This is a genomic window from Tardiphaga sp. P9-11 (assembly GCF_008329525.1).
Lineage (GTDB): Bacteria > Pseudomonadota > Alphaproteobacteria > Rhizobiales > Xanthobacteraceae > Tardiphaga.
This window is the reverse complement of the sequence record NZ_NPKQ01000001.1, coordinates 57,255-113,801: the sequence shown is the minus strand read 5'-3', so window position 1 is coordinate 113,801 and position 56,547 is coordinate 57,255. Positions and strand designations below refer to the sequence as shown.

Sequence of the window (56,547 nt, the reverse complement as noted above, 5' to 3'; positions counted from 1 at the left end):
TTGCGGGTCTTCCTCGCCGCTCGACACCAGCAGCTTGCGCCCGAAGCGCCATGCCAATTGTCCGACATCGTCCATCATCATGAACATCGCCGGCACGAACAGAAGCGACAGCGCCGTCGAGAAGATCAGCCCGCCAATGATAGCAAGCGCCATCGGCGAGCGGAACTCGCCGCCGGCGCCGAAGGCCAGCGCAGACGGCATCATGCCAGCGACCATGGCAACGGTGGTCATCACGATCGGCCGCGCGCGCTTCATGCCGGCATCGATGATCGCGACCTCTCGCGGCTTGCCTTCGCGAATGGCTTCCACTGCAAACTCCACCAGCATGATGGCGTTCTTGGTGACGATGCCCATCAGCATCAGGATGCCGATCCAGACAGGCGTCGTCAGTTGCTTGCCCGTCAACAGCAGCGCGAGGATCGCGCCGCCGATGGATAGTGGCAGCGAGAACAGGATGGTGATCGGTTGCAGGAACGTGCCGAACAGCAGCACCAGCACCGCATAGACCATCATCAAGCCCGCCGAGATCGCGGTGGCGAAACCATCCGCGAGTTCGTTCAGACTTTCGGCGTCGCCGGACTGCTTGACGCTGACATTCTTCGGCAGGCTCTTCATGACCGGCAGTTCGTAGATCTTCTTCAGGGCATCGCCGAGTGCGGCGGTGCCCACGAGATCCGCGGCGACGGTGGCCTGACGTTCTCTGTCGTAGCGGTTGATGCTGGTCGGTCCCTGATCGAGCTTGATGTCGGCGACCACGGATAGCGGTACGCCGCCGCGTCCGCCGCCAAGCGGCACCCGTAACTGTTCGAGAATCTGGAAGTCGGCGCGTGCCGTGTCTTCGAGCTGCACGCGGATCGGCACTAGGCGATCGCCGGCATCGAATTTCGCCAGGGCCGGCCCGACGTCACCGATGGTGGCGACGCGGATGGTCTCCGACAGGCTCTCGGTGGAGACGCCGAGCCGTGCCGCCAGATCGGCGCGCGGCTGCACGCGCAACTCAGGACGATCCAGCGAAGTTTCCGAGATTACGTTGGAGATCAGTGGAATACGCTTCATCTGCGTCGCCAGTTCGCTGGCGACATTAGCGACGATATTGCTGTCGGTACCGGTCACCACCAGCGAGATGGCGCGCAGCCCGTTTTCGTCGAGGAACCAGTAGCGAATATCCGGAACGCTTTCGAGTTCCTTGCTGATCTCGAGTTCGAGTAGGCGCTGTGTATGTGCGCTGTCGCGTTCGCTCTTTGGGGTGTAGTTGATGATCAGAGCTGCGCGCCGCACTTCATAGGTGCCGGGCGGAACGTGACCGCCATCGACGAACACGCTCTTCACCTCAGGTCGCTTGCGGAGCCGTGCGACGATGTCTTCTGTGACTTTCTCGGTGTAAGCGAGCTGCGATCCCGGTGGCAATTCCATCGCCATGAGTGAACGCGCCGTGTCCTGGGCCGGCAGGAAGCCCTGCGGCAGCAGCTGGATGCTCCAGATCGACAGTGCGAAGACGGCGAGACCGAACAGAACCGTCACGTAGTAGCGTTTCACTGACAGGGTCACGAGTTTGTTGTAAGCCCGCAAGATGCGCCCGGGCGGCGGGTCGTCGTGCTTGTGATCTTTCAGGAAGTATGCGGCCAGCACAGGCGTGACAAAGCGTGCCGCCAATAGTGAGAAGAATACCTGCACCGAGACGGTGATGCCGAACTGCTTGAAAAACTGCCCGGCAATGCCCGACATGAAGCTGGCCGGTGCAAAGATCGCAATGATGGTGAGACTGATGGCGATCACGGCGAGGCCGATTTCGTCGGCCGCTTCCAGCGCGGCGCGGTAGGGCGACTTGCCCATCCGCATATGCCGCACGATGTTCTCGATCTCGACGATGGCGTCGTCGACGAGAATGCCGGTCGACAGCGTGATGGCGAGGAAGCTCACCAGATTGAGCGAAAATCCAAGCAGGTCCATCGCCCAGAATGCCGGGAAGATCGACAGCGGCAGCGAGATCGCGGCGATCACGGTGGCGCGCAGATCGCGCAGGAAGAAGAACACTACGATGACGGCAAGCGCCGCGCCCTCGAACAATGTCGAGATCGCGGCATCATAATTGCCCTTGGTGAAATCCACCGATGTGTCGATCAGCTTGAGGTCGACGTCGGGATATGAGGCCTTCAGAGCGTCGATACGTTTCTGCACGGCCGCCGCGACGACCACGTCGCTGGCGCCCTTGGAACGCTTGATGCCCAGCGCCACCACAGGCTCGCCATTGAAGCGCGCAAACGTCCTTCGATCGGCAATGGTGTCCGTCACGGTACCGAGATCTTCGAGCCGCACTTCGCCGCCGGACGGCAGGCTGATCATGGTGCCAGCGAGTTCATTCAGCGTCTTGGCGCCGGCTAGCGTGCGGATCGCCTGATCGTTCTTGCCGATTTCGGCGCGTCCGCCGGCGAGATCCACATTGGTGCCGCGCAAGCGGCGGGAGACATCGACGGCGGTAAGGCCTGCGGCCTGCAAACGGTCGGGATCGAGCGAGACCAGAATCTCACGCTCGACGCCGCCGATACGCTCGACTTGAGCGACGTTGCGGACGCCCTGCAGCGCGCGCTTCACCACGTCATCGACGAACCACGACAGTTGCTCCGGCGTCTTGCCCGGCGAGATCGCCGCATAGGTGACGATCGGCAGGCCGATGACGTCGACGCGCTGGATTAGTGGCTCATTGACATTCTGGGGGAGGTTGGCGCGGACACGCGTCACGGCGTCCTTGACGTCGTTCAGCGCGCGGTCTGTGTTGGTTTCCAGTGCGAACTGCACCGTCGTCACCGACAGACCATCGGTGATGGATGATGAGATATGCCGGACGCCTTCGACGCCGGAGACGCCGTCTTCGATGGTCTTGGTGACTTGCGCCTCGAGCTCCGCAGGCGCGGCGCCAAATTGCGACACCGCGACCGAGATCACCGGAATGTCCGCGCTGGGCAATCGTGTGATCGCCAGCTTGGTGAAGCTGATCCAGCCGAGCACCAGCAGAATGATCGAGAACACGATGGACGGAAGCGGATGGCGGATCGACCATGCCGAGATATTCATTGCCATTTAGCGCACCCGCGATCGGTCGAGATCATCGGCGAACATGGTCTGGACCTTGTCGCCGTCATGAAGTGACGTGCCGGCATCGGCGACGACGATGTCGCCCACCTCGACGCCTTCGAGAATTTCCGTCGACGTATCGGACACCAGTCCGACTTTCACCCGGCGGGTTTCGATGGTGTTGCCTTTCACCAGTTGTACGGTGAAGTGCTCGATCGCCGAGCGCGGGATAGCGACGCCGCAACTGCGCTTGGCATCGATACTGGCGCGGGCGAAGACGCCGACCTTGAGTGAGGGATTGCTGGCCAGCGACAGCCGGACATGGCCGAGTTGGGTGACGCGGTCGATCTGCGGCGACACCAGCCGCACCTTGCCGAAAATATCGGGCTGATCGTCGCGGCTGATCCGCGCCGTGACGCCGGGGTTGAGCTTGAGGATATGGACACTCGGCACTTCGGCATCGAGTTCGAGTTCGTTATTGATGGCGATCCTGAACATCGGCCCGGCCTGCGGCGAGGCTGGCGCGCCGGCGATGGTATTTACCGATGTGATCAGGCCTGCGGCGGGCGCACGCAGCGTCACCGGATTCGGGCGTGCATTGTTCGGAGTCGGCGGCGGTGTCAATCGTGCCAGTTCCTGGTTCTCGGTGACGGTGTCGCCTTCGCGGACCAGCACTTCGGAGACCTTTGAACCTTCGGTCTCGACGCCGACCACGGCCTCGCGTCGCGGAACCACGAAGCCGGTCACCCGCACAAGATCGGAGAAGCAGGCATTGGTGGCCTTGGCGACGATCACCATGGCGCCGTTTGGCGGCGCAGTGCCGGCGGGTGAGGGGTCAGCGGCAAAACCGATGGAGGTTGTTGCGACCATGGTGGCCGCCAGTGACAGAATTGCGAGAGGCGAAGCGGAGCAGGCGAGAGCCTTCATTGCGAGATCGATCCACGTGGTATTACGGAGCACCAGGGGCGTTCGATCGGTGCGGCGGCAGGTCGGGGCAATCTATACAGGATATCCGCGATCACCACAGCAAACAGCGTCCCGCGTGGCGCGGAACGCAATAGTGCGGCAATCCGCAGCAAGCTCGGAGGTACCACTGAGCTCTATTGGGACGCGGTGGTCTTGTTCGCCATGTTCACCACCTGAACGCGTCGGTTGGACGGGTCAGTTGGTGCAACGCCGGCCTTCGGCTTGCCCTTGCCATATCCAACGGTGACGAGGTCGGCGCCGGCGATGCCGTATTTGTCGGTCAGATAGCGCTTGATGGCATCGGCGCGGCGCTCGGACAGATCCTGGTTGTATTCTTCACCGCCGACCGCGTCGGTATGGCCGGCGACCACGAAGGTCGCGCCCTTGAGGTCGTCACTGCTGAGTGCCTTGCCAAGGGCCTGCACTGAGGACAGCGACTTCTTGCTGATATTCGCTGAATTGTAGTCGAAGGTAATTTCCAGATCGATCGCCGGCTTGGTCTGGGCAACGGAGGCGATCTGCTCGCGCTCGCCGATCGACAGCGACCGCGTGCTGCGATTGCGAAGGGAGTCGACGAACTTGCCTTCCGCCGCATTGACCGCCGGCTCGGCCGGCGGGGTCATCGACAGGCCGCGGGTCAGCGGCTTCTTCGGCGCCAATGCGCGCAGGATCTGATCGGAGGTCACTTCCTCAGCCGCTGCGGCGATGCCTGCGGTCAGCGACAGGGCGACGCTGATCATGGCGATCGTGCGAAGCGCCTTGAAGCCGGGGCGTGCGGATGTGTTCGGCATGGGGTGCATCCTTCATTTCGTGGCGTGAAACGCGCTTGAATCAAATCTAACAAAATCTGGTGCCGGATCGCTTCAGGATGGCTTCCGGCTTGCTATCAATAGTGTCCGCTCGCGCGCCGCAGGTTCAAACCGGGCTTGCGACTTTCTTGCGATGTTCCTGCGGAATTCTTGTGACCTCTGGGGATCACCGGACGCCGTCCTATCGGACGCCGTAACCGGAGAATTCCTTGATGATATCCGGGTCCATGGCCTTGGCATTGGTGATGTCGAGATCGCCTTCAGCCGTCTGGCCAAGGCGATGTTTGGCGAGGCCGCGGCCATAGAGCGACGAGGTCAGCTGCGGATTGATCTTCAGCGCAGCGTCGAAATCCGCAATCGCATTCTTGCTCTGGCCGTTCTTGAGATTGACCAGACCGCGGCTGTCCAGCGCATCGACGAAATTTGGCCGCAGCCGCAGCGCCTCATTGCAATCCTTGAGTGCCGCGGCGAGGTCGCCGGTCACGGTGCGCGCCCAGCACCTGTTATTATAGGCTTCGACGTCTTTCGGGTTCAGCTTGATGGTCGCGTCGAAGTCCTTGATCGCAGCGGAATAGGCGCCCTTGCTGGCATAGACCTGCCCGCGGCGATACAGCGCGCCGGCGTCTTCGGGGTTGTCGGTCAGCTTGACGTTCAGCGATTTGACGGTCGGATCCTCCGCCAGCGCCAGCAGGATCTTGTTCTCGTCGCGCGGCGCTTCGGCAGTGACGGCGGGGGCGGGAACAGGCGCAACAACGGGCGCCGGTGTCGGAGCAGGTGCAGCGACAGGCGGCGCAGCAACGGCTTGCGGCACAGCGACGGGATCAGGACGCGGTGTGGCTGCCGGCGCAGGATCCGCCGGCTTCGCCGCTACCACAGCAGGCGTTCCCGAGCTCGCGCCCGGATTGAAAGCAAAATCCTCGGCCAGCGACGACGAGATCCACGGCACCTGTTCGCTACGCGACGCGCGGGTGACGCTGACGCGGGTCCGGTTCAGGGTCTGCTCGGCGGTGAGATCGGGAACCCGGATTTCCTTCAGCAGTTCGCTGACGAACAATCCACGATCGCCACCGCTTTCACTGACGACCGAGCTTAGCGCCGCCGAATACATCACCAGCGTGCCGCTCGGTGCGATCACCGGGGCAAGGCCAGCCGAGAAGCTGCGGAACCGGCGTTCGAACGGATTGCGGCGGGATGCGTCCAAAAGCGCAATCTTGACGCCGGCGCCGCGGCCGTTGATCTCGTTCAGCACGGTCTCGAGGCTGAAGCCATCGCGGCGCACGTCGGGCTCGGTCCAGATCTGCGCATCGACCGGGATCATGTAGCTCTGTCGTGCCGACTGGATGCCGAAGCCGCTGAAGAACACCAAGGCTACCGAGCCGGGCTTCACCTTGCCGTAGAATTTGTCGAGCGCCCGGCGCATGCCGTCGCCGCCGAGATTCTCGCCGGTATCGACCTCGAAACCATCGCGCTTCAATTCGGCGGCGATATCGCGGACGTCGTTGATGGGCTCTTTGAGTGGTGCCTCGGCGTCCGGATATTTCGCATTGCCGATCACCAGTGCGATCCGGTGGGTCCGATCTTCCGCGGCGGAGGCCTGCCAGATGGGCGTCGCGGCAAACGTCAGGAGAGCGATCAGAGCAATGCGCATTTTCATAATGAAACCGGTCCAGACTTGAAGGCACTGTCCATGCTGCGACTTGCGCCGCGGCGACACTAATCTACGCCATTCGCATTATCAAACCGGCGTGATCGCGGCTGTCAACGTGCTGTCCGGGCTGCAGACATCGCGCCAATTCACCACGTGTCTGGCGGTGTCGCTACAGTCCCGGTTCCCGGTCATTCCGGTGGTTGGAACGGTTTGACCTTTCCCGGCGACAATGGCTTGTTGCGCATAACAACGACCGGGAATGGGACGAAACGAATGAGCGTGACTTACGAAATCTATGCGATCCGCTATGCCACGATGACGCCGCGGACGCCGCAGATGAACTATCTCGCCCCCGATCCCCATGAGACCGCGGCCGCCGATCTCGATTATTTCGTCTGGCTGATCCGCGGCGGCGGCCGTGACATTTTGGTCGATACAGGCTTCAACGAGGCCGCCTCGAAGGAGCGCAGCCGCAAGCTCACCATCAATCCGATCGATGCGCTGGTCGATTTCGGTGTTCGGGCTGAAGACGTCCGCGACGTCATCGTCACACATCTGCATTACGACCATGCCGGCAATCTCGATCGCCTGCCCAATGCCCGGTTCCATCTGCAGGATCGCGAGATGAGCTACGCGACGGGCCGCTGCATGTGCAACGGGCTGCTGCGGCATCCGTTCTCGGCGGAGGACGTCACGCTGATGGTACGTCACGTGTTCAGTGAGCGGGTGACGTTCCACAATGGCGATGGCGAGGTCGCGCCCGGCATCACGCTGCATCGCGTCGGCGGCCATTCCGATGGCTTGCAGATCGTGCGCGTGCAGACCGCGCGCGGCCCTGTGGTGCTGGCGTCGGATGCCTCGCATTATTACGGCAACATGCAGCGCCGCAGCCCGTTTCCGATCGTCTACAATATCGGTGACATGTGTGACGGCTGGACGACTTGCGAGCGCCTTGCGGGTCACCCTGATCGCATCATTCCGGGTCACGATCCGCTGGTGCGTGAGCTCTATCCGCGCGTCGAGGGCAGCAAGGCAGATGCTTATGCGCTCCATATGCCGCCATCGCGCTCCTTTGTGAAAGACTAATCGTTCAATAGGCGCCGGCCTTTTGCCCATGCCGCGTCTGCACGAGGTCGAGGCTGCGTTCGATCTTGCCGAGCGCGGCGGCGAAATCCTTGCGTTCCTGCGCTGTCAGGCATGACAGGATATCGCGTTCCTTGTGCAGCAGGCGCGGGATCAGCTCCTCATAAAGAGTGTGCCCCTTAGCAGAGAGCCGCAGTTCGAAGGCGCGGCGATCATCCTCGTTCTCGACCCGTTCGATCAGTTCGCGCTCTAGCAGGGCCGTCACCGCGCGGCTGATGGTGGATTTATGTGTGCGCGTGCATTGCGAAATGAACTGCGCACTGCAGGCGTCGTCGCGAAAGCCCAGAGTGGCGATGACGCGCCATTCCGGAATATCGAGCCCATAACGCACCTGATATTCGTCGGACAGTGCGGCGCTGACCTCCGCGGCCAGCCGGTTGAGCCGGAACGGAACGAACTGAAACAGGTCGAATTTCGCCACGGAGCCACCAATTCTGCTGTTGACGCCGCCACAGGTCCGGCGTTTAGATGGTTGCAAATGAGACTATCTTAAAGGGAGTGTGATCCGTTGGCCAGACCAGCGTCGATCCGAAAATACATCCGGTTACAGGGCGGGGTCTGAGCCATGGCGCAGCATGTCCGCCAGTTCGCTTATCGTCGCCATGCCGATCAGGCACGCTCGATTACCGACCCGGCGCATCATCCCGTCGTAGTCGTTGGCGCCGGTCCGGTCGGCCTGTCACTGGCCATCGATCTGGCGCAGCGGGGCCAGCGCGTGGTGCTGCTCGACGACGCCGATCGCATCGGCGACGGCTCGCGCGCCATCTGTTTCTCCAAACGCTCGCTCGAATATTGGGACCGTCTCGGTGCCGCCGATCGCATGATCGACAAGGGCGTGGTGTGGAAGGTCGGCAAGATCTTTCTCGGACCGGACATGCTCTACCAGTTCGATCTGCTGCCCGAGACCGGCCACAAGATGCCGGCCTTCATCAACCTGCAGCAATATTACGCTGAATCCTTTCTGGTCGATCGCGTGCATCAATTGCCGGAGATCGATCTGCGCTGGCGCAACAAGGTCATCGCGCTGGCGCAGCACAACGATCACGCCGAACTCACCATCGAGACGCCCGATGGGCCATACACGCTGCGCGCCGACTATGTCGTTGCCTGCGATGGTGCCCGCTCCGGTTTGCGTGGCATGGTCGGCGCGGATTTTTCCGGCGAGGTGTTCGAGGATCAGTTCCTGATCGCCGACGTCAAGATGACGGCGGAATTCCCGACCGAGCGCTGGTTCTGGTTCGATCCGCCATTCCATTCCGGCCAGTCCGCACTGCTGCATCGTCAGCCCGACGATGTCTGGCGTATCGATCTGCAGCTCGGGCCGGATGCAGACCCCGCCGAGGAGCGGCGGCCGGAGAAGGTGCGTCCGCGCCTCGCGCGCATGCTCGGCCACGATGATTTCGATTTCGAGTGGATCTCGGTCTACAAATTTCAGTGCCGCCGCATGCAACGCTTCCTGCATGAGCGCGTGATCTTTGCCGGCGATGCCGCGCATCAGGTGTCGCCGTTCGGTGCACGGGGCGCCAATTCCGGCCTCGAAGATGCCGAGAATATCGCCTGGAAGCTCGCACTGGTGCTGGCGGGCAATGCGCCGGCGTCGCTGCTGGCGAGCTATGACGCCGAGCGGGGCCCGGCCGCAGACGAGAACATCCGTGCCTCGACCCATGCGACGGATTTCATCGCGCCGCATTCGAAGCAGGAGCAGCGCATGCGGCAAGCCGTGCTGTCGCTCGCCAGGGAAGCCGATTTCGCCAAGCGGATGATCAATGGCGGGCGACTGTCCGTGCCGTCGGTCTATCAGACGCCGCTCTCGACGGCCGATAGCGACGACTGGTCCGGTGGACCGCGACCGGGGGCGCATATGCCGGACGCTCCGCTCGCAACGGACGACGGCGCGCGTGTCTTTCTCTCGGAATGTTTCGCGGGGGCGGGTCGCGGTTTCACCGTATTGCAGTCGGATGGTCAGGCGATCGAACTGCCCGAGGGCGTGGCCCGTCTGGTCGTCGGCGACGATGCGGCGCTGCGTGACGAGACCGGGTTGTTCAAGGCGCGTTATGGCGCCGACCCGGGTGTTGCCTATCTGCTGCGCCCCGATGGTTATGTCGCCGCGCGCTTCCAGCATCCGACGCCGCAGGCGATCAAGGCCGCAGTCGCGCGTGCCTGCGGGAGGCCGTCATGACGGCGCTGTCGACGACGTCCAATTTCGCCAGTCCCGACGACGCCTATCGTGCAATTGTCGAGGCGCATCGCGGATTGACCGACGATCAAAGCGCGGCGCTCGATACTGCGCTGGTGCTGATCCTCGCCAATCATATCGGCGATGCCGCTGTGCTCGGTGACGCGATTGCGCTGGCGAAGCGGCGGCTGCCTGTCGCCACACGAACTGACTGACGCAAAGATCAAAGGAATAGTTTGATGACCAAGGGTTTCGCATCCACGACCGATATGACCGAGAAGAAGGTCACCTTCTCGGAGATCGGTACCGATCTCTATGCCTTTACGGCCGAGGGTGATCCGAACTCGGCTGTCATTGTCGGCGATGACGGTTGCATCGTGTTCGACGCGCAGGCGACGCCGGCGATGGCCAACAAGGTGATCGAGCGCGTGCGGACGGTCACCGACAAGCCGATCAAATATGTCGTGCTGTCGCATTATCACGCGGTGCGCGTGCTCGGCGCGTCCGCCTACAAGGCGCAGGGCGTCGTCGCGTCGCAGGAAACCTATCGGCTGGTGGAAGAACGCGGCCAGCAGGACTGGGATTCCGAGTTCGGGCGTTTCCCGCGTCTGTTCCAGGATGCCGAGAGCATTCCCGGCCTGACCTGGCCAACGCTGACCTTCGAGGGCGAGATGTCGATCTTCCTCGGCAAGCGCGAGGTGCGCCTGATGCAGCTCGGTGCCGGTCATACGTCGGGCGATATCGTCGCCTGGGTGCCTGATGCCGAAGTCATGTTCTCAGGTGATCTCATTGAATATCACTCGGCCTGCTATTGCGGCGATGCGCTGCTGCGCGAATGGCCGTCCACCCTGAACGAGATTCGCGCGTTCAACCCGAAAGCGATTGCGCCCGGCCGCGGCGACGCGCTGAAGGGTCTGGAAACGACCCGCGAAGCGATCGCGATGACACGTGACTTCGTGATGTCGCTCTATGGCGCGGCCGAGATGTCGGTCGCCAAGGGGCGCAGCCTGAAGGAGACCATGGCGGCAACCCGCGACGTCATGGACAAGAAATTCTCGAGCTTCGCGATTTACGAGCACTGCCTGCCGTTCAACGTGTCTCGCGCCTTCGATGAAGCCTCGGGGATCGACGATCCCGTGATCTGGACCGACAAGCGCGACCGCGAAATGTGGGCCGCACTTCAAGGACAATAGAATGACCGTCATTGCGAGGTCAGGGCAAGCTTGCTTTCCTTTTAACGAAGCGACGCGGCAATCCAAGGCTAAACGCGCCAAAAGAACTGGATTGCTTCGTCGCAATGACGATTGCAACGGAGGATGAGATGAACATCACCACCAGCCCCGATCTGATCAGCCGCAACACCGTCAATATCACGCCGGGCTATATGTCCGGCTTCGGCAACAGCTTTGAAACCGAGGCGCTGCCCGGCGCGCTGCCCATCGGCCGCAACTCGCCGCAGCGCTGCGCCTATGGGCTCTATGCCGAGCAACTCTCAGGTTCGCCCTTCACGGCACCGCGCGGCACCAATGAGCGCTCCTGGCTCTATCGCATCCGCCCGTCGGTGAAACATTCGGGCCGCTTCGAGAAAGCGGACGCGAAACTGTGGCGCACCGCGCCGTGCCACGAGAACGATCTGCCGATCGCGCAATTGCGCTGGGACCCGGCGCCGATCCCGAAGGAAGACATGACCTTCCTGCAGGGCGTGCAGACCATGACCACGGCCGGCGATGCCGGCACCCAGGCCGGCATGGCGGCGCATGTCTATCTGATCACCAAATCCATGGTGGATCAGCATTTCTACAATGCCGACGGCGAGATGATGTTCGTGCTGCAGCAGGGCAATCTCCTGTTCGTCACCGAATTCGGCCGCATCGATGCCGAGCCCGGCGAGATCGTGGTGATCCCGCGCGGCGTCAAGTTCCGCGTCGAACTCACCGGCGGCGCCGCGCGCGGCTATCTCTGCGAGAACTATGGCGGCGCCTTCACGCTGCCCGAGCGCGGACCGATCGGCGCCAATTGTCTCGCCAATGCGCGCGACTTCCTCACGCCCGTGGCCGCCTATGAGGACAAGGACACGCCGACCGAGCTCTATGTGAAATGGGGCGGCGCGCTGTTCAAAGCGACGCTGCCGCATTCACCCATCGATGTCGTCGCCTGGCACGGCAACTATGCGCCCTATAAATACGATCTGCGCACCTTCTCGCCGGTCGGCGCCATCGGCTTCGATCATCCGGATCCGTCGATCTTTACGGTGCTGACCTCGCCGTCGGAAACTGCCGGCACCGCGAATATCGATTTCGTGATCTTCCCGGAGCGCTGGGCGGTGGCGGAAAACACCTTCCGTCCGCCGTGGTATCACATGAACATCATGTCGGAATTCATGGGGCTTATCTACGGCGTCTATGATGCCAAGCCGCAGGGCTTCACGCCAGGCGGCATCAGCCTGCACAACATGATGCTGCCGCACGGCCCGGATCGCGAGGCCTTCGATCACGCCAGCAATGGCGAGCTGAAGCCCGTCAAGCTCACCGGCACTATGGCCTTCATGTTCGAGACCCGCTACCCGCAGCGCGTCACCGAACATGCGGCGACGACTGCGACGCTGCAGAGTGACTACGCCGATTGCTGGAAGGGCTTGGAGAAGCGCTTCGATCCGAACAAGCACTAGCGATCCTCAGGCGGAATATCCTTGATACGCGCCGACTGCGCCGCGATGTCTTCGAGGCTGCGGGAGAGGTGCACGCGCTTGTCCGACGGCGGGCGCTTGGCGACGGAAAGCCCCGGCCGCCATTCGGTGGCCGGCCGAATCGGACGTGGCGCGAAACCTCCGCCGCAGTTGGGGCACACATTGAAGAGCTTGGTCTCCACACAATCCGCACAGAATGTGCATTCAAAGGTGCAGATGCGCGCATCGCATGCCGCGGGCGGCAGGTCCTTGTCGCAATATTCGCAGTTCGGCCGCAGCGCCAGTGCCATCGATGTTGTCCCCCAATTGACTTCGCGATCTTCGCAGATCGCGAAGCTGGTGAGAATGTCGAATTGTGTCGGAGCTATCAGCTTCTCAGCGGCAAACGCGATGTTTCCTTCAACCGATCGAGCACGATCGACGAGCGGACATGCGCCACGCTCTGATGCGGCATCAGCACATTGTTGACGAGGTCGGATAGTCCCTTGAGGTCGCGCAGTACAGCTTTCAGCACATAATCGGCATCGCCGGTCAGTGAGTAGGCCTCCTGCACCTCGTCGACCCGCTGCACCAGCGTGCGGAACTTCTTGGCGTTATCCGGCGAGTGGGTGGCAAGTTGCACCTGGATGAAGGCAATCACGTTGAAGCCTAGCGCTTCCGATGAGAGGTCGGCGTGATAGCCGGAAATGACCTTCTCTTCCTCGAGCCGCATCCGGCGCCGCGAGCATTGCGAGGCAGACAGGCCGACGATATCGGCGAGCTGCTGGTTGGTCAGCCGGCCATCGTTCTGCAGCGCGGTCAGCATCTTGAGATCGAAAGCGTCCACCGGGATCATGCGTCAAAAGCCTCTTTCGTGCGCGAACCGTGCACGAATGTCGCATATTCCATCTGAATTTGCATGCACCTTGCGTTGGAAACGACCGACACTCCAAACAAGCGAGAACGCAAATCAGCTTCGGGAGATCACCATGGGTCCATTTCCGCACGATGCACCGGCCGCCATCATTTCGGCTGATAATCCGATGGGCACCGACGGCTTCGAATTCGTCGAATACGCGCATCCGAGGCCCGAAGAACTCCACGCCCTGTTCAGGCTGATGGGCTACGTGCCGGTCGCGAAGCACAAGACCAGGAAGATCACGGTCTATCGTCAGGGCGACATCAACTATCTCGTCAACGAAGAGCCCGGAACTCACGGCTTCAATTTCGTCGCCGCGCACGGCCCCTGCGCGCCGTCGATGGCGTTCCGAGTCGTCGATGCGCAGGCGGCCTATGACCGCGCGATCTTGCTCGGTGCCGAGCCGGCGGATGCGATCGCAGCGCAAAAGACGCTCGACGTGCCCGCTATCAAGGGCATCGGTGGCAGTCTGTTGTACTTCGTCGATCGCTATGGCGCCAAGGGCTCGGCCTATGACCATGAATTCGAATGGCTGGGCGCGAAGAATCCGCGTCCTGAGGGCGCCGGCCTGTTCTATCTCGATCACCTCACCCATAACGTCCATCGCGGCCGCATGGACGTCTGGACCGGCTTCTACGAGAGACTGTTCAATTTTCGCCAGATACGCTTCTTCGACATCGAGGGACGCGCCTCGGGCCTGTTCTCGCGCGCGCTGACCAGTCCGGATGGCAAGATCCGAATTCCGATCAATGAGGATGCCGGCGATGCCGGCCAGATCGAGGAATATCTCAACACCTATCACGGCGAGGGCATCCAGCACATCGCCTGCGGTGTGACGGATATCTACACGACCATCGAGAAGCTGCGCGCCGATGGCCTGCCCTTCATGCCGGCGCCGCCGCAGACCTATTTCGAGAAGATCGATGCACGGCTGCCCAAGCATGGCGAGGACGTGGCACGGCTGCAGAAGAACGGCATCCTGATCGACGGTGAAGGCGTGGTCGCAGGCGGCGAGACCAAGGTGCTGCTGCAGATCTTCTCGGCCAATGCGATCGGACCGATTTTCTTCGAATTCATCCAGCGCAAGGGCGATGATGGATTCGGCGAGGGCAATTTCAAGGCGCTGTTCGAGTCGATCGAGGAAGATCAGATCAGGCGCGGTGTGCTGCACGTCGGCGATAAGACGGCGGCGTAGTCTTCTCCCTCCCCACGCAAGCGCGGGGGAGGGAGAAGAAGAGGCGCTACGCGCCTTGCCATTCCTTCACAGCATCACCCAGCTCCACCTTCACTGCCGGTCGCGCAGCCGACGGCGTGCGCGAGAATCGCGGCGCTGGCGCCGGTTGTGTCGCGCCCTCGTGCTGGATGAAGACTTCGCGCGCCACCATATGCGGGTGCTTTGTGGCTTCCGACATGGTCAGCACCGGCGCGAAGCACACATCGGTGCCCTCCATGATTCTGGACCATTCATCGCGGCTTTTGGTCTTGAACACCGCGGTGAGCTTGTCCTTCACAGCGGCCCAGTTTGTCGGGTCCATGTGATTGTCGTAGCAGGCCTCCGACAGTCCGGCGAGTTCGCGCAGCTCGGCATAGAACTGCGGCTCGATCGATCCGATCGAGATGAAGTTGCCGCAGCTGCATTCGTAGACGCCGTAGAAATGCGCGCCGCCATCGAGCATGTTGCTCTCGCGACTTTCCTTCCAGCGACCGGCCGCGGTCATGTCGAAGAACATGGTGATCAAGGATGCCGCGCCGTCGCACATGGCTGCGTCCACCACCTGCCCCTGGCCAGAGCGGCTGGCTTCCAGCAGCGCGGCGAGCATGCCCATCACCAGATACATTGAGCCGCCTCCGAAATCGCCAACGAGATTGAGCGGCGGGACCGGCTTGTCGGCACCGCCGATGGCGGCAAGCGCGCCAGTGATGGAGATGTAGTTGATATCGTGGCCGGCGGCCTGCGCCAGCGGGCCGTGCTGGCCCCAACCGGTCATGCGGCCATAGACCAGCTTCTTATTGCGGCCGTGGACCACGTCCGGGCCGAGGCCAAGCCGTTCCATCACGCCCGGACGATAGCCTTCCACGAGCGCATCGGCGCTATCCAGCAGCGATAGCACCTGTGCGATGGTGGCCTTGTCCTTGAGATCGACCTCGATGACCTTGCGGCCGCGTGACGCAGCACCCTTTGGCATCTGTTTCGGCCGCACCAGCGTAATCACCTCGGCGCCCATGTCAGCCAGCAGCATGCAGGCGAACGGACCCGGACCGATGCCGGCGAATTCGACGATGCGTGTGCCCTTGAGCGGGCCGGTGGCTTTGGTCTGTGATCGCGACGACGCGATGGTGGTGTCCTGCACTTGCGTTTCCCATGCCTGATATTGGTCGTCGATGGCGACGGACCGATTTGCCGGAAACTGTCTATGCTGGAGATGACGAGGGCAAGAAGCTTTTGGCCGCAATCCTGCATGCGGCTATGCTGCGGCACTGCACAAAAATGCGCGCGATTCCTCGCGCGCATTGTGCCGTTCAATGGAATGTCAGCTCGCCGCTTCCACCGCGCGCTGCGCCATCACCTTGATGAGATTGGCGCGATATTCCGCCGAGCCGTGGATGTCACCCATCAACCCGTCGGCAGAGATATTCACGCCATCCAGCGCACCCGCCGACCAGTTCGCTTTCAGCGCAGCCTCGATCGCCGGCACGCGCATCACGCCGCTCTGCGATGCGCCTGTGGCAGCGACGCGGACCTCGCCGGACTTGCTCTGTGCGACGAACACCGCGGTGAGCGCGAAGCGCGACGCCGGGTGGCGCATCTTGGCGTAGCCGGCCTTGGCCGGGATCGGGAACGACACCGAGGTGATGATCTCGTTGTCCTCCAGCGCCGTCGAGAACAGGCCCTGGAAGAAATCGTCACCCTTGATCTCGCGTTTGTTGGTCTTGATGGTGGCATTCAGCGCCAGTACGGCGGCGGGATAATCGGCGGCAGGATCGTTATTGGCAATCGACCCGCCGATGGTGCCGCGATAGCGCACGGCAGGGTCGCCGAGCACGGACGTCAGATGCACGATCGCGGGGATCGCCTTCTTCGCCGCGGCGCTCTGCGTAATGTCGTAATAGGTTGTAGCTGCCTTGATGATCAGTGCGTCGGCTGTCGCCTCGATGCCGATCATGTCCTTGATCCGGGCGAGATCAATGACATCCGATGGTGCTGCGAGCCGCTGCTTCATCACGGGGATCAGCGTATGGCCGCCGGCGAGATACTTCGCATCCGGATGCTTGGCGAACAGCGCTGCGGCTTCGTCGATGCTGGCGGGGCGGTGATAAGTGGTCTCATACATGATCGCTCTCCCTTATTCCGCTGCCTGCCGCAACTGCAGCGCTTCCCAGACACGGCCGGGCGTTGCCGGCATTTCGATCTTGTTATGACCAAGCGCGTCCGTAATGGCGTTGATCACTGCGGGTGACGAGCCGATCGCGCCGGCCTCGCCGCAGCCCTTCACGCCAAGCGGATTGCCCGGGCAGAGCGTGGTGGTGTGCGACACCCGGAACGATGGCACGTCGTCGGCGCGCGGCATGGCATAGTCCATGAACGATGCCGTCACCGGCTGGCCGTTGTCGTCATAGACCGCGCTTTCCAGCATCGCCTGCCCGATGCCTTGGGCGAGGCCGCCATGGACTTGACCTTCGACGATCATCGGATTGATCAGCCGGCCGAAATCATCGACCGCAACGAAGTCGACAATGTCGGTCTTGCCGGTGCCGGGATCGATCTCGACTTCGCAGATATAGGCGCCGGCCGGGAAGGTGAAGTTGGTGGGATCGTAGAACGCGCCTTCCTTCAGGCCGGGCTCCATGCCATCTGGCAGGTTGTGTGCGGTATAGGCGGCGAGCGCGACCATCGGCAGCGCGATCGCCTTGTCGGTGCCGGCGACCTTGAACTCGCCATTCTCGATGACGATGTCGCCTTCGGAGGCTTCCAGCAGGTGCGCGGCGATCTTCTTCGCCTTGGCTTCTACCTTCTCCATTGCCTTGAAGATCGCGGACATGCCGACCGCCGCCGAGCGTGAGCCATAGGTGCCCATGCCAAACTGCACCTTGTCGGTGTCGCCGTGCACGATCTGCACCTGATCGACGGAAATGCCGAGCCGTCCCGCAACGAGCTGCGCGAAGGTCGTCTCGTGGCCCTGGCCATGGCTGTGCGATCCCGTCAGCACCTCGATGGTGCCGACTGGATTGACGCGTACTTCCGCGGACTCCCACAGGCCGACGCCGGCGCCCAGCGAGCCGACCGCCTTGGAGGGCGCGATGCCGCAGGCTTCGATGTAGCAGGAGAAACCGAGGCCGCGCAGCTTGCCGGCGGCTTTCGCCTTGGCCTTGCGCGCCGGGAAGCCCGAATAGTCGATTGCCTTCAGTGCAGCGTCCAGCGAGGCGCCGAAGTCGCCGATGTCATAGGCCATGATCACCGGCGTTTGGTGTGGAAATTGCGTGACGAAGTTGATCCGGCGCAGTTCGGCCGGATCGACCTTCAACTGCCGCGCCGATGTCTCCATCAGCCGTTCCACCAGATAGCTTGCTTCCGGGCGTCCGGCGCCGCGATAGGCATCCACCGGCGTGGTGTTGGTGTAGACGCCCATCACCTCCGCATAGATGGTCGGGATATTGTACTGGCCCGACAGCAGCGTGGCGTAGAGATAAGTCGGCACCGAGGACGAGAACAGCGACATATAGGCGCCGAAATTTGCGTGGGTCTTCACCCGCAGGCCCAGGATTCTGTTGTTGGCGTCGAACGCCATCTCCGCATGGGACATATGATCGCGGCCATGCGCGTCGGTGAGGAAGGCTTCGGTGCGGTCACCGGTCCATTTCACCGGGCGACGCACTTTCTTCGACGCCCACAGCGCGACCATTTCCTCGGGATAGATGAAGATCTTCGAGCCGAAGCCGCCGCCGACATCGGGGGCGATGACGCGCAGCTTGTGTTCCTGTGCCACATTATAGAACGCCGACAGCACGAGCCGCGCCACATGCGGATTCTGCGATGTCGTATGGAGCGTGAAGTGCTCTTCCGCCTCGTCATATTCCGCGACGGCTGCGCGGGGCTCCATCGCGTTCGGCACCAGTCGGTTATTGGTCAGGTCCAGCGACACGACATTGGCCGCCTTGCTGAAGGCGTCATTAGTCTGCTTCTCGTCGCCGATCGCCCAGTCATAGACCACATTGCCCGGCGCTTCCGGATGCAGTTGAGGAGCGCTTTTGGCGAGCGCTGTGGTCATGCTGCTCACGGCGGGTAACTCTTCGTACTCGACGACAACCGCTTCGGCGGCATCCTTCGCCTGGTTCTTGGTCTCGGCGATCACGACGGCGACGGCCTGTCCGACGAAGCGCACGGTGTCCGGCGCCATCGCCGGCCATGCGCCCATCTTCATCGGCGTACCGTCTTTGGATGACACTGCCCAGCCGCAGATCAGGTTGCCGATCTTGTCGTCCACAAGTTGCTGTGCGGTCAGCACATCGACCACGCCCGGCATATCCTTGGCGGCGGAGGCGTCGATGCCCTTCACCTTGGCATGTGCGTGGGGACTGCGGATGAAATGCGCGTGGGTGAGGCCGATGACCTTAACGTCATCGACATAGCGGCCGCGGCCCGTGATGAATCGCTTGTCTTCCTTGCGCGCAACGCGTGCGCCAATGCCTTCAACGCCCATCTCATGGGTCTCCCTGCCGGAGTTTTTGATTGTCCGCGCTTTCCATCGAAACACGCGGCTGGCTCAGCTCAGATCAAATACGCCGCGGCTCATTCAGCCGCTTGCGCAACCTTCATGCGTCCGGCGGCGTCGAGCACCGATTTGACGATGTTGTGGTAGCCGGTGCAGCGGCAGATATTGCCTTCGAGCTCGTGGCGCACCGTCTCTTCATCGAGATCGCTGGCATGCCGGTTCACGATGTCGATCGCCGACATGATCATGCCCGGCGTGCAGTAGCCGCATTGCAGGCCGTGATTGTCGCGGAACGCCGCCTGCATGGGATGCAGCTGGTCACCCTTGGCGATACCCTCGATGGTGGTGACATTGGCACCGTCGATCTGGCCCACCAGCGTGGTGCAGGATTTTACGGCCTTGCCGTCGATATGCACGATGCAGGCGCCACACTGACTGGTGTCGCAGCCGACATGGGTACCCGTCAGATTGAGATTTTCGCGGAGCAAATGGACGAGAAGCGTTCTGTCTTCGACCGTGGCAGAGACAGACTTGCCATTGACCGTCAGTTTCACTGTGGACACGCGCAGACCTCCCGGTATTTTTTAATTATTCCAATTAGAAGCGCGGTCCGAAAAGTTTGCAACTGGGAATTTGGTAGGGGGCAACTGGCGCGACTATGCCTCTGCCCAATGAGGCAGCGGGAGGACGCGTATCCCTCCTGCAAATTTATGCCTTCAACTTCCTTGCCCGCAATGCTCTAGTCGCGGCGCAATAAATGCCGCAAGCGATTGCGGACAATAACAATTCCGCGACGAGGAGTTTTCGGGAGTGATCGATAAGAGCGTAGCCAGCCCGGCCGAGGCCGTGGCTGGGGTGAAGGACGGGGCAGTCGTCCTGGTGGCCGGGTTCGGTACCGTCGGCATTGCCGATGATCTGCTGGAGGCACTGCACGAGCAGGGGTCGACCAATCTCACCATTGTTCATAACAATGCAGGCAATGGCGATACCGGCCTCGCCCGGCTGATCAATTCCGGCCGCGTCAGCAAGGTGATCTGCTCCTATCCGCGCTCCGGCGACTACAGTGCGTTCCTGAATGCCTATCGCGCCAAGACGCTGGAACTCGAACTCGTCCCGCAGGGCATTATTAGCGAGCGCATGCATGCCCATGCCGCCGGGCTTGGCGGTTTCTTCTCGCCCGTGACCGCGCATACGAAACTCGCCGAGGGCAAGGAGACCCGCGAGATCGATGGCGTGCTGCATGTGTTCGAGAAGCCGCTGAAGGGCGACATCGCGCTGCTGCGCGCCAAGAAGGCGGATCGCTGGGGCAATCTCATCTATGACCAGTCGGCGCGTAACTTCAATCCGATCATGGCCATGGCCGCCGACCTCAGCGTCGTGCAGGTCAACGAAATGGTCGAACTCGGCAGTCTCGATCCGGAAGCGGTGGTGACGCCGAGCATCTTCATCGATCGCGTGTTGGTAGTGGGAGCAAAGGCATGACGACGACGTACAAGCCACTCAATCGCGACCAGATGGCCTGGCGTGCCGCGCAGGACCTGCAGGAAGGCGCCTATGTCAATCTCGGCATCGGCATGCCGACGCGGGCGGCGAGCTACGTGCCCGATGGGCGCGAGGTGATCTTCCACAGCGAGAACGGCATTCTCGGCCTCGGTCCAAAGCCGGAGCTGGGCACGGAAGACGAGAACCTGATCGATGCCGGCAAGAACTACACGACACTGATCAAGGGCGGGGTGTTCATGCATCACGCCGACGCGTTCCTGATGATCCGCGGCAAACATCTCGATGTCAGCCTGCTCGGTGCCTTTGAAGTCTCTGAAGCCGGCGATCTCGCCAACTGGACCACCGAAGACCCGTCCTTCCCGCCCGGTGTCGGCGGCGCGATGGATCTCGCAGTCGGCGCCAAGGAGATCCGGGTGATCATGGATCACACCGACAAGGCCGGTAAGCCGCGTATCCTCAAGAAGTGCCGGTTGCCGCTCACTGCGCTGGGCTGCGTCAAGCGCATCTACACCAACCTCGCGGTGATCGACGTCACGGAGCAGGGCCTGTTCGTGCGCGAGATGGTCGAGGGCATGACGCTGGAGCAGTTGCAGGCACTCACCGAGCCCAAGCTGCAGCTCGCGAACAATTGGCAGTCGCTGACCCCGCCCGCGATGGCGGCGTAGTCCAAACACAGTCATTCCGGGGCGCACGGCTTCGCCGCGCGCCCCGGAATGACGAATCCCTGTCCACCCGCCGCGCAACCTCCAGAAGTTCCGGTATCCGTTTACTCGTCCTTAGCCAATGTGCCGTAGGTTTGGGCATCGGCTTTGCGTGCGCTTGCGCGCGATGACCCGAATGTTGGGAGCGATGAACGGGGGGCCCAGGTGGCAACGACGACGCTTGTCCGGAAGAAGCCGGCTTCTTTTAAGTTTCCTGCCCTCAGGTTCCGCGCCAAGGTGACGCTGGGCTTTGCGGCCGTGCTCGCCATCTCCGCGCTCAGCATGGTGCTCGCTTATGTCGGCTTCGAGCGCATCTCGGCCGGTGTGGTGTCCTATCGCACCAGCGTCGCGGAATCGGGTCTGGCCCGCAACATCGACCGTGAGCTGACCTCCTATCAGGCACTGACGCGCTATTACGTCCTCACCAGCAATGAAGCGGACGCCAAGGCGGCGAAGGCTGCGGAAGCGAGCCTGAAAGGTGCCATCGATCAGTCGATGAAGGCGACCACGGATTCTGCGCGGCTCGACAAGATCACCAAACTGTCCCGCGAATTCACGACCTTCACCAAGGTGTTCGCTGACATCCTGACCGTGAAGGGGCAGAACGACACCATCGCATCGAGCCAGTTGTCGCGCACCAGCCTCATGCTGCGTAACAAGATCGATGATCTCGGCGACACCGCGACCATGGCCGGCCTTGCTTCCGTGCAGGATCAGGTCAAGGAGATCACCACCCAGTTCATCACTGCGACGTCGCTTGTGAATACCTATATAGGCAAGGCCGAGGACAAGACCTCGAATGCCGCGACGGCCCGCATCAAGTTCCTGCAGAACTCGTACGCGACGATTTATGCCAATGACGACAAGATCAACAACAAGGTGAAGGAGATCACTGCGGAGACGAAGCTCTACGCTGATGCTTTCCTCAAATTCGTCGAGAACACCAAGAAGGTCGATGGTCTCGTTCAGGAGATGTCGGAGACGACGACCGCCATTACCAAGCTTTCCACCGAGATGAAGGCCGACATGCTGGCGGAACAGCAGCGGATGGATGCCGAATCCGACAAGACTGTCAATGATACCAAGCATCAGGTGATGATTCTCGGCTTCGGTGGTTTTGTGATCGGTGCCATTCTCGCGATGTTGCTGGGTCGCAGCATTGCCAATCCGATGATCGCTATGTGCGTGGCGATGCGCAAACTGGCCGCCGGTGACTTCGAAGTCGTGCTGCCGGGTCTTGGTCGCCGCGATGAACTCGGCGACATGGCATCGGCTGTGGAAGAGTTCAAGGTGCAGGCCGTCGCAAAGGCCGAGCGGGATGCCGCCACGCAGGAAGAGCAAAGCCGTGAAGCAGGCGCCGCGCGCCGCGCCGAACTCATCCGCTTTGCCGATGATTTCGAATCGGCCGTGGGGGCGATTGTCTCGAACGTGTCGGCATCGGCGGGACAGCTGGAATCCGCTGCCGGCACACTGACGCGCACCGCCGAGACCACCGAGGGATTGTCGAGCCGCGTTGCCGGAGCATCGGATGAAGCGTCCTCGAACATGCAGTCGGTGGCGACCGCGACCGAAGAACTTTCGCTATCGGTCAATGAAATCGGCCGTCAGGTGCAGACCTCCAGCAAGATCGCTGACAGCGCCGTGGTGCAGGCACAGCAGACCGATGCCCGCATCGGCGAACTGTCTCGCGCCGCGCAGCGCATCGGTGACGTCGTCGATCTCATCACGGCGATTGCCGAGCAGACCAACCTTCTGGCGCTGAATGCGACCATTGAGGCTGCGCGTGCCGGCGACGCCGGCCGTGGCTTTGCCGTCGTGGCGTCCGAAGTGAAGTCCCTGGCCAGCCAGACCGCAAAGGCAACCGAGGAAATCTCGACCCAGATCGCAGGCATGCAGACCGCGACACGGGATTCCGTGTCGGCGATCAAGCAAATCGGCAGCACCATCGGCGAGATTTCCGGCATTGCCTCGGAGATCGCCAGCGCCGTCGAACAGCAGGGCGCAGCCACGCGCGAGATCGCGCAGAACGTCCAGCGTGTTGCTCACGGTACCCAGCAGGTTGCCGGCGATATCGTCGATGTGAATCGCGGCGCGACCGAAACCGGTGCGGCGTCAGCTCAGGTGTTGAATTCGGCGCAGACGCTGTCGAGCGAAAGTGCACGCCTGCGCGCGGAGCTGGATCGGTTCATGGGGAATATCCGGGCGGCGTAAGTTTCGCGCCGCTGACCAGTTAGTGTCGTCCCCGCCTTCGCGGGGACGACACTTTGAGAGATCGCACTACGGCCTACCTTGCGCTCGCCATATAGGCCCGCCATCCGCCAAACGACGAGATATCGCGCGCACCTTCGGTGGCCCTGGCTTCCACGAGGAAGCCCTTCACACGGGATCCATCAGACAGCCGCAGCGTGCCGATCGACATCGGTTCTGGCAAAGACGCGACGAACTTGCCGAAAGCTTCCGCCGACAGCGCCCAGACCTCGACGGCGATTTCCGAGCCTGTGCCATCGGCGACGCGCAGCAGGCCCGGCTTGGGTGGTGTGGTGCCGTTGAGCGCATAGAATTTGTAGTCCGGCGCAGTTGTCATTGCTTTCAGCAGACGACCATTCAGCGCCTGCAACTCACCGTTCAGCGCCATGCCCGACAGATGCGCGCCGACCACGGCGATGCCGATTTCGTCATCGGCGGGTTTGTCGGAGAGCGGTGCCAGCGCCGGCTGCGGCAGCGCCCTGGCGCCGACTGGTAGTCTGGTGTCGGAGTGAAACACACGTCCGATACTGGCAAGCAGGGCATCATCGCCGCCCGGCGCCAGTAGCGTGATGCCGAATGGGATGCCGTCGGCACGCATCGCTGAAGGGATGGCGAGGCCGCAGAGGTCGAGCAGGTTGACGAAGTTGGTATAGGTGCCGAGCCGCGAATTGAGCTCGATGGGGTTGGCGAGCACCTGCGCCGTTGTATAGGCGGTCGGCGCGGTCGGCAGCACCAGCGCATGGATAGCAGTGAAAGCCTGTTCTGCGACGCGCTTGAGATCCTGCAGCTTGTACAGGGCCGCGAACGTATCCGTCGCACTCTGGCGTGCACCGGCAATGGTGATCTCGCGCGTCACCGGATGAATCGCATCCGGCGCGGAGGCCAGCAGATCGCGGATCACCAGCAGGCGCTCGGCCACCCATGGACCGTCGTAAAGCAGCCGCGCGGTCTCATAGAACGGCTCGAGATCGAATTGGACCAGCGTCGCGCCGAGCGCCGTCCAGCGCTTCAGCGCGTCCTCGTAGGCTTTCTCCGAGGCCTTGTCGCCGAAGAAGATCAGCTGGCCATTGCGCGGCACGCCGAGTTTGAGGCCCTTCGGAAACGCGGTGAGCGAACCCGGCACCCGCTTGCGCGAATAGGGATCATGCGCGTCATAGCCGCCCATCACATCGAGCGCGGCAACAGCATCATCCACCGTGAGCGTGAAGATCGACACGCAATCCAGCGTGCGGCAGGCCGGCACGACGCCGGCGGTTGGGATCAGGCCGAGGCTCGGCTTGAGGCCGACGATATTGTTGAGCATCGCCGGCACGCGGCCGGAGCCCGCAGTATCTGTGCCAAGTGTCAGCGGCACGAGGCCCGCGGACACGGCAACGGCAGAGCCGGAGCTCGATCCGCCGGGCACGAGATCGTCGCGGATCGCGTTCTTGGGAATGCCATAGGGCGAGCGCACGCCGACCAGACCGGTGGCGAACTGGTCGAGATTGGTCTTGCCGATGATGATCGCGCCCGCCGCGCGCAGCCGCGCCACGGCGCTGGCATCACGCGTTGCATTATAGGCGAAAGCGGGACAGGCGGCGGTGGTTGGTAGACCGGCGACGTCGATATTGTCCTTCACGCCGACCGGCACGCCGTAGAGCGGCAGCGTGGCGGGATCTTTCGCAGCGAGCGCCTCGGCTTCGGCGATCGCCTCGGCTTCGTTGCGGAGCGTGATGAAGATGGCGGTGTCGCCGCGGTCGCGGATGCGCTGATAGCTGCGGGCCACGGTTTGCGCGGGCGTCACGGTGCCAGCGCGATGCGCGGCAACGATGGCAGCGATCGTTTCGGGAACGGACTCACTCACGATGCGAACCTGCTGCGGATGGCACGGGTGTGCCACCCGCAGGTTGAGATGATATTATTCAGCAGGCACGGCAAGTGGCGGCTCCGATTGCGGGACAGAAGACAGGCTGGTTGCACCGAACTTGTCCGCGGCAAAGAGCCCGGCTGCAACGAGAGCATAAGCGAGAGAGACGCCGGGCGTCACCCCCAATCCACCGCCGATGCCGATCGCCTCGCCGTGCATGAAGCCGAAATAGGTCAGGACCGCACCCGCCAGAGCGAAGGCCGATGCGTTGACGAATTTGCGCTCGATGACGAAGACCGTGATGGCGCCGAGCACCAGGCCGACCAGGATCGAGCCGCCGCCCATGACTTCGAGGCCATGGAACAGCACGCCGTTCTGCCCCATCTTGGCGATGAACTCGGGCGAGTGGATAGCCCCGAAGTTCATGCCGGCGGCGCCGAGGGCACCCGACAAGAGCACCGTAGCCCAGGCTGCAAGATGCGGCGTCAGCGCGAGCGCAATGGCGGGAGCGTGTTCACGCGGCGTGGTCTCGAAGGCCTGCGCGCATATCAGCATGCCGATATAGAGAAGGATCGGTGAGATCGCGACCACAGGGATGACGGCCAGCATCAGCGAGATGACGCCGAACCATGACAATACGATCACCATGAGGCCGGTCGCTGCCGAGTAACCGATCCGGCCGCCCATCGCCTTCCAGCCGGGATGGCCGATATAGACTGCGTTGATGAAGGGGTTGCCCATCAGGCAGCCGATCAGTGAGACAACGCCGTCAGCGGTCAGCACGCGGGTGGTCGGATATTTGTCGCCAGCTGCTTCTGCCGACTCGACGTTGTCCATCGCTTCGACCAGATCGTAGATGCCATAGGGAATGGCGGTGACCAGGATGATGCCGAGGAACTGGAAGCCCGAGAACACGTGATCAAATGCCGGGAGTGGCACCGAGAAGCCGAAGTTGGTGAAGGCTGCCTTGACGCCGTCAACGCTGACACCGCCGATACCGACTCCAAAGAGATTGGAGCCCCAGGCGATCACCATGCCGACGCCGATTGCGACGAGACCGGCCGGAATCCCCTTGGGATATTTATAACCGCCGAACCAGCTCAGCATGATGATGGCGAAACATGTGAGGCCGATCACTGGCGTCATGAACATTTCCAGTGCCGGACGCATCGCGATGAAGGCGATGGACACGCCGGCCAGCGTACCGAGCAGTGCGGCGCGCGGCGTCACCTTGCGGATCCAGGGCGCGACGTAGCCGCCGATCATCAGGATGAAGCTCTGGAAGAACACCCAGACGAGGCCGGCTTCCCAGCCCTTGATGGGATCGCTCGTGGTGATCGAGATCGGCAGCATGATCACGAAGGTGACGATGAACATATGCGGCACGCTGATGCCCGAGGGCAGCGCGCAGACGTCGCTGCGGCCGGTCTTCTGCGCCAGTTTGTAGGCAAGCCAGGCGTAGTACATCGTGGACATGCACATCATCAGGCCCATGGCGGGCAGGATGCGGCCGAACACGATGTTGTCGGGCATCTTCAGCACGAAGCGCAGCAGGCCCGTGAGTACCAGCATGTTGACGAGAATATTGGTGCCGAAGCCGAAGAATGCATTCCAGTCGCCCGGCGTCCATAGGACAGGTTTGAACTCAGCTTTGCCGGCAGAATCTTTAGCAAACGTCCCTGCGGTCGTGCTCATCGTGATGCTCCTGCTGCAAGTTTGTTGGAAGTCTCCAGGGTGTTTTCGGAAAGTGTAGTTTCGGAACGGGTGATGGCGTCGAGAATGGCGCTGGAGTCGGCGACCCAGCCGAAAATGCCGCCCTGGGCCTTGATCATCTTCAGGCCCATCTCGTGGAATTCGGGAAAGTAGGATGCGCAGCCGTCCGATATGACGATGCAGCGATAGCCGCGGTCGTTGGCTTCACGCACGGTGGTGTTGACGCAGACTTCGGTAGTGACGCCGCAGACCAGCAGCGTGTCGATGTCGCGCGCCTTGAGATCGGCACCGAGCGTCGTGGCGTAGAATGCGCCCTTGCCGGGCTTGTCGATGACGATCTCGCCTTCGACGGGATAGAGCGTGGGAATGATGTCGTGGCCGGCTTCGCCGCGGATCAGAATGCGTCCCATCGGTCCGGGATCGCCGATCCGCAGGCTCGGCGCGCCGCGCGCGATTTTGGCAGGCGGCGCGTCGGACAGGTCAGGCAGGTGTCCCTCGCGGGTGTGCACCACCATCATCCCCGTTTCGCGCGCGGCTTTCAGCACCGCGGCGATGGGCGCGACGGCGCGGGCAAGTTGCGACACGTCGTTGCCGAGCGTCTCACCGAAGCCGCCCGGCTCCATGAAGTCGCGCTGCATGTCGATGATGATGAGCGCCGTCGTGCCCCAATAGACCGCGATCGGGCCGGGCTCGGCGAGGACAGCAGTTGTATGCAGTGAGTCCGCCATTGCCGTTTACTCCCCGAGGCATGGATGTCTCGGAAGTTAACGAAGCAAGCAGCGTGCCATTGTGTACAACAAGGGAAATTAGAGAATGATGGAAATTATATCCATATAAATCAGATGGTTATTTCGAAATAGCTTTGCAGACTAAATGTCGTTCGCAGATTTTGGTCTGGTTGATTGCTTATTTTGTAGACCAGGCTGATAGATCGGCAGCGATCGCGCGCCATTGCAGCCCCTGGGGACTCGCAATGACGCGACCTGCATGCCCTCAGTCCCAGCCGTCGCCCTTGATGCCCGGATTCGCGTAAACGATGCCGCCATCCACCGCGATGGTTGCGCCGACCACATAATCGCCGGCGCGCGAGGCGAGATAGATAGCGGTGCCTGCCATGTCTTCGTCGGTGCCGATACGGCCGGCGGGCACGCGGGTTGCCACCTCATCGGCATTGTCGCGCGCGGCCTTGTTCATGTCCGACTGGAAGGGGCCAGGCGCGATCGCCGTCACGACCACATGGTCCTTGATCAGTTTGACGGCCATGCGGCGCGTCAGGTGGATCAGGCCGGATTTGCTGGCGGCATAGGAATAGGTCTCCATCGGATTGACGAAGATGCCGTCGATGGAAGCGATATTGATGACCTTGGCGGGCCTATCTGCGCTGGCTGCTGCGCGCAGCGGCCCGGCCAGCGCCTTGGTCAGAAAGAAAGGCGTTTTGACGTTGAGCGTCATCACCTTGTCCCAGCCGCTCTCCGGAAATTCGTCGAAGTCCGCGCCCCAGGCCGCGCCGGCATTGTTGACGAGAATGTCGAGCTTCGGTTCGCGCTTTTTGATTTCGGCAGCCAGCATCTCGATGCCGGTCATCGTCGAAATGTCGATCGGCAGCGCGATACATTCACCGGGATACTGCGCGGAGAGTTCTTTCGCGGTCGCTTCGCACGGCCCAGCCTTGCGTGCGGTGATGTAGACCTTGGCTGCGCCCTGGTTGAGAAATCCCGCCGCGATCATCTTGCCGATGCCGCGCGAACCGCCGGTCACCAGTGCAATGCGTCCATCGAGCGAAAACAGATTGTTGAACATGACGCCTCCCGTTTTTTGTCGTTGGATCGATTGTGTGCGGCGGCGGGCGGGGCGAGTCAATGAACGTCGCCGCAGTTGAGCTATATCAAGGCTAAAACCAGCGGTTGGGGTAACTTTCTCGTATTGGTTGGTTCAGTAGCAAATCTCAATCCAACGAGGAGCGCCATGAAAGCTCATCAAATTATGACCCGCGAGGTCGTTACCGTGTCGTCCGATGCCGCGATCAGCGAGGCCGCGAGGCTGATGATCGACCATCACGTCAGCGGATTGCCGGTGGTGGATGCCGCCGGCAGACTGGTCGGCATTGTCACCGAGCGCGATTTTCTCCGCCGCCAGGAGGTTGGAACGCAACGCAGACGCCCGCGATGGCTGGAATTCGTGCGTGGCCCCAGTCTGCAGGCCGCCGATTATGTCCGCGAAGCCGGCCGTAAGGTGCATGAGATCATGACGCGTGATGTGCGCACGGTCACCCCGGACATGGAGCTGTCGGATATCGTTGAGGTGATGGAGAAATATCACGTCAAACGTGTCCCGGTGCTGCAGGGCGGGGCGCTCGTGGGCATCGTCAGCAGGCAGAATTTCGTCGAGGCGATTGCCGATGTAACGCGCGATGTGTCCGATGTCGGGTCGAGTGATGCGTTGATCCGCCGCCGCGTCATCGCTGTGCTCAGGCATAACGAATGGACGCCGTTCGGTCTCAATGTGCGCGTGAAGGATGGCGTTGTGGAGATCAACGGCTTCATCACGGACGAGAATGTTCGCCGGGCTATTGTCGTGGCTGCTGAAAACGTGGCTGGCGTAATCCGGGTCAACGAGCGTCTGTGCTGGGTCGATCCGATGTCGGGCGTGTACTTTCCGCCGGATACCGATTTACCGCAAAAGCCGGTCTGATCCGGTGGGGCGCGGGGCTGCTGTTCGCCTGCAGCGCATGGCCAGACTAGCCGACGCCGCCGCGCTGAAAGCCGTTCCACATCGCGGTGGCCGCGCCGGAGGTCAGCACCGGAAGATAGCGGGTGTCCTGATAGTTGCCGTTCAGCGAAACCCGCGGTAGCGCCGTGAGCTGCGAGGAATTCTCCGAGGCGATCACGCCGGGGCGCGTCGTCACGGCTGTTTCGAAGCCGGCGCTTTTCGCCAGTGCGAATTCCCGTGTGCCCGCGGCGCAGCGGTCGCCATAGGGATAGGCGAGATGCACGGCCGGGCGCTGCAGAACGTTTTCGATATCGGTGCGGCTGGCTGACAGCTCATGCACGACCATTGCTTCGGTCTGTTTGGCGAGATTGCAGTGGCTTACGGTATGCGCGCCGATGGTCACCAGCGGATCGGCGGCGAAAGGTTTGAGTTCGTCCCAGGACATGCACAGTTCGCTGCTGATGACGTCTTCGTCGATGCCGTTCGCGACGCAGAGCGCGTTGACCTCGCGACGGATATTCGCTTCTTCCGGTAATCCGCGCAGCCATTCATGCAGACGGTCGAACGCCATGTCCTTGCCGGCGAGAGTCGATGTGTCCATGCGCACCATCTGTCCGTCGATCGGGGCCTCGATCACATTGGCCTTGGCAACGACGCGCTCCAGCGCCACCCACCATACCCGACCTGTGCCGGAGGCGAAGTCGCTGGTGACATAGACCGTGAAGGGAGCGTCGAAATCCCGCATCGCGGGCAATGCATGGTCGCGGTTGTCGCGATAGCCGTCGTCGCAGGTGAAACAGGCGAAGCGGCGCGAGACATCATGTTCCGTCAGTCGCCGTCGCACTTCATCGGGCGTCACGATATCGACGTCGGTTGCGCGAAGATAAGCGAGGGTTGCGCGCAGGAAATCGGGTGTGATCTCAAGGTGGCGGTTGGGCTGGAACAGGCCGGCATGCGCGGGGCGCACATGATGCAGCATGAAAATGGTGCCCACGCCGCCGAAGATAGGTCGCAGCACGCGGTGGGCGCCGCTGAAATACAGCGCATCCAGGCCGGCACGAATAATCGTGTTGCGAATCTGCTTCATCGTATGACCGAGCAATTGATGCTACCCACGGAAATGATCAGAAACGATTGAACAAAGCGTTATTCGAATACCCGCGGCGACGCCAGAGGTTTGCCTTGATTTCAGTTTGACAGTCCCGCAAGGGTTTGTTTTCTCTCTGTTTCCAGACCCGCAGGACGTCGAATGCACGGATTTTACAGGTGGAGTGCCAAATGGTGGCCGGGGCTCATCCCGCTTGCCATCCTCTGGGTGGTCGCTGCCTGGGTTAGCACGATTCCGCTTGAAACGGATTTAACGGCGCGCAGTACCGCAGCGCTGAAAAACACGATCCTCGACAAGAGTCAGATCACGGTTGCCGGCCGTGACGTCACCTTTTCCGCGGAAGCCTTCTCCGAAGAGGGCCGTCGCAGCGCAGTCTCGTCGGTCGAGGCATCACCGGGCGTCCGCCTGGTCAATGACGAAACCCGTCTCGTCGCCGAGGCCAAGCCGTTTGTCTGGGTCGCGGAGCGCGACAATGTCCGCGTCACGCTGTGGGGAACCGCGCCACTACCGGCCAGCAAGGCGCGAATCGTGGAAGCGGCCCGCGCCGCACTCAGCGGAACCGAGGTCTCTGACCGCATGGGTCTGAAGCGCGGTGCGCCGCCGCGGTTTGATGCCGCAGCCGTGTTGTTGCTTGATCAGGTCGCCAAGCTGAAGGAAGGCAAGGCGGTCATTTCGGATGCGAATGTCAGCCTCTCCGGTATGGCGCGCGATCTCGGCGGCCGCGAAGCCATTGCGGCGGCGCTGAAGAATCTGCCGGAAGGCTTCACGGTCGCAGCCAACGACATCAAGGCACCCGCCTATGTATTCCAGGCCAACAAGGATCCCGTGACGAACACGCTGACGCTGAGCGGCTATGTCCCGGACAATAACATCCACGCCGCGCTTGCGTCGGCTGCCGGACGCAAGTTCGGCAATGAGAAGATCGTCGACAATCTGAAGGCCAGCATCGGCGCACCAGGCGGTTTTGCCGCGGCGGTGACGACGGCGCTGGGAGCGCTCTCACGCCTGTCGACCGGCACGCTGGTGGTGTCCGATCGTGAGGTGAAACTGTCGGGGGACGCGCTCTACGAAGTCGCCGCCGACCAAATCCGCGCAAGTCTGGCGCGAGAACTTCCGCAGGGCTGGCAGGCCAAAGCCGAAGTATCGGTGAAGCCCGCCGCGGCCCCGGTCGATGCCAGCGTGTGCCAGCAGCTCTTCGCGCAAAATCTGACCAAGGGCCGCATCCGGTTCGAGACGTCCAGCGCCAGCATCAATGTGGATTCCGCGGGCTTGCTCGATCGCCTCGTGGAAATCGCTATGCGCTGCCCCAATGTCCGGGTTGAGATCGCCGGTCACACCGATGGCGATGGCGACGCGGCGTTCAACCAGTCGCTGTCGGAAAAGCGCGCGCTCGCCGTCGAAGAATATCTCGTGAAGGCAGGCCTGCCGGCGGACCGTTTCTCCACCATCGGCTACGGCAGCACGCAGCCAATCGCCACCAACGATACCGACGAAGGCAAGCTGCAGAACCGTCGGATCGAATTCGTCGTGAGGCAAGCGCCATGACCTATCTTGCGATGTTTCATTGGGGTTGGCTGCTCGGGGCGTTCCTGATCGGTTTCTGCATGGGCTGGATCGCTGTGGTCTATCGCGGCCGCTCGGTGTCGCGGGCATGGATCCAGCGCCTCTCGGTGATCGTGGCTGTCATCATCGGAATCGCCATCGCCAAAGTAGTGCCCGGCCGCTTCGGCTACTGGCTCGATCTCGGCCTCGCGCTGTTCGGCTTCTATCTCGTCGGCTGCGCCATCGGATCGTGGCTGCGCGACATCGTGGTGGTCAGGCAGCAGGCCCGCGCGACGTGAGGTCTGTGGTGCATGCCGCTGCCGTCTTTTTTATCAACGTCTCGCCGCCAAATCGGCGGCGGAGGGTCACGAAAGCTTCATTGTGACGTGAGACGCGTCAGGACGTTGGCATTTTGCCGCAGCGAATGCGCCCGAGAGGCTGGTGGTTTGTTAGGACTGGCCTAATATACTGATGTGACTTGTTTTTATTCACAGCCGGCGAATTCCACTTTGCCGAAAAACGCGCTACGACGGTTGTGCCGGAGACAACGTGATGTGGCGGTTCCGCCAAGGTTAGTCAGGTTTCCCTGGTCCAGATCTCCCTGGTCAACGGATCGCATTCGAGGTTGAGATGCTGGAAGCAATACGCAGAGCGATTTCGTTTCTGCGCGAGAAGCAAATCCTGCACAAGCTCGGTGTCTTGATCAGCGTCGCGGTAATCGGCGTCGCCTGCTACATGCTGTATCACAAGCTGCGCAACATCGACGCCGCTGCCGTTTTCCAGGCGATGACCGAGACCGAGCCGCGGCTGATCATGCTGTCGGCACTGTCGGTCGCCGCCGGCTATTTCACGCTGACATTCTATGACTGGTTCGCGGTGCGCACGATCGGCCGTCGCGACGTGCCTTACCGGATCAATGCGCTGGCGGCCTTCACCAGTTATTCGATCGGCCACAATGTCGGCGCCAGTGTCTTCACCGGCGGCGCGGTACGCTACCGGATCTATTCGGCCTGGGACCTCAGTGCGGTCGATGTCGCCAAGATTGTGTTTCTGGCTGGCCTGACCTTCTGGCTCGGCAATCTCGCGGTGCTCGGCTTGGGCATCGCCTATCACCCGGAGGCCGCCAGCGCGATCAACCAGGTGCCGCCATGGATGAACCGCATCCTGGCTTATGTCATCCTTGCCGGTCTCGTCGGCTATGTGGTCTGGGTCTGGATGAAGCCACGCTGTGTCGGCCGCGGCCCTTGGTCGGTGGTGCTGCCAGGCGGCCCGCTGACCTTGCTGCAGATCGCCATCGGCATCATCGATCTCAGCTTCTGCGCGCTGGCGATGTATATGCTGGTGCCCGCCGAGCCCGATGTCGGCTTCGTCGTGGTCGCCGTGGTGTTCGTCTCGGCCACTTTGCTGGGTTTCGCCAGCCATTCGCCGGGAGGGCTTGGGGTGTTCGACGCCGCAATGCTGATCGGCCTCGAAATGATGGATCAGGAAAAGCTGCTGGCCGGTATGCTACTGTTCAGAGTGCTATATTACCTTGCTCCGTTCTTTATATCAGTCATGTTACTGACGCTTCGCGAGCTTATTGTCGGCTCGCGATCGAAAAAGCTGCAGGCGGTCGCGGCAGACGCCAAGCCTGGCGTCGGCCATCCGCTGAAAGAGCACGGCCGCTCCGGCGCCTGACACACGTTCGGATTCGCAGCAGGAAGAGATCCGGTTCAGATGGCCATTGAAGCTTCTCCATCGACCATGTTCTCGCCGTGGCCGGACCGGCTGCGGCATTCGGCGATCATCCTGCTGGCCGCTGGCCTGGCGCTGGCTGCACTGGTGCTTTTCGATGAATTGTCGCCGCTGCGCGCCGGCATCGTGTTCGCCTGCATCGCCGGCGCGGCGCTGGTGCCGTGGCGGCTGCACGACGTGGTGACTGCACGCGACGAGGCTCTGGCCGCCAATCCTGTCGAGGCGCCCGCCGTGCGCGCCATCATCGCCGGCATTCCCGATCCCGCCGTCCTGCTCGATCGCGCCGGCCGCGTTATCCATCTCAATGTCGCTGCTGCGCAGCTCGCGCCAGCATTGCGCAAGAACGAACTGGCTCAATTCGCGCTGCGCTCGCCGGAGATCATCACCGCCTTGCGCGAGTCTATCGCCACCACCGAGCCGCGTCGCGCCACCTATCTCGATCACGTTCCGGTCGATCGCTGGATGGAATTGATGATCACGCCGGTGCCGGTCCCGACGGCGTTCGGCGGCACTGACACATGCATGCTGATGACCTTCCACGACCAGACGCCACTGCGCCGCGTCGAGGAAATGCGTGCCGATTTCGTCGCTAATGCCAGCCACGAGCTGCGCACGCCGCTGGCGGCGCTGTCGGGCTTCATCGATACGCTGCAGGGGCCAGCCAAGGACGACGCCAAGGCGCGGGAGCGCTTTCTCGGCATCATGCATGCGCAGGCGACCCGCATGGCGCGACTGATCGACGATCTTCTGTCGCTGTCGCGCGTCGAACTGTCGGCGCATGTGCGGCCGGATACGCTGGTGGATATTCTCCCCATCATCCGCCAGGTCGGCGACGGGCTGGAGCCGCTGGCCAATGAGCGCAACGTCCGGATCGAAATGGCGCTGCCGGAGACGCCGGTGTCCATCGCCGGCGATCGCGAGGAATTGCTTCGGCTGTTCGAGAACCTGATCGAGAACGCACTGAAATACGGCGCGTCCGGCGGCAAGGTGGACGTATCGTTGACCACGGAGTCGACTGCGGAAGGCGTACCGGAAATCCGCGTCGCCGTGCGGGACTATGGCCCGGGCATCGCTCCAGAGCATTTGCCGCGCCTGACCGAACGTTTCTACCGGGTCGACGTCGGCGATAGCCGCGCACAGGGCGGCACGGGCCTCGGCCTCTCGCTGGTGAAGCACATCCTGAACCGGCACCGCGGCCGACTGCTGATCGAAAGCGTGCCGAAGAACGGTGCGACCTTCACCGCCGCCTTTCCGCAGGTAAAGACGCCGCCGGTGCCTCCCGCCTCCGCCGCGTCCTGACGCCTCAAGCTCCCTTCATCCTGCACGCCCCGCTACGGACCGCCCTCGGGCGGCCTCGTATGGCTGCGCCCAGACAGTCAAAAAGCCCCGGCGCGTGGTGCGGCATTGCGTCCGATCAACCTCGATTCCGTGCCCGCAACTGTCATACGCGCGCATGTTCGCGGGGCCGGATTCCGCCTGCTGAAACATATTGTTAACCCCTGTGACGGTCGACCTTGACGGCCTGGCATGACCCTTATGGCGCGGCATTTTTGATGTCATTTACACGGTAAGATTACCCGCAAAGCCAAAAAATCCAAGCATTTACAAAAGCTTGATGCCGTCATCCAAGTGTCACGTAACTATCATAAAAGCACAATCGACCGTCCCTAAACGAGCGGCGTGAGCACCAACCTGGCGCATTCGGCGTCATCGCTCACCAGATGGAGACAACCATGAAATTCCTGAAAACGATCGTCGTTGCTGGCCTGGTGGCCGCTTCGACCTCGGCATTTGCCGCCGACATCACGGGCGCTGGCGCGACCTTCCCGTTCCCGGTCTATTCGAAGTGGGCCGACGCCTACAAGAAAGAGACCGGCAATGGTCTCAACTACCAGTCGATCGGTTCGGGCGCTGGCATCAAGCAGATCCAGGCCAAGACCGTGACCTTCGGCGCCACCGACGCGCCGCTCAAGGCTGAGCAGCTCGAGAAAGACGGCCTGGTTCAGTGGCCGATGGTGATGGGCGCGATCGTTCCCGTCGTGAATCTCGAAGGCATTGCCTCGGGCGAATTGGTTCTCTCCGGCGAAGTGCTCGGCGACATCTATCTCGGCAAGGTCACCAAGTGGGACGACGCTGCCATCGCCAAGCTGAACCCGAAGCTGAAGCTGCCGTCGGCTGCCATCACCGTCGTTCGTCGTTCGGACGGTTCGGGCACCACCTTCAACTTCACCGACTATTTGTCGAAGGCTTCGGCTGACTGGAAGACCAAGGTCGGCACCGGTACCGCCGTCGAGTGGCCGGTTGGCGTTGGCGCCAAGGGCAACGAAGGCGTTGCTGGCAACGTCGGCCAGACCAAGAATGCCATCGGTTATGTTGAGTATGCTTACGCCAAGCAGAACAAGCTGACCTATACCGGCATGGTCAACAAGGCTGGCAAGACCGTGCAGCCGACCGTTGCGGCTTTCCAGGCCGCTGCGTCGAACGCCGATTGGGCCAAGGCTCCTGGCTACTACGTCATCCTGACCGACCAGCCGGGCGAAGCTTCCTGGCCGATCACTGCCGCGACCTTCATCCTGATGCACAAGACCCCGGTCGATAAAGCTGCATCGACTGAAGCCGTGAAGTTCTTCAAGTGGTCGTTCGAAAAGGGCGCCAAGATGGCTGAGGAGCTCGACTACATTCCGATGCCGGAACCCGTCGTCAAGCTGATCGAAAAGACCTGGTCGGCTGACATCAAGAGCTGATCCGGTACGGGCGGAGGGGAAGGGCATTTCTCCTCCGCCTATTTTCTACAGAGCTGATTTTCTCTTCGCTATTCTGACTTCGCGCCCTGACAGGCCCGTCCAGGGCAATGCGTTTTGGGTATCGTAACAATATAGGGGACTGGCGTGGCAGACATGGCCGTACAGAGCTCACCGATGGACGCCGCTGGACCTTATGACCGCGCCAAGGCGTTGAACGCCTTCAAGGCTGGAGATCAGGCGTTCTATTGGATCACGCGCATTTCCGCGCTGTCCGTTCTGTTCATTCTCGGCGGCATCATCCTGTCGCTCATTGCCGGCGCTTGGCCGGCGCTCCACGAATTCGGCTTCTCGTTCCTGACCACGCAGCGCTGGGCCCCGTCGGCTGATCCGCCGGTCCTTGGTGCGCTGGGCCCGATCTACGGCACCCTGATCACGTCGGTGATCGCCATGGCGATCGCCATTCCGGTCGGCCTCGGCATCGCGATCTTCCTCACCGAACTGTGCCCGCAATGGCTGCGTCGTCCGATCGGCATGGCGATCGAACTGCTCGCCGGCATTCCCTCGATCATCTATGGCATGTGGGGCTTCTTCGTGCTCGGCCCGTTCTTGGCCAACCACTTCCAGCCATTTCTGATCTCGACCTTCGAAGGCGTGCCTGTGCTCGGCACCATCTTCGCCGGTCCGCCGTCCTATCTCTCGCTGTTCAACGCCGCGCTGATCCTCGCCATCATGGTACTGCCCTTCATCACCTCGATCTCGGTCGACGTATTCAAGACGGTGCCACCGGTGCTCAAGGAAGCGGCCTACGGCGTCGGCTGCACCACCTGGGAAGTCGTTCGCAATGTCGTCATCCCCTACACCCGCGTTGGTATGATCGGCGGCATCATGCTGGCGCTCGGCCGCGCGCTCGGTGAGACGATGGCGGTGACCTTCATTATAGGCAACTCGTTCCGCATCACCGGTTCGCTGTTCGGTCCAGGCACCACGATCTCGGCGGCGATCGCCTCCGAATTCGCGGAGAGCGACGGGTTGCATCAGTCCGGCCTCATCCTGCTCGGCCTGCTGCTGTTCGTGCTCACCTTCATGGTGCTTTCGGCTGCGCGTCTGATGCTGATGCGGCTTGAAAAGAAGGCGGGGAACTAGGTCATGAATCCGATTTACGCATCCCGCCGCCGCAACGACACGATTGTCCGCGGTCTCTGCATGGGTGCCGCCCTGTTCGGCGTCACCTGGCTCGCGCTGATCCTGTTCACGCTGTTCTACAACGGTCTCGCCGGCATCAGCCTGCAGATATTCACCCAGAACACGCCGCCGCCCGGCTCCATGGAAGGCGGCCTGCTCAATGCCATCGTCGGTTCGGTCATCATGACTGTGATTGGCGTTGGCATCGGTGCACCGCTCGGTCTGTTTGCCGGCACCTATCTCGCTGAATACGGCAAGCACGACAAACTCACTTCGGTGATCCGCTTCATTAACGACGTGTTGCTGTCGGCCCCGTCCATCATCATCGGCCTGTTCGTCTATGGCGCGGTGGTGGTTCCGATGGGGGGCTTCTCGGCTCTCGCCGGTTCGCTTGCGCTCGCCGTGATCGTGATCCCCGTCGTGGTTCGCACCACCGAAGACATGCTTGGTCTCGTGCCCAATCCGCTGCGTGAAGCCGCCTCGGCGCTCGGCCTGCCGCGTTCCCTGGTGATCAAGCGGATCGCCTATCGTGCAGCCCGTGCAGGTCTCATCACCGGCGTGCTGCTGGCGACGGCGCGTGTTGCCGGTGAAACGGCGCCGCTGCTGTTCACCGCGCTGAGCAACCAGTTCTTCAGCCTCGACCTCACCAAGACGATGGCCAACCTGCCGGTGACCATCAACAACTTCGTGCAAAGCCCCTACGAGTACTGGAAGCAGCTCGCCTGGAGCGGTGCCCTCATCATCACCTTGACCGTACTTGCCCTTAACATTGGCGCACGCATTCTCGGCGCCGAGAGGACAGCAAAATGAGTGAGCTTTCTGTGTCGTCTGGCATTCCCTCCGTCTCGATGCCGCCACCGTCGGCCCTGCAGGGCGAGACCCGTCCGAAGGTCACTGTGCGCGACCTGAACTTCTACTATGGCGAACATCACGCTCTGAAGAAGATCAACCTGACGCTGATGGCGAACCGCGTGACCGCATTCATCGGCCCGTCGGGCTGCGGCAAGTCCACGCTGCTGCGCATCTTCAATCGCATGTATGACCTGTATCCCGGCCAGCGCGCCGAAGGTCAGCTCATGCTCGACAACCAGAACATTCTGGATCCGAAGCTGGATCTCAACCTGCTGCGCGCCCGCGTCGGCATGGTGTTCCAGAAACCGACTCCGTTCCCGATGACGATCTACGAAAACATCGCCTTCGGCATCCGTCTCTATGAAAAGATCTCCAAGTCGGAGATGGACATTCGCGTCGAGAAGGCACTTCGTGGCGGTGCGCTCTGGAACGAAGTCAAGGACAAGCTCAACGCGTCGGGCCTCAGCCTGTCGGGCGGTCAGCAGCAACGCCTGTGCATCGCGCGCACCATCGCGGTTCGGCCGGAAGTAATCCTGTTCGACGAGCCCTGCTCGGCGCTGGATCCGATCTCGACCGCGAAGATCGAGGAGCTGATCGACGAGTTGAAGGATCAGTACACGATCGCGATCGTGACCCATAACATGCAGCAGGCTGCTCGTGTCTCCGACAGCACGGCCTTCATGTATCTCGGCGAGTTGATCGAGTTCGATCAGACCAACAAGATATTCACGTCGCCGACCGACCGCCGCACCCAGGATTACATCACCGGCCGCTTCGGCTGACGCGACATAATTCGCGAGAGGATTGAGAAATGGCTTTTGAACACACCACCAAGGCTTTCGACGACGATCTGCAGGAGCTGACCCGTCTCGTCGCCGAGATGGGTGGCCTCGCGGAACGGCAGATCGTCGAATCCGTCGATGCGCTGGTCCGTCGGGATGTCGCACTCGGTGCACGCGTTGTTGCCACCGACGCCGAGATCGACCAGTTGCAGCGCACGATCGAAGAGCGTGCCGTGCTGACCATCGCCAAGCGTCAGCCCATGGCTGTCGACCTGCGCGAGATCGTTGGCGCGCTGCGCGTCGCCACGGATCTGGAGCGTATCGGCGATCTCTCCAAGAATATCGGCAAGCGCGTCAATGCGCTCGACAGCGACTTCCATCCGCTGAAGCTGATCCGCGGCCTCGAGCACATGACCGATCTGGTGACCACCCAGGTCAAGGCTGTACTCGACGCCTATGCCGCGCATGATCTGCCGGCCGCCATGACGGTGTGGAAGGGCGATGAGGAAATCGACGCCATCTGCACCTCCCTGTTCCGCGAACTCCTCACCTATATGATGGAAGATCCGCGCAACATCTCGTTCTGTATCCACCTGATGTTCTGCGCCAAGAACATCGAGCGGATCGGTGACCACGCCACCAATATCGCGGAAACCGTGTTCTACATGATCGAGGGTCAGCAGATGCTCGACAAGCGCCCTAAAGGCGACATGACCACATTCGCAAATACGCCGACGGCCTGAGCCGATTGGTCGCTACGGAAGGTAGTTGATAGATATGGCAATGAACGCGCGCATTTTAGTGGTTGAAGACGAGGAAGCACTCACGACGCTCCTCCGCTACAACCTCGATGCCGAGGGCTACGACGTTGAAACCGTAGCTCGTGGCGACGATGCCGACACCCGCTTGAAGGAGCGGGTGCCGGATCTCGTGGTGCTCGACTGGATGCTGCCGGGCCTGTCCGGCATCGAACTGTGCCGCCGCTTGCGTGCACGGCCCGAAACCAAGGCGCTGCCGATCATCATGCTGACGGCGCGTGGCGAAGAGAGCGAGCGTGTTCGCGGTCTCGCCACCGGCGCTGACGACTACATCGTCAAGCCGTTTTCGGTGCCGGAACTTCTGGCGCGCGTGAAGGGTCTGCTGCGGCGAGCCGCGCCGGAGCGTCTGGCTACGGTTCTCGCTTTCGGCGATATCGAACTTGACCGCGACAAGCGCCGCGTCGTGCGGTCCAGCCGTCCAATCGACCTCGGTCCGACCGAATATCGCCTGCTGGAGTTCTTCCTGGAACATCCGGGCCGCGTATTCAGCCGCGAGCAGTTGCTCGACAGCGTCTGGGGCCGTGACATCTATATCGACGAGCGTACCGTCGACGTGCATATCGGCCGTCTGCGCAAACTGCTCAATCCCGCTGGCGAGCCCGATCCGATCCGCACGGTGCGCGGCGCCGGCTACGCGCTGGATGACCGCTTCGACAAGGCGGCGGAGTGAGTATCTTCCTTCTCCCCGCAAGCGAGGCGAGGTCAGAAGCCTCAAATAAAAAATGCCCGGCTCATCACCGGGCATTTTGATTTGGTTCAGATGCTTTCCAGCTTAGCGCGTCGGCTTCGGCACCGCGCGGCGGCGGTCGCTGGCCGGCTGATAGGCGATGCGTGAGTGGTGCGCGCAATAGGGCGCGCCAGCCAGTGCCTTGCCGCCGCAGAAGTAGAATTCGGGGCTCGACGGATCGCCGATCGGCCAATGGCATGTGGCTTCGTTGAGTTCAACCAGCGACAGGCGCTGGCTAATCGGCACGACGTTGTCATAGGCGATCGGGTCGGGCTCGGCCTCGATCTCATAATTGTGGGCCAATGCCGTGTTGCCGCGCGCCATCGGGCGGGCGACACGCACCATCTGCTGCGCCGGGCGCGCCTTGCGCTGCCGCGGAGCTGCCGAGGAGGGGCTCTTGGCGCGGCCGGACAGGCCGAGACGGTGAACCTTACCGATGACGGCGTTGCGGGTCACGTTACCGAGTTCCGCAGCGATCTGGCTGGCGGAAAGGCCGCCTTCCCAGAGTTTCTTCAATTGTTCGACGCGATCGTCGGTCCATGTCATTACCGTCATCGCCATTTTCCCTTCGTGAGCGCCGGCCTGACCAGGCGGCGCTGCGAGTTGAGACTTCAAAAATCCCTTGCGGTCAGAATCCCTTAGCGCTCACCGGGCGCGAATTTCGCGTCCGGCTGTTACGCCGCACTGGATGTGTCAAAAGGATCTACGCCGCACGAGATGTCGTATCCGACAGGCGAAAAACTACAATATGACGTGACTCACGCGCAAGAGTCGGGCATGCCGCGTCCACATGCTTCTGCAGACAAAGCAGCAAAATCGGCTTTTTCTGCGACTCCGTGTGACTCGAAAGCCGCAGTGCGCGGTTGACAGTGCACACAGCACACATAGAATAATGCCCACGTGCCGCCCGAGAAGGGCGGCACGTTTCGTTTCTAGGGTCCGTTGTTCGATTTCGCACAATTGTCATCGACGCGGCCGCAGTCTTTTCGATCGGATCGGTTATGACCAGCAACGCAACGTCCTCGCCCCTGTCTCAGGCTCATTTGCTGCCTGTTTTCGCGCGTGCGGATGTCGCTTTCGAGCGCGGTGAAGGCGCGTGGCTGATTGGAATCGATGGCGAGCGCTATCTCGATTTTACCAGTGGCGTTGCTGTCAACGCGCTCGGTCATGCCCATCCGCATATGGTCGCCGCGTTACAGGAGCAGGCCACCAAGCTCTGGCACATGTCGAACCTGTTCAAGAGCCCGGACGGTGAGCGCCTCGCCGCGCGGCTGTGCGAACAGAGCTTTGCCGACTTCGTGTTCTTCGCCAATTCGGGTGCGGAAGCGATGGAATGCGCGATCAAGGTGACCCGCCACTATCATTTCTCCAAGGGCCATCCCGAGCGCACGCGCATCATTACCTTTGAAGGCGCGTTCCATGGCCGGACCCTCGGCACGCTCGCCGCGACCGGCGCCGCGAAATATCTTGAAGGTTATGGTGCGCCGCTCGACGGCTTCGATCAGTTGCCGCTCGGCGATATCGAGGCCGTGAAGAAGGCGATTGGTCCGAACACCGCCGGCATTCTCATCGAGCCGTTGCAGGGCGAGGGTGGCGTACGTGCGCCGAGCAACGCCTTCTTCGGCGCGCTGCGCGAACTCTGCGACAAGAACGGCATCCTGTTGATCTTCGACGAAGTGCAGACCGGCATGGGCCGCACTGGCGAACTGTTTGCCTATCAGCGCATCGGTGTGACGCCGGATGTGATGTCGCTGGCCAAGGCGCTAGGCGGCGGCTTCCCGATCGGTGCGTGTCTCGTTACGGCCGCTGCAGCCGAAGGCATGGCGCCCGGCTCGCATGGTTCGACGTTCGGCGGCAATCCGCTGGCCGTCGCTGCGGCGAATTCCGTGCTCGATATCATGTTGAAGCCCGGTTTCTTCGACCATGTGAAAAAGATGTCGCTGCTGCTGAAACAGAAGCTCGCGGGTGTGGTCGACGGCCACCCGGACGTGCTCAGCGAAGTGCGCGGCGAAGGTCTTCTGATCGGCCTCAAGGCCGTGGTGCCGGCGGGCGATCTCGTAGCCGCATTGCGTGACGCGAAGCTGTTGACGGTTGGTGCCGGCGACAATGTCGTGCGCTTCCTGCCGCCGCTGATCGTCAGTGAGCCCGAGATCGAACAGGCCGTGCAGCGACTGGAGCAGGCCTGCGTGGCGCTCGGCTCATCTGCCAAGGCATCTGCAAAGACGCAGGGAGCCGCGTGATGAGCACGTCACCGCGGCACTTCCTCGATCTCACGGCCGTGCCGGCCAGCGAGTTGCGCAATATCATGAACGCGGCTGCCGCCATGAAGGCGAAGCTGAAGGGCCGGGACGGCTCCAATGCCGAGCCCGATCGTCCGCTCAAGAACAAGACGCTGGCGATGATCTTCGAGAAGCCCTCGACGCGCACCCGCGTATCGTTCGAGGTCGGCATGCGCCAGCTCGGCGGCGAGGTGGTGATGCTCACCGGCGCTGAAATGCAGCTCGGTCGCGGCGAGACCATTGCCGACACCGCGCGCGTGCTGTCGCGCTTCGTCGACATCATCATGATCCGCATCCTCAATCACGACTCGCTGGTGGAGCTTGCGGAGAATGCGACCGTGCCCGTCATCAACGGCCTGACGCGGTTCTCGCATCCCTGCCAGGTGATGGCGGACGTGATGACCTATGAGGAACATCGCGGGCCGATCAAGGGCCGCACCGTGGCCTGGACCGGCGACGACAACAATGTGCTGATGTCCTGGGCGCATGCGGCCGAGCGCTTCCAGTTCAAACTCAATATCGCGACGCCGCCGCAGCTCTCGCCGAAGAAGCCGTTCAAGGACTGGGTCAAGGCGACGAACGCGCCGATCACCTTCAGCGACGATCCCGATGCGATGGTGAAGGGCGTCGATTGCGTCGTCACCGACACCTGGGTGTCGATGGGCGACAAGGACGGCGAGACCCGCCACAATCTGTTGAAACCCTATCAGGTCAATGCTCGCCTGATGTCGCTGGCCAAGCCGGACGCACTGTTCATGCACTGCCTGCCGGCCCATCGCGGCGACGAGGTTACCGACGAGGTGATCGACGGTCCGCAGTCCGTGGTGTTCGACGAGGCCGAAAACCGTCTGCATGCGCAGAAGGGCATTCTGGCCTGGTGCCTCAACGCGGTTGCGTGAGACGCGATCAGCGATTGAGTTCTGTCGCGGCCAGCTCGGCCACCTGAAAGTCGATGCTCGCCGGATCGGCGTCGCCGAGGAACCATGCCGCCGAGAGGCCGGTCCACGCCAGGACCCATTGCAGCAAGCGATAGCGATCGAGTTTGGCCGCGTCGCTGACGACCTCGACACGCCGCTGGAAACGGCCTGGCAAGGTTGAGACCGGGCGCGTGGGGTCCGAGAGATCCGGGTTGGTGAAGATGTTGGCGAAGTCGAAGCCACGTTCGCCGATGATGTGTTTCGGATCGATGGCAAGCCAGCCGCGCGCACCGAAATCGAGCACATTGTCATGGTGGAGGTGCGCCGTGCAGCACGGTCACCTCGCGCGGGTCGTCCAGCAAAGCGTTGGCCGTTTCAGAACAGCGACGTAACAGGCCGCCATGGGTCGCTGCGGCCGGCGCGAGTTCGCGAAACCAATGCCGGAGCGGTACCAGCGGAGGCGGCGATTTTTGCCTTGGCCGGTGCAATCGCGCCGCCACGGCGCAGAGATGCGCGAGGCTTCGTCGTCCTGTCCCCCGCGCGCCATGTCGGAGAGCGAGGCGGGGCCTTGCGCTCGTTCCATCAGCAAAGCGTCGTCATGGCGGGCCAGGACCCGTGCGGCGCCGTTGCCGTCCCACCATTCCAGTACCGCGCTGCCGGCGCGTTCGTCCTCGCCCTTGGCCAGTTTCAGCATCGCCGGCTGGCCCCGATGCAGGACAGGCAGCAAATATCCGGCGTGGGAGGTCATGGCCGTGCCGTCCGGGACGAGGCGCCGTCGCGCGAGGTAAGTTTCAAACATCGTTCGCTTATACTTGGTAGATATCTGGTCCGAGCGGGGCAAATCGTCGCCGGATGCCTTGTATTCGTTCGGACATTTGCCCCTTTGCGGGGTTTCGATTTCAGCTCCTCGCCCCTACATAGAGCGCCATGACCCCATCAGATCCAAAGCTCCAGCCCGACGCCCCCATCCGCGCGCCGTCCTCCGTTCCGGTCGATGACGCGGTGCTGCCTTTCGAGGTCGCGCCGCTCGATCTGCGCGGGCGGCTGACCCGGCTTGGCCCGGCGCTCGATGAATTGCTCGCCAAGCATGATTATCCTGCGCCGGTGGCCAAGCTGCTCGGCGAGGCCATCGTGCTGACCACGCTGCTCGGTTCGTCGCTGAAATTCGATGGCCGTTTCATCCTGCAGACTCAGACCGACGGTCCGGTGTCGCTGATGATCGTCGACTTCCGCGCGCCCGATAAAATGCGCGCTTATGCGCGGTTCGATGCCGAACGCCTGGTGCCCGGTCTCGGCACCGCGGCGCTGCTCGGCAAGGGCCATCTGGCGATGACCGTCGATCAGGGCCCCGACATGAGCCGCTATCAGGGGCTTGTCGCGCTGGACGGCGGTACGCTGGAAGATGCCGCGCACGAATACTTCCTGCGCTCCGAACAGATTCCGACCAAGGTGCGCCTCGCCGTGGGCGAGGAATGGCGCAGCGGCGAGGAGGGTGGCCCGACACATCGCTGGCGTGCCGGCGGCATGCTGCTCCAATTTCTGCCGAAGGCGCCGGAGCGCGTGCAGCGCGATCTCCACGCTGGCGACGCGCCGGACGGCGTGACCGCCAATGCCGTGCCGGAAGATGACGCCTGGATCGAAGGCCAGTCGCTGATCGGGACGGTCGAGGATGTGGAACTGATCGATCCCGATCTGTCCGGCGAGCGGCTGCTGTATCGCCTGTTCCACGAGCGCGGCGTCCGCGTTTTCGCGCCGTCGCCGTTGCGCGCGGAGTGTTCCTGTTCGCGCGATGCCGTGTCCGGGATGCTCAAGAGCTTCGAGCCGCAGGACCGCGCCGACATGGTCAAGGACGACAAGGTCGTCGTGACCTGTGAGTTCTGTTCGTCGGTCTACGAGTTCACACCGCAGGAAGCGGGCGTGGAATAGGGCGTTCGCCTTCGTCACGTCCCGCCACTCAAGTGGAGTGGCTGAGGTTCGCGAGCCTGAGCTCGTCATTCCGGGGCGCACGCAAGCGGCGAAGCCGCTGAAGTGCGAACCCGGAACCCTGGAGTGTTTGGCTCTACGGAGACTTCCATGTCGCGCGGCGAAACCGCGCAGTGGCAATCGCGGGGAGAGAAGAACCAGCCCCTAATTTAGCACGCGCTTCCCGCCCGGTCCGTCCAGCGAAAATAGCGGCACGTCGATCTCGAACGGCTCGCCGGTGTCGGTCACCATCTGATAGGTACCTTCCATGAAGCCGGACGTCGTTGGCAGCGGTACGCGCGACGTGTATTCGAAGCGCTCGCCTGGGCCGAGCACGGGTTGTTCGCCGACCACGCCCTCGCCACGCACTTCCTCCATGCGGCCGGAAGCATCGGTGATGATCCAGTGGCGGGTCTTCAGCTGCACGGTCTCTTGACCGGCATTGGTAATGACGACCGTGTAAGACCAGAAGAACTGTCGCTTCTCCTGCGACGAGCGTTCCGGCATGAAATTAGGTTCGACGGTGACTTCAATCTGTCGTGTGATGGCGCGGTACATGGGGCTGTCATCGTCCAAAATGTGCTGCAAGCATAGCGAAAAACACGTTACAGGCCAAATCCATGTGGAGTTCGGCCCCGGACGGCGCGGTGGGCCATCGCTGTTTCAACATAGTTCCCGCATAATCGATCCTTGATTTGGTTATGACGTGACGGATCGCCCCATGCAAATTTGTTGCAGATTATGGGACGGTCGATTTTTTCGCATCATGCGATGTCTTCCGTTGAACGGTGCTGAATGACCTCTGTTGCCGACCCGATTGCCGGCCAGCCGCACGCCGATGCGTCCTCGCAAGTGTCCGCGGCGCGCGCATCGACGCATGCGGACGCCGTGTCGTTTCCCGTTGCGGGCACCGAGCGCGAATTGCGTCTCGATCTGTTTCGCGGCCTGGCATTGTGGCTGATCTTCATCGATCACCTGCCGCCGAATATTCTGACCTGGCTCACGATCCGCAATTACGGCTTCAGCGACGCCACCGAGATATTCATCTTCATCTCCGGCTACACCGCCGCTTTCGTCTATGGCCGCGCGATGCAGGAGCAGGGCGCGCTGGTCGCCAGCGCGCGCATCTTCAAGCGGGTCTGGCAGATTTATGTCGCCCACGTCTTCCTGTTCACGATCTTTCTTGCGGAAATCTCCTATGTCGCAACGCGGTTCGAGAACCCGCTTTATTCCGAGGAAATGGGAATTCTCGATTTTCTCAAACAGCCCGATGTGACCATCGTTCAGGCGCTGTTGCTGAAATTTCGTCCGGTGAACATGGATGTGTTGCCGCTGTATATCGTCCTCATGCTGTTCCTGCCGCTGATCCTCTGGCTGATGCAGCGCCGCGCCGATTTCACGCTGGCGCTGTCGGTCGGTCTCTACGCTCTGACCTGGGAATTCGACCTGCATCTGGCGGCCTATCCGAACGGTGTCTGGGCCTTCAACCCGTTCGCCTGGCAGTTGCTGTTCGTGTTCGGTGCCTGGTGCGCGCTGGGCGGCGCCGTCAGAATGTCGCGGATACTATCATCCAACATCACGCTGTGGCTCTGCGTGGCCTATCTCCTGGCGGCGTTCTGGGTGACGCTGACCTGGTACATTCCGCAGATCCATCATCTGCTGCCGAAATTCATCGAGCAATGGATGTATCCGATCAACAAGACCGATCTCGATGTGCTCCGTTTCGCCCACTTCCTGGCGCTGGCGGCGCTCACCGTCCGTTTCCTGCCGAAGGACTGGCCGGGGCTGAAATCGATCTGGCTGCGCCCGATGGTACTGTGCGGTCAGCACTCTCTCGAAATCTTCTGTATCGGGGTGTTCCTGGCCTTTGCCGGCCATTTTGTGCTGGCTGAGGTCGCCGGCGGAGCAGGCATGCATGCCCTGATCAGCTTTCTTGGCATAGTTGTCATGTCAACCGCCGCATGGGTGTTTTCGTGGTACAAGGGCGTCACTGTCAAAGGCGGGTCCCGCGCCAAACGACCCGACGCGGATCTCGCAGGAGGGGAAGCATGAAGGCCGTTTTGCGCCTCACAATGCTGGCTGGCCTGCTGGTGGCGGCTCCTGTCCGGGCCGAACCGCCCGCGCAGACCTGTGAGGTTCCGGCTTACCTCCTGACATCCGAAAGCGGGCTGCCCAAGGTCGAAGCCGCGGCCAAGCCGGGCGGGAAACTTGATGTTCTGGTCGTTGGCAGCCGATCCTCGGTGATCGGGGTCTCCGACCACTCTGCAGCCTATCCGAACCGGCTACAGGCCTATCTCAAGGACAAGCTGCCAGGCGTCGAGGTCAATGTGGCGCTGGAACTGCAGGTCAAGAAGACGGCCGAGGAAATGGCCCCGACCCTGGAACAACTGGTCATGGACAAGAAGCCGAACTTGGTGATCTGGCAGACCGGAACCGTGGATGCCATGAAGCAGGCCGACGCCGAGGACTTCCGCAGTGCCCTGGATGATGGTGTCGCAGCCATGCAAAAGGCGGGAACTGACGTCATTTTAATGAATCTGCAGTACAGTCCGCGCACGGAGACGATGATTTCCGGCTCCGCCTACCTAGATAATATGCGTGTGGTGGCGCAGCAGCACGACGTCCCGCTGTTCGACCGTTTCGCCATCATGCGGCACTGGAATGAGAGCGGTGATTTCGACCTGTTCAGTGCCTCGCCCGGCATGGAGCTGGCCAAGCGGGTGCATGATTGTCTTGGCCGCGCGCTTTCGACCTTTGTCGTCGATGCGGCCAAGATCAAAGCAGCGGATTTGAGGATTCAGCGTTAATGAGTTTCGTCAGCCATTTGTCTCGCCTTGCTGTCGTCGCTGCCTTTGTTGCCTCAACGACCTTCGCGCTCCCGATCTCATCGTCCGCACGCGCCGACACGGTGCAGGCTGCGGCGGTTGACGGCAAGGCTGCCGAGCAGGCCGCTGTCGCGACGGATCCCGCAGACGCCGCGAAGAGGGGCGTTGCGGCGAAGGCCATCGACAAGGTCAAGGAAGTTGCCAAGTCCGCCACCGATATTCTGAGCCGCGTCCCCTGTCGCACACCGAAAGGCGGCATGAAGGCGATGGGCGCGTTGCCGCATGTGGCCAGCAAGCTCGTTGCCGGCAAGCCCGTGGTCATCGTTGCGTTCGGCTCGTCCTCGACCCAGGGCTGGGGATCGACCGCGCCGGAATTCACCTACCCGAACCGCCTCGCTGCGCAGTTGCATCGCGCTTATCCTTCCGCGAACATCACCGTGCTTAATCGCGGCAAGGGCGGCGAGGATGCGCCGGAAATGATGGCGCGGCTGCAGAGCGAAGTGATCAACGCCAAGCCGGATCTCGTGATCTGGCAGGTCGGCACCAATGCAGTGCTGCGCAATCTCGATCCGGCCGAGACTGGCAAGATGATCGAAGACGGCGTTGGGCGCATTCAGGCCGCGGGCTCCGACGTCGTGCTGGTGGATCCGCAATATTCGCCGGCGACGACATCGAAGCCGGAGGGCACCGGCAAGATGCTGTCGCTGATGCACAAGGTCGCGGAGCTGCGCAAAGTCGGAATCTTTCCGCGCTTCGAGGTGATGAAGGAATGGCACGAGAGCCAGCAGATGGCGTTCGACAGCTTCGTCATTTCTGATGGCCTGCACATGAACGACTGGGGCTATGCCTGCTTCGCGCAATTGCTCGGCGACAACATCATCAAGTCGGTTGGCCAGGTGAAGCTCGGTATCAACGAGCCACAGATTCAGCAGGCGCAGAAGCCGCTGTAGGTCTGCGGCCGACAGTTAGCCGGCCGCAGGTTCAACATTGGTCGATCAGGCCTTTGCCAGTGCCGCTTCGAGATCCGCGATCAGGTCGTCGCGATGCTCGAGGCCGGCCGAGAAGCGGATGAAGCCCTCCGTGATCCCGAGTTCGAGCCGTGCTTCGAGCGGCAGACGCTGATGCGTCGTCGTCGCCGGATGCGTGACGAGGCTCTTCGCGTCGCCGAGATTGTTCGAGATGCGGGCGACTTTCAGCTCGTTGAGGACGCGGAAGGCTGCTGCCTTGCCGCCCTTCACCTCGAAGCCGATCAGCGTCGATCCCGCACGCATCTGCTTCTTCACCGTCGCCGCCTGCGGGTGGTCCTCGCGGCCCGGATAGATCAGCCGCGAGATATTCGGATGCTGGGCGAGCACATCCGCGATCGCCGCCGCCGTCTGCGTCTGCCGCTCGACGCGGATCGCCAGCGTCTCCAGTCCCTTCACCAGCGTCCACGCATTGAACGGCGAGATCGACGGGCCGGTCTGGCGCAGATAGTTGTGAATATGCTCGTCGATGAAGTCCTTCGACGACAGGATGATGCCGCCAAGGCAGCGCCCCTGCCCATCGATGTGCTTGGTCGCCGAATACACGACGACATCTGCACCGAGCGCGAGCGGGCTCTGCCAGAGCGGCGTCGCGAACACGTTATCGACGATCAGCCGCGCACCGCCGGCATGGGCGATCTCCGCGATGGCTGATATGTCGAGCACATCGAGCGTCGGATTCGTCGGGCTTTCCAGAAACAGCGACTTGGTGTTCGGCCGCATCGCTTTCTGCCACTGGTCGAGGTCGAGCCCATCGACCAGCGTAAATTCGATGCCGTAGCGCGGCAGCAGTTCTTCTATGACGTAGCGACAGGAGCCAAACAGCGCCTTCGCAGCGACGACATGATCGCCCATGCGCAGCGGCGCGAGAATGGCGGTGGTCACGGCGGCCATGCCGGTGGCCGTCGAGCGCGCAGCCTCTGCACCTTCGAGGTCGATCATGCGGCTCTCGAACATCGACGTATTCGGATTAGAGAAGCGCGAATAGATGAAACCGGGATCTTCGCCCTTGAACCGCGCCTCGCAGGCTTCTGCGGTCTCGTAGATGAAGCCCTGCGTGAGGAAGAGGGCTTCGGACGTCTCGTTGAATTGCGAGCGCAGCGCGCCGGAATGAACGAGCCGGGTTTCGGGGCGATAGGACTTCGTAGACATGTGACCTCCAACGTACCCGCGTAACACGGGCACAAAAAAAACCGGCCTGGACGGACGTCCTCAGGCCGGGATCGCATGCTGGAAGGACATGTGTCCCCGGCCTGTTTAGCGACTTATTTTACGTGGCTGCAAGCCGGCCGGCTCAAATCACCACGGGATAAGTGATGTCCATATTCCCGCTTGCCCTTTTCGTCAAGGCGGGGCTGAGATAACCGGTAAAGTTGCGATTTTTCAGCGTATTCTCGCTGAAAGACGACCGAAGGACGAGACCTGTGCCGTTTACGCTTGCCCCCGACGCCGATGGAATTCTGCCCGATCGCATGATTGCGGCGATGGCAGATGCTGGCCTCATTCTTCCGGAATATCCCTTCGTCGAGAGCCAGATACAGCCCGCCAGCCTCGATCTGCGGCTCGGCTCCATCGCCTATCGCGTGCGCGCCAGCTTCCTGCCGGGACCGAATTCGACGGTCGCCGAGCGCATCGACGAGCTGAAGCTGCACGAGATAGATCTGTCGGACGGTGCGGTGCTGGAGACCAACTGCGTCTACATCGTGCCGCTGATCGAAAGCTTGGCGCTGCCGCCGAATATCTTTGCCGCGGCCAATCCGAAGAGCTCCACGGGTCGTCTCGATGTGTTCACGCGCGTGATTGCTGATGGCACCAGACGGTTCGATGTGATCGGTGCGGGCTATCATGGGCCGCTTTATGCCGAGATCAGCCCGAAGACATTTCCGGTCCTGCTGCGCGAAGGCTCGCGTCTGTCGCAGGTTCGCTTCCGCGTCGGCGATGCGGTGCTCGATACCGAAGCACTGGAAGAACTCCACGCGCAGGAACCACTGGTCGACAGCGACACGGCCGATCTCAACAATGGCCTCGCGCTCTCGGTTGATCTCTCTGGCGAAAACGCCTCCGGCTTTGTCGGCTATCGTGCCAAACGACACACCGGCGTGGTCGATATCGATCGCCGCGGTGGCTACAGCGTCGATGAGTTCTGGGAGCCGATCGCGGCGCGCAAGGACGGCACGCTGATCCTCGATCCCGGCGAGTTCTACATTCTCGCGTCCAAGGAAGCGGTGCAGGTGCCGCCGGACTATGCCGCCGAAATGGTGCCGTTCGATCCGCTGGTCGGTGAATTCCGCGTGCATTATGCCGGCTTCTTCGATCCGGGCTTCGGCCATGACGGCGCCGGCGGCAAAGGTTCGCGGGCGGTGCTGGAAGTGCGCTCGCGCGAAGTGCCGTTCATTCTCGAACATGGCCAGATCGTTGGCCGTCTGGTCTATGAGCGGATGCTGGATCGTCCGGATGCACTTTATGGCCAGCGTATCGGCTCGAACTATCAGGGCCAGAGCCTGAAGCTCTCGAAGCACTTCAAGGTCTGATCGCCCACCGCTCCGAGTAAGCAAGAAAAAAGGCCCGCATTGCTGCGGGCCTAAGTTTTTTCTGGAGTCTAAGTAGACGAAGAGACGTTCAATTTACTGGACGAAGCCTGCGCCAAAGTTGCCCAGGTTGAAGCGGTAGTTCAGGCCAGCCTTGATGGTGTGCTCGTCGTTCTTGAAGCCGCCGACAGCGAGAGCTGGCGTGAGGAACGTGACGTTGCCGAAGTCGTAATACTGATATTCGACCTTGCCCGACCAGTTCTGGGTGAACAGGTATTCGAGACCACCACCGACAGTGTAGCCATCGCGGCCACCATTGCCGCCGAAGCCGTTGGTGAAGCGCGAGTCAGCCCAGGCGTAACCGCCCTTGGCGTAGAGCAGTGCCGGACCCCAAGTGTAACCGAGACGACCGGTGACCGAACCGAGGCCACGATTGTCGAAGTTGCTGTTGGTGTCCTTGAAGCTGTAATTGGCTTCCAGACCGAACACCCAGTTCGGCGCAAACTGGTAGTCGTAACCACCCTGCACACCGCCCATGAACGTGCCATCGCGGCTGCCGATCAGCGCGTTGTCTTCACCCGGGAACGCGCCACCGATGTGGCCACCGATGTAGAAGCCGGTCCAGTTGTAGATCGGAGCAACCGGAGCATAGGCCGGAGCCTTGGTGTAGGGGCGCGCAGCCAGGTCAGCAGCAGACGCAGGGGCAGCCAAAGCGACGAGAGCCAGAGCTGCGGTGGAGAGTAGAATCTTCTTCATTACGTGTTCCTTCTCAATCCCAATGGGGGATGACGAAGGCAACCTAGACTATTGCGCAGCGATTGCTGTCACACACGTGCAACAGCGCCTCAAACGAAAAAGGCAGCTTCGGCGACCGCGTCGCGCTTAAGACACAGCATTGCCCAAATTGATTCAGGAACTTTTCACGATGTGCGATTTCGCTTCAATCACGTTTGGATTGAGGTGCTGGAACACGACAACCGTTGATCAACCGCGGTAACGCAGCGCTTCAACCAGCGCCGCGAATGCGGAAGTCGGTTGTCGGCGGCTCGGATAATAGAGGTGATATCCCGAGAACGGTTGGCACCAATCGCTCAGCACCTGAACAAGTCGGCCTGAGGCAATGTGATCGCGCACGCGATCTTCCGGCAAATAGGCCAGTCCCAATCCGTTCAGGACCGCCTTCTCGCGCAGCGACATATTGTTGAACACCAGCTGGCCATCGACGCGCACTTTCAGTGCGCGCCCGCGCTTCTCGAACTCCCAAACATAGAGGCCGCCCATGGTCGGCAGACGAATATTGATGCAGTCATGCGCGGTGAGATCTTGCGGGCGTTTCGGCAGCGGTCGTTTTGCGAAGTAGGACGGTGCGCCGACAACGACCATGCGAAAGTCCGGGCCGATGCGAACGGCGATCATGTCTTTTGCGACCTGTTCCCCCAAACGAACGCCCGCATCGTAGCGTTCCGCAACGATATCGATGAGACCGTAATCGACGACGAGCTCGGCCTTGATGTCGGGATAGCGCGGCAGCAGCTTGGCAAGCGCGGGCCAGATGATCGTTTCGGCCGAATGTTCACCGGTGGTGATGCGGATGGTACCCGCCGGCTTTTCTCTCAGTTCCGTGACGGCTGCGAGTTCGGCGTCGATCTCTTCCAGCTTCGGGCTGATGGTCCGGATCAGACGTTCACCGGCTTCGGTCGGCGCAACGCTGCGGGTCGTCCGGGTCAGGAGCCGCAGTCCGAGCCGTTCTTCGAGACCGCGGATGGTGTGGCTGAGCGCGGATTGAGAGACGCCGAGTTTGGCGGCCGCGCGGGTAAAGCTCGCTTCTTTCGCGACAGCGAAGAAAGCAAGGAGATCGTCGATCGTCTGGCGGGCCATTCATGAATCCGGCTGATAAGTCCGTGCAGATTATATCACCTAATCACATGGGTGCACGATCCCCAGATGCCGCAGGTCGGCGACAACACCCCATCATCGCGGGAGCCGCTCATTGGCCGGATGGCGCAGGAGATCTGACATGAAGACACGCAAACTCGGACGCAGCGGACTGGAAGTCTCGGCCGTTGGGCTCGGCTGTATGGGGATGAGCTTCGGCTATGGGCCGCCGGCCGACACAACAGAAATGACCGCACTGATCCGCGCGGCCGTCGAACGCGGCGTGACGTTCTTCGACACCGCTGAAGTCTATGGCCCGTTCACGAATGAAGAACTCGTCGGTGCGGCGCTCGCGCCGCTCCGACGTCAGGTTGTCATCGCCACGAAATTCGGCTTCAGGCTCGATCCCGCAACCGGTCAGCAGGTTGGCCTCGACAGCCGGCCTTCACATATTCGCGAGGTCGCCGAAGCATCGCTCAAGCGCTTGAAGATCGATGCCATCGACCTGTTCTACCAGCACCGCGTCGATCCCGGCGTGCCGATCGAGGATGTGGCCGGGGCGGTGAAGGATCTGATCGCCGAAGGCAAGGTGAAGCACTTCGGCCTGTCCGAGCCGGGCGTGACGACAATCCGTCGGGCCCATGCCGTACAGCCCATCACTGCGATCCAGAGCGAGTACTCGCTCTGGACGCGTGGCCCCGAGAAGGAAGTGCTGCCCACGCTCGAGGAACTCGGCATCGGCTTTGTGCCGTACAGCCCGCTCGGCAAGGGCTTCCTCACGGGCGCCATGAACGAGAGCACGACGCTCGACAGCGGTGACTTCCGCAACATCCTGCCGCGCTTCACGCCGGAAGCACGCAAGGCCAATCAGGCGTTGGTCGATCTGCTTGGCGAGATTGCCAGACGCAAGCAAGCGACGCCGGCGCAGATCGCGCTGGCATGGCTGCTGGCCCAGAAGCCGTGGATCGTGCCGATTCCGGGCACCACGAAACTGCATCGGCTTGAGGAAAATCTCGGTGCGGCGGCTATAGAGCTGACATCAGACGATCTGCGGGACATCGACAGCGCTGCTGCAAAAATCACCGTGCAGGGCAACCGATATCCGGACAGGTTGGAAGCGATGACCGGCCGGTAGTCCGCAGGTCACTCGCTGCTTAGATCTCGCGCCGCTGCCACAGCGCCGTGAGGCCTTCGCGATAGGTCGGAAATGCGAGCTTCACGCCAAGCTCGCGTTTCAGCCGCGCATTCGAGATGCGGTTGTTGCTGGCGTAGAAGCTGCGCGCCATCGGGCTCATCTCGGCGGTTGCGAAGTCCTGCTCGGGCGGCGGCGCGATGCCCATCAGCACTGCGGCATAGGTGATCACATCCTGCGGCGGCGCCGGCTCGTCGTCGCACAGATTCCAGATGCCGGTCTGCGCGTAATCGAATGCAGCCGCGATGGCCGCCGCGATGTCATCCACATGGATGCGGTTGAACACCTGGCCCGGCTTGACGATGCGATGGGCCTTGCCGATTTTGAGATTTTCCAGAGCATTGCGGCCGGGACCGTAGATACCGGCGACACGCAGGATCGTGGTGCGATCGCTCGCCGTAGCGCGCCACGCGTCTTCGGCATCGATGCGCGCTTTGCGTCGCCCGTCGCCGTGAACCGCGGCGGTTTCGTCGATCCAGGCACCCTGATGATCGCCGTAAACCCCGACGCTGGAGAGATAGATGATGCGCCGGATGCCGCTGGCGGCAATCACAGAGCCGAAGGCCTGCAACACGGGATCGCCGTCGGCGCCCGGCGGGACCGAAACCAGCAACAGATCGGCGCTTG

At 62.0% G+C, this 56,547-nt stretch carries 50 protein-coding genes, 2 pseudogenes and 1 riboswitch (2 of these 53 running past the window's edge); of the genes and pseudogenes, 28 read left to right on the top strand and 24 right to left on the bottom strand.

Annotated features, from left to right (window positions below; translation table 11 throughout):
• The 4 genes from CIW50_RS00505 to CIW50_RS00490 form a co-directional block, all read right to left on the bottom strand.
• Positions 1–3,078 carry the 5' portion of an efflux RND transporter permease subunit gene (locus tag CIW50_RS00505; protein WP_149529359.1) on the bottom strand. The gene continues 33 nt to the left of window position 1, outside the view, so only the first 3,078 of its 3,111 coding nucleotides appear in the window; it begins with the start codon at positions 3,076–3,078; its stop codon lies beyond the left edge, outside the window.
• On the bottom strand, positions 3,079–3,942 hold the full coding sequence (locus CIW50_RS00500; RefSeq protein WP_149530337.1) for an efflux RND transporter periplasmic adaptor subunit: 864 nt from the start codon (positions 3,940–3,942) through the stop codon (positions 3,079–3,081).
• Between the two features lie 230 nt (positions 3,943–4,172).
• Positions 4,173–4,829, bottom strand: a complete 657-nt coding sequence (locus CIW50_RS00495; protein WP_149529358.1) for an OmpA family protein — start codon at positions 4,827–4,829, stop codon at positions 4,173–4,175.
• A 199-nt stretch (positions 4,830–5,028) separates the two neighbouring features.
• Complete coding sequence (locus tag CIW50_RS00490) at positions 5,029–6,501, bottom strand: caspase family protein (protein ID WP_149529357.1); 1,473 nt, start codon at positions 6,499–6,501, stop codon at positions 5,029–5,031.
• 267 nt (positions 6,502–6,768) lie between these two features.
• On the opposite strand from CIW50_RS00490, the gene CIW50_RS00485 reads away from it, so the two are divergent.
• Positions 6,769–7,581: an N-acyl homoserine lactonase family protein gene (locus CIW50_RS00485; RefSeq protein WP_149529356.1), complete on the top strand. Its 813-nt coding sequence runs from the start codon at positions 6,769–6,771 to the stop codon at positions 7,579–7,581.
• A 4-nt stretch (positions 7,582–7,585) separates the two neighbouring features.
• Here CIW50_RS00485 and CIW50_RS00480 read toward each other — a convergent pair whose 3' ends face one another.
• Positions 7,586–8,059 carry a MarR family winged helix-turn-helix transcriptional regulator gene (locus CIW50_RS00480; protein WP_172980178.1) on the bottom strand — a complete coding sequence of 158 codons (474 nt, stop codon included), beginning with the start codon at positions 8,057–8,059 and terminating at the stop codon, positions 7,586–7,588.
• Between the two features lie 144 nt (positions 8,060–8,203).
• Here CIW50_RS00480 and CIW50_RS00475 point away from each other — a divergent pair, with 144 nt between their 5' ends.
• The 4 genes from CIW50_RS00475 to hmgA all read left to right on the top strand — a co-directional run bounded on the left by CIW50_RS00475 (position 8,204) and on the right by hmgA (position 12,482).
• Positions 8,204–9,817 (top strand): FAD-dependent oxidoreductase, encoded by a 1,614-nt coding sequence (locus CIW50_RS00475; RefSeq protein ID WP_149529354.1) that lies wholly within the window; start codon positions 8,204–8,206, stop codon positions 9,815–9,817.
• Positions 9,814–10,029, top strand: a complete 216-nt coding sequence (locus tag CIW50_RS00470) for a DUF2783 domain-containing protein (RefSeq protein WP_149529353.1) — start codon at positions 9,814–9,816, stop codon at positions 10,027–10,029. The genes CIW50_RS00475 and CIW50_RS00470 overlap by 4 nt, the downstream gene beginning before the upstream one ends.
• Before the next feature lie 24 nt (positions 10,030–10,053).
• The gene (locus CIW50_RS00465; protein WP_149529352.1) at positions 10,054–11,007 is read left to right on the top strand and encodes an MBL fold metallo-hydrolase; all 954 of its coding nucleotides are present in this window, start codon (positions 10,054–10,056) and stop codon (positions 11,005–11,007) included.
• A gap of 128 nt (positions 11,008–11,135) precedes the next feature.
• Positions 11,136–12,482, top strand: coding sequence for a homogentisate 1,2-dioxygenase (gene hmgA / locus CIW50_RS00460; protein WP_149529351.1), 1,347 nt, complete (start codon positions 11,136–11,138; stop codon positions 12,480–12,482).
• Here the strand turns inward: hmgA and CIW50_RS00455 are convergent.
• Together CIW50_RS00455 and CIW50_RS00450 are read right to left on the bottom strand one after the other, a co-directional pair.
• Entirely contained in the window at positions 12,479–12,790 is a 312-nt protein-coding gene (locus tag CIW50_RS00455; RefSeq protein WP_149529350.1) for a DUF1272 domain-containing protein, read from the bottom strand. The genes hmgA and CIW50_RS00455 overlap by 4 nt on opposite strands.
• Before the next feature lie 77 nt (positions 12,791–12,867).
• Positions 12,868–13,335 (bottom strand): Lrp/AsnC family transcriptional regulator, encoded by a 468-nt coding sequence (locus CIW50_RS00450; RefSeq protein WP_149529349.1) that lies wholly within the window; start codon positions 13,333–13,335, stop codon positions 12,868–12,870.
• Between the two features lie 133 nt (positions 13,336–13,468).
• On the opposite strand from CIW50_RS00450, the gene hppD reads away from it, so the two are divergent.
• Complete coding sequence (gene hppD, locus CIW50_RS00445) at positions 13,469–14,593, top strand: 4-hydroxyphenylpyruvate dioxygenase (RefSeq protein WP_149529348.1); 1,125 nt, start codon at positions 13,469–13,471, stop codon at positions 14,591–14,593.
• 46 nt (positions 14,594–14,639) lie between these two features.
• Here the strand turns inward: hppD and CIW50_RS00440 are convergent, their stop codons facing one another.
• From CIW50_RS00440 to CIW50_RS00425, 4 genes are all read right to left on the bottom strand, one after another.
• A complete protein-coding gene (locus tag CIW50_RS00440; protein ID WP_149529347.1) occupies positions 14,640–15,749 on the bottom strand; it encodes a CaiB/BaiF CoA transferase family protein in 1,110 nt (369 codons plus the stop codon).
• Positions 15,750–15,929: 180 nt separating this feature from the next.
• The gene (locus CIW50_RS00435; RefSeq protein ID WP_149529346.1) at positions 15,930–16,730 is read right to left on the bottom strand and encodes an FAD binding domain-containing protein; all 801 of its coding nucleotides are present in this window, start codon (positions 16,728–16,730) and stop codon (positions 15,930–15,932) included.
• A gap of 12 nt (positions 16,731–16,742) precedes the next feature.
• On the bottom strand, positions 16,743–19,097 hold the full coding sequence (locus CIW50_RS00430) for a xanthine dehydrogenase family protein molybdopterin-binding subunit (protein WP_149529345.1): 2,355 nt from the start codon (positions 19,095–19,097) through the stop codon (positions 16,743–16,745).
• 89 nt (positions 19,098–19,186) lie between these two features.
• The gene (locus CIW50_RS00425; protein WP_149529344.1) at positions 19,187–19,672 is read right to left on the bottom strand and encodes a (2Fe-2S)-binding protein; all 486 of its coding nucleotides are present in this window, start codon (positions 19,670–19,672) and stop codon (positions 19,187–19,189) included.
• A gap of 250 nt (positions 19,673–19,922) precedes the next feature.
• Here CIW50_RS00425 and CIW50_RS00420 point away from each other — a divergent pair, with 250 nt between their 5' ends.
• From CIW50_RS00420 to CIW50_RS00410, 3 genes are all read left to right on the top strand, one after another.
• Positions 19,923–20,591, top strand: a complete 669-nt coding sequence (locus CIW50_RS00420) for a 3-oxoacid CoA-transferase subunit A (RefSeq protein WP_197738348.1) — start codon at positions 19,923–19,925, stop codon at positions 20,589–20,591.
• Positions 20,588–21,277 carry a 3-oxoacid CoA-transferase subunit B gene (locus CIW50_RS00415; RefSeq protein ID WP_198912064.1) on the top strand — a complete coding sequence of 230 codons (690 nt, stop codon included), beginning with the start codon at positions 20,588–20,590 and terminating at the stop codon, positions 21,275–21,277. Before CIW50_RS00420 ends, CIW50_RS00415 begins: the two co-directional genes overlap by 4 nt.
• Before the next feature lie 201 nt (positions 21,278–21,478).
• Positions 21,479–23,524, top strand: coding sequence for a methyl-accepting chemotaxis protein (locus CIW50_RS00410; protein WP_246664090.1), 2,046 nt, complete (start codon positions 21,479–21,481; stop codon positions 23,522–23,524).
• 73 nt (positions 23,525–23,597) lie between these two features.
• On the opposite strand, the gene atzF is transcribed toward CIW50_RS00410, so the two are convergent.
• The 4 genes from atzF to CIW50_RS00390 all read right to left on the bottom strand — a co-directional run bounded on the left by atzF (position 23,598) and on the right by CIW50_RS00390 (position 28,919).
• Positions 23,598–25,403, bottom strand: a complete 1,806-nt coding sequence (atzF, locus tag CIW50_RS00405; protein ID WP_149529342.1) for an allophanate hydrolase — start codon at positions 25,401–25,403, stop codon at positions 23,598–23,600.
• 54 nt (positions 25,404–25,457) lie between these two features.
• On the bottom strand, positions 25,458–27,101 hold the full coding sequence (locus tag CIW50_RS00400) for a regulator (protein WP_149529341.1): 1,644 nt from the start codon (positions 27,099–27,101) through the stop codon (positions 25,458–25,460).
• Positions 27,098–27,847, bottom strand: coding sequence for a cysteine hydrolase family protein (locus tag CIW50_RS00395; RefSeq protein ID WP_149529340.1), 750 nt, complete (start codon positions 27,845–27,847; stop codon positions 27,098–27,100). Before CIW50_RS00395 ends, CIW50_RS00400 begins: the two co-directional genes overlap by 4 nt.
• A gap of 265 nt (positions 27,848–28,112) precedes the next feature.
• Positions 28,113–28,919 (bottom strand): SDR family oxidoreductase, encoded by an 807-nt coding sequence (locus CIW50_RS00390; protein WP_149529339.1) that lies wholly within the window; start codon positions 28,917–28,919, stop codon positions 28,113–28,115.
• Between the two features lie 165 nt (positions 28,920–29,084).
• On the opposite strand from CIW50_RS00390, the gene CIW50_RS00385 reads away from it, so the two are divergent.
• Entirely contained in the window at positions 29,085–29,810 is a 726-nt protein-coding gene (locus tag CIW50_RS00385; protein WP_149529338.1) for a CBS domain-containing protein, read from the top strand.
• Positions 29,811–29,856: 46 nt separating this feature from the next.
• On the opposite strand, the gene CIW50_RS00380 is transcribed toward CIW50_RS00385, so the two are convergent.
• Positions 29,857–30,915, bottom strand: coding sequence for a polysaccharide deacetylase family protein (locus tag CIW50_RS00380; RefSeq protein WP_149529337.1), 1,059 nt, complete (start codon positions 30,913–30,915; stop codon positions 29,857–29,859).
• Positions 30,916–31,077: 162 nt separating this feature from the next.
• Between CIW50_RS00380 and CIW50_RS00375 the strand changes: the two genes are divergently transcribed.
• The 10 genes from CIW50_RS00375 to phoB all read left to right on the top strand — a co-directional run bounded on the left by CIW50_RS00375 (position 31,078) and on the right by phoB (position 41,260).
• Complete coding sequence (locus CIW50_RS00375; protein WP_149529336.1) at positions 31,078–32,481, top strand: OmpA family protein; 1,404 nt, start codon at positions 31,078–31,080, stop codon at positions 32,479–32,481.
• Positions 32,478–32,777 carry a hypothetical protein gene (locus CIW50_RS00370; protein ID WP_149529335.1) on the top strand — a complete coding sequence of 100 codons (300 nt, stop codon included), beginning with the start codon at positions 32,478–32,480 and terminating at the stop codon, positions 32,775–32,777. Before CIW50_RS00375 ends, CIW50_RS00370 begins: the two co-directional genes overlap by 4 nt.
• A gap of 331 nt (positions 32,778–33,108) precedes the next feature.
• Positions 33,109–34,155, top strand: a complete 1,047-nt coding sequence (locus CIW50_RS00365; protein WP_149529334.1) for a lysylphosphatidylglycerol synthase domain-containing protein — start codon at positions 33,109–33,111, stop codon at positions 34,153–34,155.
• Positions 34,156–34,194: 39 nt separating this feature from the next.
• Complete coding sequence (locus tag CIW50_RS00360; protein ID WP_149529333.1) at positions 34,195–35,511, top strand: ATP-binding protein; 1,317 nt, start codon at positions 34,195–34,197, stop codon at positions 35,509–35,511.
• A gap of 434 nt (positions 35,512–35,945) precedes the next feature.
• Positions 35,946–36,956 carry a phosphate ABC transporter substrate-binding protein PstS gene (gene pstS / locus CIW50_RS00355; protein ID WP_149529332.1) on the top strand — a complete coding sequence of 337 codons (1,011 nt, stop codon included), beginning with the start codon at positions 35,946–35,948 and terminating at the stop codon, positions 36,954–36,956.
• A gap of 144 nt (positions 36,957–37,100) precedes the next feature.
• The gene (gene pstC / locus CIW50_RS00350) at positions 37,101–38,099 is read left to right on the top strand and encodes a phosphate ABC transporter permease subunit PstC (RefSeq protein ID WP_149529331.1); all 999 of its coding nucleotides are present in this window, start codon (positions 37,101–37,103) and stop codon (positions 38,097–38,099) included.
• Positions 38,100–38,102: 3 nt separating this feature from the next.
• Positions 38,103–38,948 (top strand): phosphate ABC transporter permease PstA, encoded by an 846-nt coding sequence (gene pstA / locus CIW50_RS00345; protein WP_149529330.1) that lies wholly within the window; start codon positions 38,103–38,105, stop codon positions 38,946–38,948.
• The gene (gene pstB / locus CIW50_RS00340) at positions 38,945–39,772 is read left to right on the top strand and encodes a phosphate ABC transporter ATP-binding protein PstB (RefSeq protein ID WP_149529329.1); all 828 of its coding nucleotides are present in this window, start codon (positions 38,945–38,947) and stop codon (positions 39,770–39,772) included. The genes pstA and pstB overlap by 4 nt, the downstream gene beginning before the upstream one ends.
• 29 nt (positions 39,773–39,801) lie before the next feature.
• The gene (gene phoU, locus CIW50_RS00335) at positions 39,802–40,515 is read left to right on the top strand and encodes a phosphate signaling complex protein PhoU (protein WP_149529328.1); all 714 of its coding nucleotides are present in this window, start codon (positions 39,802–39,804) and stop codon (positions 40,513–40,515) included.
• 40 nt (positions 40,516–40,555) lie between these two features.
• The gene (phoB, locus tag CIW50_RS00330; RefSeq protein WP_068737970.1) at positions 40,556–41,260 is read left to right on the top strand and encodes a phosphate regulon transcriptional regulator PhoB; all 705 of its coding nucleotides are present in this window, start codon (positions 40,556–40,558) and stop codon (positions 41,258–41,260) included.
• Positions 41,261–41,362: 102 nt separating this feature from the next.
• Here the strand turns inward: phoB and CIW50_RS00325 are convergent, their stop codons facing one another.
• Positions 41,363–41,872, bottom strand: coding sequence for a GcrA family cell cycle regulator (locus CIW50_RS00325; protein ID WP_149529327.1), 510 nt, complete (start codon positions 41,870–41,872; stop codon positions 41,363–41,365).
• A 446-nt stretch (positions 41,873–42,318) separates the two neighbouring features.
• Here CIW50_RS00325 and CIW50_RS00320 point away from each other — a divergent pair, with 446 nt between their 5' ends.
• On the top strand, positions 42,319–43,557 hold the full coding sequence (locus CIW50_RS00320; RefSeq protein ID WP_149529326.1) for an aspartate aminotransferase family protein: 1,239 nt from the start codon (positions 42,319–42,321) through the stop codon (positions 43,555–43,557).
• Positions 43,557–44,495, top strand: coding sequence for an ornithine carbamoyltransferase (argF, locus tag CIW50_RS00315; protein WP_149529325.1), 939 nt, complete (start codon positions 43,557–43,559; stop codon positions 44,493–44,495). Before CIW50_RS00320 ends, argF begins: the two co-directional genes overlap by 1 nt.
• Before the next feature lie 7 nt (positions 44,496–44,502).
• Here the strand turns inward: argF and CIW50_RS29805 are convergent.
• Together CIW50_RS29805 and CIW50_RS29800 are read right to left on the bottom strand one after the other, a co-directional pair.
• Positions 44,503–44,823 (bottom strand): annotated as a pseudogene (locus CIW50_RS29805) (aminoglycoside phosphotransferase family protein); the annotation flags it as partial.
• Positions 44,822–45,261, bottom strand: a pseudogene (locus tag CIW50_RS29800) (aminoglycoside phosphotransferase family protein). The pseudogenes CIW50_RS29805 and CIW50_RS29800, both read right to left, overlap by 2 nt.
• Before the next feature lie 179 nt (positions 45,262–45,440).
• On the opposite strand from CIW50_RS29800, the gene CIW50_RS00305 reads away from it, so the two are divergent.
• Entirely contained in the window at positions 45,441–46,439 is a 999-nt protein-coding gene (locus CIW50_RS00305; RefSeq protein ID WP_149529324.1) for an Hsp33 family molecular chaperone, read from the top strand.
• 201 nt (positions 46,440–46,640) lie between these two features.
• On the opposite strand, the gene apaG is transcribed toward CIW50_RS00305, so the two are convergent.
• Positions 46,641–47,033, bottom strand: coding sequence for a Co2+/Mg2+ efflux facilitator ApaG/CorD (gene apaG, locus CIW50_RS00300; RefSeq protein ID WP_149529323.1), 393 nt, complete (start codon positions 47,031–47,033; stop codon positions 46,641–46,643).
• A gap of 237 nt (positions 47,034–47,270) precedes the next feature.
• Between apaG and CIW50_RS00295 the strand changes: the two genes are divergently transcribed.
• Genes CIW50_RS00295 through CIW50_RS00285 form a run of 3 tightly spaced genes read left to right on the top strand, consistent with a single transcriptional unit; the run spans position 47,271 to position 50,250 of the window.
• Positions 47,271–48,527: an OpgC domain-containing protein gene (locus tag CIW50_RS00295; protein WP_149529322.1), complete on the top strand. Its 1,257-nt coding sequence runs from the start codon at positions 47,271–47,273 to the stop codon at positions 48,525–48,527.
• Positions 48,524–49,282, top strand: coding sequence for an SGNH/GDSL hydrolase family protein (locus CIW50_RS00290; RefSeq protein WP_149529321.1), 759 nt, complete (start codon positions 48,524–48,526; stop codon positions 49,280–49,282). Before CIW50_RS00295 ends, CIW50_RS00290 begins: the two co-directional genes overlap by 4 nt.
• A complete protein-coding gene (locus CIW50_RS00285; protein ID WP_149529320.1) occupies positions 49,282–50,250 on the top strand; it encodes an SGNH/GDSL hydrolase family protein in 969 nt (322 codons plus the stop codon). The genes CIW50_RS00290 and CIW50_RS00285 overlap by 1 nt, the downstream gene beginning before the upstream one ends.
• 45 nt (positions 50,251–50,295) lie before the next feature.
• Here the strand turns inward: CIW50_RS00285 and CIW50_RS00280 are convergent, their stop codons facing one another.
• A complete protein-coding gene (locus CIW50_RS00280) occupies positions 50,296–51,477 on the bottom strand; it encodes an O-succinylhomoserine sulfhydrylase (RefSeq protein ID WP_149529319.1) in 1,182 nt (393 codons plus the stop codon).
• A gap of 84 nt (positions 51,478–51,561) precedes the next feature.
• Positions 51,562–51,641, bottom strand: a riboswitch (SAM riboswitch).
• A gap of 108 nt (positions 51,642–51,749) precedes the next feature.
• On the opposite strand from CIW50_RS00280, the gene CIW50_RS00275 reads away from it, so the two are divergent.
• Positions 51,750–52,856, top strand: a complete 1,107-nt coding sequence (locus tag CIW50_RS00275; RefSeq protein WP_149529318.1) for a 2'-deoxycytidine 5'-triphosphate deaminase — start codon at positions 51,750–51,752, stop codon at positions 52,854–52,856.
• Positions 52,857–52,949: 93 nt separating this feature from the next.
• On the opposite strand, the gene CIW50_RS00270 is transcribed toward CIW50_RS00275, so the two are convergent.
• Together CIW50_RS00270 and CIW50_RS00265 are read right to left on the bottom strand one after the other, a co-directional pair.
• Positions 52,950–53,609, bottom strand: coding sequence for an outer membrane protein (locus CIW50_RS00270; protein WP_149529317.1), 660 nt, complete (start codon positions 53,607–53,609; stop codon positions 52,950–52,952).
• Positions 53,610–53,837: 228 nt separating this feature from the next.
• Positions 53,838–54,731: a LysR family transcriptional regulator gene (locus CIW50_RS00265; protein ID WP_149529316.1), complete on the bottom strand. Its 894-nt coding sequence runs from the start codon at positions 54,729–54,731 to the stop codon at positions 53,838–53,840.
• A gap of 139 nt (positions 54,732–54,870) precedes the next feature.
• On the opposite strand from CIW50_RS00265, the gene CIW50_RS00260 reads away from it, so the two are divergent.
• Positions 54,871–55,863 (top strand): aldo/keto reductase, encoded by a 993-nt coding sequence (locus CIW50_RS00260; protein WP_149529315.1) that lies wholly within the window; start codon positions 54,871–54,873, stop codon positions 55,861–55,863.
• A 19-nt stretch (positions 55,864–55,882) separates the two neighbouring features.
• Here the strand turns inward: CIW50_RS00260 and CIW50_RS00255 are convergent, their stop codons facing one another.
• Positions 55,883–56,547, bottom strand: the 3' portion of a protein-coding gene (locus CIW50_RS00255; protein WP_149529314.1) for an NAD-dependent epimerase/dehydratase family protein. Its footprint extends 190 nt past the window's final position; only the last 665 of its 855 coding nucleotides appear in the window; its start codon lies off the right edge, out of view; the stop codon is at positions 55,883–55,885.

What these genes read in the sequence shown, in the direction of transcription:
- CIW50_RS00455 (WP_149529350.1), bottom strand. Translation starts at nt 12,790, where the DNA reads ATGGCACTGGCGCTGCGGCCGAACTGCGAATATTGCGACAAGGACCTG.
- CIW50_RS00285 (WP_149529320.1), top strand. Translation starts at nt 49,282, where the DNA reads ATGAGTTTCGTCAGCCATTTGTCTCGCCTTGCTGTCGTCGCTGCCTTT.
- CIW50_RS00370 (WP_149529335.1), top strand. Translation starts at nt 32,478, where the DNA reads ATGACCTATCTTGCGATGTTTCATTGGGGTTGGCTGCTCGGGGCGTTC.
- CIW50_RS00485 (WP_149529356.1), top strand. Translation starts at nt 6,769, where the DNA reads ATGAGCGTGACTTACGAAATCTATGCGATCCGCTATGCCACGATGACG.
- CIW50_RS00375 (WP_149529336.1), top strand. Translation starts at nt 31,078, where the DNA reads ATGCACGGATTTTACAGGTGGAGTGCCAAATGGTGGCCGGGGCTCATC.
- CIW50_RS00475 (WP_149529354.1), top strand. Translation starts at nt 8,204, where the DNA reads ATGGCGCAGCATGTCCGCCAGTTCGCTTATCGTCGCCATGCCGATCAG.
- CIW50_RS00265 (WP_149529316.1), bottom strand. Translation starts at nt 54,731, where the DNA reads ATGGCCCGCCAGACGATCGACGATCTCCTTGCTTTCTTCGCTGTCGCG.
- CIW50_RS00500 (WP_149530337.1), bottom strand. Translation starts at nt 3,942, where the DNA reads ATGGTCGCAACAACCTCCATCGGTTTTGCCGCTGACCCCTCACCCGCC.
- CIW50_RS00470 (WP_149529353.1), top strand. Translation starts at nt 9,814, where the DNA reads ATGACGGCGCTGTCGACGACGTCCAATTTCGCCAGTCCCGACGACGCC.
- CIW50_RS00430 (WP_149529345.1), bottom strand. Translation starts at nt 19,097, where the DNA reads ATGGGCGTTGAAGGCATTGGCGCACGCGTTGCGCGCAAGGAAGACAAG.
- phoB (WP_068737970.1), top strand. Translation starts at nt 40,556, where the DNA reads ATGAACGCGCGCATTTTAGTGGTTGAAGACGAGGAAGCACTCACGACG.
- CIW50_RS00415 (WP_198912064.1), top strand. Translation starts at nt 20,588, where the DNA reads ATGACGACGACGTACAAGCCACTCAATCGCGACCAGATGGCCTGGCGT.
- CIW50_RS00320 (WP_149529326.1), top strand. Translation starts at nt 42,319, where the DNA reads ATGACCAGCAACGCAACGTCCTCGCCCCTGTCTCAGGCTCATTTGCTG.
- hppD (WP_149529348.1), top strand. Translation starts at nt 13,469, where the DNA reads ATGGGTCCATTTCCGCACGATGCACCGGCCGCCATCATTTCGGCTGAT.
- CIW50_RS00280 (WP_149529319.1), bottom strand. Translation starts at nt 51,477, where the DNA reads ATGTCTACGAAGTCCTATCGCCCCGAAACCCGGCTCGTTCATTCCGGC.
- CIW50_RS00395 (WP_149529340.1), bottom strand. Translation starts at nt 27,847, where the DNA reads ATGGCGGACTCACTGCATACAACTGCTGTCCTCGCCGAGCCCGGCCCG.
- CIW50_RS00465 (WP_149529352.1), top strand. Translation starts at nt 10,054, where the DNA reads ATGACCAAGGGTTTCGCATCCACGACCGATATGACCGAGAAGAAGGTC.
- CIW50_RS00360 (WP_149529333.1), top strand. Translation starts at nt 34,195, where the DNA reads ATGGCCATTGAAGCTTCTCCATCGACCATGTTCTCGCCGTGGCCGGAC.
- CIW50_RS00305 (WP_149529324.1), top strand. Translation starts at nt 45,441, where the DNA reads ATGACCCCATCAGATCCAAAGCTCCAGCCCGACGCCCCCATCCGCGCG.
- CIW50_RS00290 (WP_149529321.1), top strand. Translation starts at nt 48,524, where the DNA reads ATGAAGGCCGTTTTGCGCCTCACAATGCTGGCTGGCCTGCTGGTGGCG.
- pstA (WP_149529330.1), top strand. Translation starts at nt 38,103, where the DNA reads ATGAATCCGATTTACGCATCCCGCCGCCGCAACGACACGATTGTCCGC.
- CIW50_RS00490 (WP_149529357.1), bottom strand. Translation starts at nt 6,501, where the DNA reads ATGAAAATGCGCATTGCTCTGATCGCTCTCCTGACGTTTGCCGCGACG.
- hmgA (WP_149529351.1), top strand. Translation starts at nt 11,136, where the DNA reads ATGAACATCACCACCAGCCCCGATCTGATCAGCCGCAACACCGTCAAT.
- CIW50_RS00325 (WP_149529327.1), bottom strand. Translation starts at nt 41,872, where the DNA reads ATGACGGTAATGACATGGACCGACGATCGCGTCGAACAATTGAAGAAA.
- argF (WP_149529325.1), top strand. Translation starts at nt 43,557, where the DNA reads ATGAGCACGTCACCGCGGCACTTCCTCGATCTCACGGCCGTGCCGGCC.
- CIW50_RS00365 (WP_149529334.1), top strand. Translation starts at nt 33,109, where the DNA reads ATGCTGGAAGCAATACGCAGAGCGATTTCGTTTCTGCGCGAGAAGCAA.
- CIW50_RS00270 (WP_149529317.1), bottom strand. Translation starts at nt 53,609, where the DNA reads ATGAAGAAGATTCTACTCTCCACCGCAGCTCTGGCTCTCGTCGCTTTG.
- CIW50_RS00450 (WP_149529349.1), bottom strand. Translation starts at nt 13,335, where the DNA reads ATGATCCCGGTGGACGCTTTCGATCTCAAGATGCTGACCGCGCTGCAG.
- CIW50_RS00295 (WP_149529322.1), top strand. Translation starts at nt 47,271, where the DNA reads ATGACCTCTGTTGCCGACCCGATTGCCGGCCAGCCGCACGCCGATGCG.
- apaG (WP_149529323.1), bottom strand. Translation starts at nt 47,033, where the DNA reads ATGTACCGCGCCATCACACGACAGATTGAAGTCACCGTCGAACCTAAT.
- pstB (WP_149529329.1), top strand. Translation starts at nt 38,945, where the DNA reads ATGAGTGAGCTTTCTGTGTCGTCTGGCATTCCCTCCGTCTCGATGCCG.
- phoU (WP_149529328.1), top strand. Translation starts at nt 39,802, where the DNA reads ATGGCTTTTGAACACACCACCAAGGCTTTCGACGACGATCTGCAGGAG.
- CIW50_RS00385 (WP_149529338.1), top strand. Translation starts at nt 29,085, where the DNA reads ATGAAAGCTCATCAAATTATGACCCGCGAGGTCGTTACCGTGTCGTCC.
- pstS (WP_149529332.1), top strand. Translation starts at nt 35,946, where the DNA reads ATGAAATTCCTGAAAACGATCGTCGTTGCTGGCCTGGTGGCCGCTTCG.
- CIW50_RS00495 (WP_149529358.1), bottom strand. Translation starts at nt 4,829, where the DNA reads ATGCCGAACACATCCGCACGCCCCGGCTTCAAGGCGCTTCGCACGATC.
- CIW50_RS00400 (WP_149529341.1), bottom strand. Translation starts at nt 27,101, where the DNA reads ATGAGCACGACCGCAGGGACGTTTGCTAAAGATTCTGCCGGCAAAGCT.
- CIW50_RS00380 (WP_149529337.1), bottom strand. Translation starts at nt 30,915, where the DNA reads ATGAAGCAGATTCGCAACACGATTATTCGTGCCGGCCTGGATGCGCTG.
- CIW50_RS00390 (WP_149529339.1), bottom strand. Translation starts at nt 28,919, where the DNA reads ATGTTCAACAATCTGTTTTCGCTCGATGGACGCATTGCACTGGTGACC.
- CIW50_RS00260 (WP_149529315.1), top strand. Translation starts at nt 54,871, where the DNA reads ATGAAGACACGCAAACTCGGACGCAGCGGACTGGAAGTCTCGGCCGTT.
- CIW50_RS00435 (WP_149529346.1), bottom strand. Translation starts at nt 16,730, where the DNA reads ATGTATGAGACCACTTATCACCGCCCCGCCAGCATCGACGAAGCCGCA.